This window comes from Pseudomonas syringae group sp. J248-6, assembly GCF_032586995.1.
GTDB lineage: Bacteria > Pseudomonadota > Gammaproteobacteria > Pseudomonadales > Pseudomonadaceae > Aquipseudomonas > Aquipseudomonas amygdali.
Map to the genome: position 1 here is coordinate 386,480 of NZ_JAWHOP010000003.1, position 57,180 is coordinate 443,659.

Here is a 57,180-nt window from a genome sequence, read left to right on the forward strand (position 1 = left end):
TCAAGCCATGCGAGACACTCACACAGGTCCGAAGTGTTTCAAGCCATGTGGATGCTCTGCGGCAGCGTTGATCTTGTGGGAGCGAGCTTGCTCGCGAAGGCGGATTACCTGATCAATGGAGTTTCAGCGGCTGCGCGGGCTTCTTCGCGAGCAAGCTCGCTCCCGCAGACCCGGAATGTTTTCGAGCCATTTGGATTACTCACATAGGTCGGCGGTGTTTCCAGGCCATGCGGATGCTCTGCGGCATCGATGATCCTGTGGCAGCGCAAGGTCAGCCCGTTTTCGGGCTGACCGGTCCGCGTCTCAGATGTCGCTCAACCCTTCCAGCAACGCCTGATGCTGCTCTGGCGTGCCGATGCTGATGCGCAGGAACTGGGCGATACGCTGCTGTTTGAAGTGACGGACGATGACGCCCTGCTCGCGCAGTTTCGCAGCCAGGGCTGCGGCATCGTGCTGCGGGTGGCGAGCGAAGATGAAGTTGGCTGCCGAGGGCAGCACTTCGAAGCCTTTGCCCTGCAACTGTTCGACCAGCGCCTCGCGGCTTTCGATGACCTTGTTGCGCGTCGACTCGAAGTGCTCGCGGTCCTCGAAAGCTGCCGCACCACCCACATTGGCCATACGGTCCAGCGGATAGGAGTTGAAGCTGTTCTTGACCCTCTCCAGCGCTTCGATCAGATCAGGATGCCCCACCGCCAGGCCGACACGCAGACCGGCCAGCGAGCGCGACTTTGACAAGGTTTGAGTGACCAGCAGGTTCGGGTAGCGATCAACCAGCGTGATCGCGGTCTCGCCACCGAAGTCGATGTACGCTTCGTCAACGACGACCACTGAATCCGGGCTGGCCTTGATAATCTGCTCGACCTTGTCCAGACCGAGCAGGCAACCGGTCGGCGCATTCGGGTTGGGGAAGATGATCCCGGCATTGGGTCTGGCGTAGTCTTCGGCACGAATCTGGAACTGATCGTCCAGCGCGATCATTTCGTAATCGATCCCGTACAGACCGCAGTAGACCGGATAGAAGCTGTAGCTGATGTCCGGAAACAACAGCGGCGCATCGTGCTGAAACAAGGCGTGAAAGATATGCGCCAGCACTTCGTCTGAACCGTTGCCCAGGAACACCTGATTGGGCTGCACCTTGTAGTAATCGGCGACAGCGTGCTTGAGCAGGTCGCTGTTGGGGTCCGGGTACAGACGCAAGTCGTCGGTCAGCGCGGCACGCATGGCCTCGACAGCCTTGGGCGACGGGCCATACGGGTTTTCATTGGTATTGAGTTTGACCAGCCTGGTCAGCTTCGGCTGCTCGCCCGGCACATAAGGCACCAGACCGCTGACGAAAGGGCTCCAGAATTTGCTCATTATTTGCCGTCCTCTGTATTGCCTGCTTTCCAGTCGGGATCAGTAATTCGATATTCAGCACTGCGGGCATGGCCGCTCAGGGATTCGCCACGAGCCAGCACCGACGCTGTCTTGCCCAGCTCGGACGCACCCTGCGGCGAGCAGTAGATGATAGACGAGCGCTTCTGAAAATCGTAAACGCCCAGCGGCGAGGAAAAACGCGCCGTGCCGGAGGTCGGCAGTACGTGGTTGGGACCTGCGCAATAGTCGCCCAGTGCTTCGGAGGTGTGGCGCCCCATGAAGATCGCACCCGCATGGCGGATCTGCGGCAGCCAGGCTTCCGGATCGGCGACCGACAATTCAAGGTGCTCGGGCGCGATGCGATTGGCAACTTCGATGGCTTGCGCCATGTCTGCCACTTTTATCAAAGCGCCGCGACCGTTGATCGACGTTTCGACGATGGCCGCGCGCTCCATGGTTGGCAGCAGACGGGTGATGCTGGCCGCGACCTTGTCGAGGAATTCGGCATCCGGACTGACCAGAATGGCTTGGGCATCTTCGTCGTGCTCGGCCTGGGAGAACAGGTCCATGGCAATCCAGTCGGGATCGGTCTGACCGTCACACACCACCAGAATCTCGGAAGGACCGGCGATCATGTCGATCCCGACCTGACCGAATACGTGGCGCTTGGCGGTGGCCACATAAATGTTTCCGGGGCCGACAACCTTATCGACCTTCGGCACGCTTTCCGTGCCATAGGCCAGTGCTGCCACAGCTTGCGCACCGCCGATGGTGAACACCCGGTCGACACCCGCAATACAGGCAGCGGCCAGCACCAGCTCGTTGATCTCACCACGCGGTGTCGGCACGACCATGACCACCTCGGTCACGCCCGCCACTTTGGCCGGAATGGCATTCATCAATACCGAAGACGGGTACGAGGCTTTGCCACCGGGCACATACAGGCCTGCACGGTCCAGCGGTGTGACCTTCTGGCCCAGCACCGTGCCATCGGCCTCGGTGTAGCTCCAGGAATCCTGTTTCTGCTTCTCGTGATAGCTGCGCACACGCTCGGCGGCTTTTTCCAGTGCCTCGCGTTGAACCGGCGTGATGCGGGTCAACGCCAGCTCCAGACGCTCGCGAGGCAGGATCAGGTCGGCCATCGACGCGACCTGCAGCCCGTCAAACTTCTGGGTGAACTCGACCAACGCCGCGTCGCCGCGCTCACGTACCGCCTTGATGATGTCGAGCACGCGCTGGTTGACCGAGTCGTCAGACACGCTTTCCCAGCTCAGCAGGTGATCCAGATGTCGTGCGAAATCCGGGTCAGCAGCGTCGAGTCGGCGAATTGCAGTGGGCGTGGTCATAGCGGGGGCCTCAATAATTGGCGGATGCTCAGGAGCCTAAAGCTACCAAGCTATCCGCGCAGGCACCTGAGAAATTTGGCTATGACACGGATAGCTGGACGCAACTCAACGTTGCGTGGATGAATCAGCTACGGTGTCGCGACTCCACTGCCTTGCGCAGGGTGTCGATGAGGGCCTGAATGCGTGCGTGCTGCATCTTCATGGAAGCCTTGTTGACGACCAGACGCGAGCTGATGGTAGCGATCAGTTCCTGAGGCTCAAGGCCATTGGCTCGCAAGGTGTTACCGGTGTCGACCACGTCGATGATCTTGTCTGCCAGACCAATCAGCGGTGCCAGCTCCATGGAGCCGTACAGCTTGATGATGTCGACCTGACGACCCTGCTCGGCGTAGTAACGCTTGGCAACGTTGACGAACTTGGTCGCCACACGCAGACGGCCCTTGGGCTCGACCGCACCGATGGCACCGGCAGTCATCAGCTTGCACTTGGCAATTTGCAGGTCCAGAGGCTCGTAAAGGCCCTGGCCGGTATATTCCATCAACACATCCTTGCCCGCGACGCCCAGATCGGCGGCACCATGCTCGACATAGGTCGGCACGTCGGTGGCACGCACGATCAGCAGGCGTACGTCGGCCTGGGTCGTGGGGATGATGAGCTTGCGGCTCTTGTCCGGATTCTCGGTCGGCACGATGCCCGCTTCAGCGAGAAGCGGCAGGGTGTCGTCAAGAATGCGGCCCTTGGACAGTGCGATGGTCAACATGGGAAACGTAAGTCCTTATCAGGAAACTTTTGTCACGACGCAAGCGGCGCGTGACAACCCCCAGGCCTGTTCGGCCTGAAGTGAAACGAATCAGAAATCACACCCGCGACAGAACAGGCGGCCCCGATGCCACTGGCATCAGGGCCGCGCGCTACTAGCCCGGAACGCGGCGGATCTTGGCGCCCAGCATTTGCAGCTTCTCTTCGATGCACTCGTAACCACGGTCGATGTGGTAGATGCGGTCGATCAGCGTGTCGCCCTGGGCAACCAGCGCCGAGATCACCAGACTGGCCGATGCCCGCAGGTCGGTCGCCATGACTGGCGCGCCCTTGAGCATTTCGGTGCCGGTGACAATGGCAGTGTTGCCTTCAACCTGGATCTGAGCGCCCATGCGGTGCATTTCATACACGTGCATGAAACGGTTTTCAAAGATGGTCTCGATGACCGCTCCCGTACCTTCGGCAATCGCATTGAGCGAGATGAACTGCGCCTGCATGTCGGTCGGGAACGCTGGATACGGCGCGGTACGCACGTTGACAGCCTTCGGACGCTTGCCGTGCATGTTCAGCTCGATCCAGTCTTCACCGGTCGTGACTTCGGCACCGGCTTCCTGAAGCTTAAGCAGCACCGCTTCAAGGATGGTCGGATCAGTGTCCTTGACCTTGACGCGACCACCGGTAACGGCAGCGGCTACCAGGTAGGTGCCGGTCTCGATACGGTCAGGCATGACCTTGTAGGTGGCCGGGCCCAGACGTTTGACGCCATCGATAGTGATGGTGTCGGTGCCTGCGCCGTGAATTTTTGCACCCATCGCGATCAGGAAGTTGGCCAGATCGACAACCTCGGGCTCGCGCGCAGCGTTCTGCAGAACGCTGCGGCCGTTGGCGAGGCTGGCGGCCATCATGATGTTTTCAGTACCGGTCACGCTCACGGTATCGAAGAAGAAGTGGGCACCACGCAAGCCACCCTCGGGTGCCTTGGCCTTGATGTAGCCACCCTCGACATCGATGATCGCGCCCATGGCCTCAAGACCACGGATATGCAGATCAACCGGACGCGAACCAATGGCACAGCCACCTGGCAGCGCCACTTCGGCCTCACCGAAGCGAGCGACCATCGGACCCAGTACCAGAATCGACGCACGCATGGTTTTCACCAGTTCGTACGGAGCGACCAGAGTCTTGATGGTGCGCGGGTCGATCTCGACGCTGAGCTTTTCATCGATCACAGGCTCAATGCCCATGCGACCGAACAGCTCGATCATGGTGGTGATGTCGTGCAGGTGCGGCAGGTTCTGAACAGTAACCGGCCCATCAGCCAGCAACGTGGCGGCAAGGATCGGCAAGGCAGAGTTCTTTGCCCCGGAAATGCGAATTTCGCCATCAAGACGAACGCCGCCGGTAATAATCAATTTATCCATTAGAGTCTCGACACCAATTTGGCTCAGGAACGCTCGGCCCATGCAGCGCGGCTGAAAAATTTCATGGTCACCGCGTGGATGCTGCCATCGGCAATCCAGGGGTTCAGATGGGTATAAATCTGTTGCTGACGCTTGACCGGACTCAGGCCGGCCAACTCGTCGCTGATGATATTCAGCTGGAAGTTGCAGCCTTCGCCTTCGACTTCCACCTTGATTTCCGGCAGCTTTCCTTCAAGGAAGCTTTTAACTTCTACGGCCTGCATGCTTAACCTCGATCGGCGCTGTACGCGCGCGGGTCGGCCATCATACAAAAAAGCCCATGTTATGCGAAGCCCGACAAGCAGGTCCCGGATAAAGGGCTTCTTCGATGACGCCTGTCAGTGGGTGTCCAGTAGCTCGGTCAGACCTGATACACGGGCTATCTGACGCATGTCTTCAGGCAGCGAGCGGACGGTGATCGACTTGCCTGCTTCCTGTGCATCACGCATGAAAGCCAGCAGCAGGGCAAGGCCCACACTGCTGGACTTCTCGACGCCCGAGCAATCGAGTGTCAGATCGGCCAGATCACCCGACTTGATCAGTGCCGCACCCTGCTTGCGCAACTGCGGCCCGGTGCGGTAATCCAGCACACCGATCAGCCTGAGCTCGCCAGGCCCGACGAGACGGACGGCGGACTCTGTCATTGTGCAGGCTTCTGTGCAGCGTCTACGGTGGATTTGGTCTTGGCAACTTCGCCAGCCCAGTTGTTGATGGTGGTGTCCAGGTCGTTGCCATTACGCTGCATGGCGTCGGCGAACTGATCACGGAACAGTTTGCCGATATTGATACCGTTGATGACAACGTTACGCACCTTCCACTCGCCGTTCAGCTTGACCAGCGTGTAGGAAACCGGATAAAGCGCGCCGTTGTTGCCTTTGACCTGCATATCCACGCTGGTACGGTCATCACCTTCGTCCTTGGCAGGAGCTACGGTGATGCCCTGGTTGTTGAACTCAAGCAGCGCGTTACCGTAGAACTGCATCAGGCTGCGCTTGAAGTTTTCTTCAAAGCGCTTCACCTGCTCAGGCGTCGCCTTGCGGGAGTACTTGACGGTCATGATGCTTTTGGAAATGCCATCGGCATCGACGACCGGACCGACAATACGGTTCAGCGCATCATAGAACGCACTCGGATTGGACTTGTACTGTTCACGGTTGGTAGCCAGATCGCTCAACAGTTCCTTGGTGGTACGTTCCACCAGATCGTGAGCTGAGGGCGTTGCCGCAGCGTTGGCCAGCATCGGCAAGGTGGCCAGCAATATCAACAGACCACGGCGCAGGATAGAGATCATTTAAAGCTCCTTACTTGGCTTACTTGGCGTCTTTGCTTACGGTATTGAGCAGGAATTTCCCGATCAGGTCTTCCAGCACAAGCGACGACTGCGTGTCATGAATGGTTGCACCGTCTTTGAGCAGCTTGTCATCGCCACCGACGCTGAGACCAATGTACTTCTCACCCAGCAGGCCAGCAGTCAGGATCGACGCCGTGGAGTCGGAAGGCAGGTTATCGACCTTCTTTTGAATCTCCAGCGTGACGCGACCGGTGAAGGTGTCGTGATCCAGATCGATCGCCGTCACCTTGCCGATTGTGACGCCAGCCATGCTTACCTTGGCTCTGACAGTCAAACCGGCAATATTGTCGAAGTAGGCATAAAGTTTATAGGTGTCGGTGCTCGCACTGGTGCTCAGACCACTGACTCGCAGGGCCAGCAGGAGCAGAGCCAGTATCCCGGCCAGCAGGAACAGACCGACTCCGGTTTCGATGGCGCGGTTTTGCATCAGAAATCTCCAAACATCAAGGCGGTCAAAATAAAGTCCAGTCCCAGCACGGCCAACGAGGCGTAAACGACGGTTCTGGTCGTCGCGCGGCTGATCCCCTCGGAAGTAGGATCGCAATCGTACCCCTGGAAAACGGCAATCCACGTCACTACGAAGGCAAATACGACGCTTTTGATCACCCCATTGAGCACATCGTTCGTGAAAGAAACGCTGTTCTGCATGTTCGACCAGAAAGAACCGTCATAGACGCCCAGCCAATCGATCGCTACCCAGGAAGCGCCCCAGATACCGACCACACTGAAAATCATCGCCAGAATCGGCATCGAGATGAAACCTGCCCACAGGCGTGGCGCAACGATGTACTTGAGTGGATCGACACCGATCATCTCAAGGCTCGACAGCTGCTCAGTGGATTTCATGTTGCCGATCTCGGCGGTCAGCGCAGAACCTGCACGCCCGGCGAACAGCAGGGCTGTAACCACAGGCCCCAGTTCACGCAGCAGGGTCAGTGCGACCATCTGACCGACCGCCTGCTCGGAGCCGTACTTGGTCAGAATGCTGAAGCCCTGCAGCGCCAGCACCATGCCGATGAACATGCCGGACACCACAATGATGACCAGCGACATGACACCCACCGAATACAGCTGCCTTACCAGCAGTTGAAAACTGCTGCCCGCACCGCCGCGGCCAAGCAGGGCATTTACCAGAAACAGACCGGAACGCCCCAGAACAGTAACAATATCAATGGCCGAACGCCCCAACAGGCGTACCCGGTCCATCAGTGACTTATTGCGCATCAGCGCTTCCCCAATAGATCTTCGCGAAAATCCGGCGCCGGATAGTGGAACGGTACAGGGCCATCAGGCTCGCCGGTCATGAATTGACGAATGCGTGGGTTGTCCGAGGACATCAGTTCCTCAGGCGTGCCCTGCCCCAGCACCTGCCCGTCACCCACTACATAGAGATAGTCGGCAATGCTCGCTGTCTCGCTGAGGTCATGGGACACCACGATACTGGTGATGCCCAATGCATCGTTGAGCAAGCGGATCAGGCGTACGAGCACGCCCATCGCAATCGGGTCCTGCCCGACAAAGGGCTCGTCATACATGAGAATCTGCGGATCGAGAGCGATGGCCCGGGCCAGCGCGACACGACGCTTCATACCACCCGAGAGTTCATCGGGCATCAGTTCGACCGCACCGCGCAGGCCCACAGCCTGAAGCTTGAGCAGCACGATGTCGCGGATCATTTCTTCCGGCAGTTCAGTGTGCACGCGCAAGGGAAAAGCGACGTTTTCGAAAACGTCCAGATCGGTAAACAGTGCTCCGCTCTGAAACAACACGCCCATCTGCTTGCGAGCATCGAACAGATCACTGCGCGACAGCTCAGGCAGGTTCTGACCATTGACCCACACCTGCCCTTCGCTTGGACGCAACTGAGCCCCCATCAAGCGCAGCAAGGTAGTCTTGCCACAACCGGACGGCCCCATGATCCCGGTGACCTTGCCACGTGGAATACGAATATCAACGTTATTGAAAATGCTGCGCGTACCGCGTTTGAAAGACACACCTTTCAACTCGACCGCATAGGCGTCATCAGGACTCATCTAAACTCCTTGCGATACAGCCTCCGCCCTCAGCCGTCGGTTCTTGGAGGCCGACCAGCTGTCCAGGCGCGCCGAACAGGCCGCGAACTATACCACCGCCGCCACCCGCCCCCAAGAAGAGAACCGAGCGGTTCAGGTAATCGTTGAATTATTCTGTACCACAATGTTATGGCATCAGGCGTGGATACAGACCCTCAAGCGCGTAGGAAATTCGTTTAAAAACAACACAACGACGATCAGACGTGAGGGAATCGTTCATTACCGCTATAATCGCCGCCTTTCAGCAGGCTGACCCTTTCCAGACATGAACCAATCCAGTGACCTGATCCAATCGGCGCAACGCACCATTCGCCTTGAGATAGAAGCCATACAAGGCTTGCTTGAACGTCTTGACGGCGATTTTGTGCGCGCGTGCGAAATGATCCTCGCCAGCAAGGGCCGAGTCGTTGTGGTCGGTATGGGCAAGTCCGGACACATCGGCAACAAGATCGCCGCCACGCTGGCAAGCACGGGCACTACCTCTTTTTTCGTGCACCCGGCTGAAGCCAGTCATGGCGACATGGGCATGATCACGCGCGATGACATCATTCTGGCCCTGTCGAACTCCGGCAGCACCAACGAGATCGTGACCCTGCTGCCGCTGATCAAGCGTCTGGGCATAAAGATGATCAGCCTGACCGGCGACCCCGAGTCCATTCTGGCCAAGGCTGCCGATATCAATCTCAACGCCCACGTCGTGCACGAGGCCTGCCCGCTCAATCTGGCACCGACCTCTTCGACCACCGCCGCACTGGTCATGGGCGATGCCCTGGCCGTGGCGCTGCTGGACGCACGGGGCTTCACCGCCGAAGACTTTGCATTCTCCCATCCAGGCGGCGCGCTGGGTCGTCGTCTGCTGCTCAAGGTCGAGAATGTCATGCACTCCGGCGACGCGCTGCCCAGCGTTCAACGCGGCACCCTGCTCAGGGATGCGCTGCTGGAAATGACCCGCAAGGGCCTGGGCATGACCGCAATTGTCGAAGCTGACGGCACACTGGCCGGCATCTTCACCGACGGCGATTTGCGCAGAACGCTGGACCGCCCTGTCGATATTCGCCAGACCATCATTGATGAAGTCATGACCCTTCACGGCAAGACGGCCCATGCAGAAATGCTGGCCGCCGAAGCGCTGAAAATCATGGAGGACAACAAAATCAGTGCGCTTGTTGTCGTAGACCAGTACGACCGGCCGGTTGGCGCTTTCAACTTGCAGGATCTTTTGCGCGCAGGCGTCATGTAATGGAAACCGAAATGATGACCCAGGACCTCATGCAGCGCGGCAAGGCTATCAAGCTGGCCGTTTTCGATGTCGATGGCGTACTGACCGACGGCCGCCTTTATTTCATGGAAGATGGCAGCGAGATCAAGACATTCAACACCCTCGACGGCCAAGGCATAAAAATGCTGATAGCCTCAGGCGTCACAACAGCCATTATCAGCGGCCGCAAGACTGCGATAGTCGAGCGCCGGGCAAAGAGCCTGGGCATTGAACACCTGTTTCAGGGACGTGAAGACAAGCTGGTGGTACTGGACAAACTGCTCGCAGAACTCCAGCTTGATTACGAACAAGTCGCCTATCTGGGTGATGATCTGCCAGACTTGCCAGTCATCAGGCGTGTCGGTCTGGGCATGGCGGTTGCCAATGCCGCAAGTTTTGTACGCGAGCATGCACACGGAATAACCAGGGCGCGAGGCGGCGAAGGTGCGGCACGCGAATTCTGCGAACTGATTCTGAGTGCGCAAGGCAACCTTGAAGCGGCTCACTCCGTCTATTTATAGAAGCCATTATGTTCACTAAAAAAATTCGCAAGTTCCTGCTGCTCGGGGTACTGGCGCTGCTGCTGGCAGCGGTCGGTTACTGGAATATCAGCCCGGAAAGCTTTATGGATCAGCCGGTATCGACCGTTGACGACACGGTCATCGACTACTATGCAATCAATGCGCACAGCGTGCAGTACCTGCCCGATGGCACGCTCCAGTACGACATGACCTCCGATAAGGTCGAGCACGTGAAAGCCACTGACGTGACCCTGTTGACCACGCCCGACCTGCATATGTACCGCGGCGGCGAGTTTCCATGGCACGTACAGAGCAAGAAAGGCGAAGTTTCGTCCGGCGGCGACCAGGTCGAGCTGATCGATTCCGTTCGTGTCGAGCGTACTGATGAAAAACAACGTACGACTATTATCACTACCAGTCGTATGACCGTATTCCCTCAGAAGCAATATGCGCAGACCGAGCAAGACGTTAGAATCGACGGCGCCGGCGGTGTGACTACGGCCAAGGGAATGAAAGCATATTTGAAAGACAGCAGGATGGACCTGCTGTCCAACGTAAGAGGACAGTATGAGGCTCGTTAAAACTCTTCCTTTATTGCTCGGCCTGGGCGCAGCACTGGGAAGCGCGAGCGCCTGGTCCCTGCCAACCGACCGCGATCAGCCGATCCACATCCAGTCTGACGATGCTCAGCTCGATGACAAGAAAGGCGTAGCAACCTACAAGGGCAACGTCATCATCACCCAGGGCTCGATGAAGATCACCGGTAACACTGTGACGATCACGCGTAATGCCCAGGGCGAAGTGGATGTGTTCACCTCTGTCGGCAATCTGGCTTATTACGAGCAGAAACCTGCCGTAGACAAACCGATTGTGCAGGCCTATGCCGTCACTATTCAGTACTACGCCGGGCAGGACCGTATCGTCCTCATTGACAAGGCCAAGGTCATCAATGATGGCAATACTTCCGAAGGCGAGAAAATCGTTTATGACACGGTCAGACAGGTCGTCAGCGCCGGTCGGGCCAATGGCGGTGCCAAGGTGACCACACCACGTCCGCGTATCGACATGGTCATCCAGCCGAAAAAGAAAACCGACCAACCTCAGAAGGCCCAGTAAATGGCGACGCTCAAAGCCCAGCATCTGGCTAAAAGCTACAAAAGCCGGCAGGTCGTGCGCGATGTGAGCATTTCCATCGACAGCGGCCAGATCGTCGGCCTGCTGGGCCCCAACGGTGCCGGCAAGACCACCTGCTTCTACATGATCGTAGGTCTGGTCCAGGCTGATCAGGGGCGCGTGCTGATTGACGATCTGGATGTCAGCCATCAGCCCATGCACGGTCGCGCCCGAGCCGGCATCGGCTACCTGCCGCAGGAAGCCTCGATTTTCCGCAAGCTGTCAGTGTCCGACAACATCATGGCGATTCTCGAGACCCGCAAGGAACTCGATGCCGGAGCACGCCGCAAGGAACTCGAAAGCCTCTTGCAGGAGTTTCACATCACCCACATTCGCGACAACCTGGGCATGAGCCTGTCGGGTGGCGAGCGCCGCCGTGTGGAAATTGCTCGCGCCCTGGCCACTGCGCCAAAATTCATCCTGCTGGATGAACCGTTCGCAGGCGTAGACCCTATTTCAGTGGGTGATATCAAGCAGATCATTCACCATCTCAAGGCCAAGGGTATCGGCGTACTGATCACCGACCACAACGTCCGTGAAACGCTGGACATCTGCGAAACTGCCTACATCGTCAACGATGGACAGCTGATCGCAGAAGGCGATTCCGAGACAATTCTGGCGAATCAACTGGTGAAAGAGGTCTACCTCGGTCACGAATTCCGCCTTTAATCGACTGCCCTTTGCGCTTAGCGGCCGATTGATGCCAGTGCAGTGTGTTGACAATATTTTATTTGTCATATCACTCTAGGCAAAGGCACAGGTTTCAGGCATATAATTTGCTTAAGTTGGCGCCCCGGCGCCTGTAGTAGATGGCGCATGCGCGCCGGCGAATAAGGTGTTTAGCCCCTGCCATGAAACCATCGCTAGTCTTGAGAATGGGCCAGCAGCTGACGATGACACCGCAGCTGCAACAGGCAATCCGCTTACTTCAGCTTTCCACACTGGACCTCCAGCAGGAGATCCAGGAGGCGCTGGAGTCAAACCCCATGCTGGAAAGGCAGGAAGAAGGCGACGACTTCGACAACTCCGACCCGCTTGCCGACAACATCGAACAAAAGCCCAATCCCGACGTTCAAGAGCCGACCTATCAGGAATCCGCACCCACTGTGGATAACCTTGAAGATGGCGAATGGAGCGAGCGCATTCCCAATGAGCTGCCTGTCGATACCGCCTGGGAAGACATTTACCAGACCAGCGCCAGCAGCCTGCCAAGTAACGATGATGACGAGTGGGACTTCACCACACGCACGTCTGCAGGCGAGAGCCTGCAAAGCCACCTGCTGTGGCAGTTGAACGTCGCTCCGATGTCCGACAAGGACCGCCTGGTGGCAGTCACGCTGATCGACTGCATCAATAACCAGGGCTATCTGGACGAAACCCTCGATGAAATTCTCGAGTCTTTCGATCCCGAGCTGGACATCGAGCTCGACGAAATCGAAGCCGTACTGCACCGCATCCAGCAGTTTGAACCGGCAGGCATCGGTGCCCGAAACCTGAGCGAATGCCTGCTCCTGCAACTGCGTCAGTTGCCAGCGAAAACACCCTGGCTGGCGGAAGCGCAACGACTGGTCACCGACTACATCGACCTGCTGGGAAGCCGCGACTACGGCCAGTTGATGCGGCGCATGAAGATCAAGGAAGACGAGCTGCGCCAGGTCATCGAGCTGGTCCAGAGCCTCAACCCGCGCCCTGGCTCACAAATCGAATCCACAGAAGCCGAGTACGTCATTCCCGATGTAATCGTGCGCAAGGACAATGAGCGCTGGCTGGTCGAGCTCAATCAGGAGTCCGTACCGCGCCTGCGCGTCAATCCGCAATACGCAGGTTTTGTGCGTCGGGCCGATACCAGCGCAGACAACACCTTCATGCGCAACCAGTTGCAAGAGGCGCGCTGGTTCATCAAGAGCCTGCAAAGCCGCAACGAGACACTGATGAAGGTCGCCACCCAGATCGTCGAGCATCAGCGCGGCTTTCTTGAGTACGGCGACGAGGCGATGAAGCCGCTTGTTCTGCACGACATTGCCGAGGCAGTGGGCATGCATGAGTCGACCATCTCGCGCGTGACCACCCAGAAGTTCATGCACACGCCACGCGGCATTTACGAGCTGAAATACTTCTTCTCGAGCCATGTAAGCACTTCCGAGGGTGGTGAATGCTCGTCCACGGCAATTCGCGCAATCATCAAAAAACTGGTTGCGGCGGAAAATCAGAAAAAGCCGTTGAGTGATAGCAAGATCGCTGGTTTACTGGAGGCACAAGGCATTCAAGTAGCCCGTCGCACAGTCGCCAAGTACCGCGAGTCACTCGGGATAGCGCCTTCCAGTGAGCGTAAGCGGCTGATGTGATGCAGGCCAAGCCACAGCGTCCCAGAGACAGGCGCCATGCCTGTCTCTTTATGCACTGGCAAAGGAGAAAGCTGTATGCAAGTCAACATCAGTGGACACCAACTGGAAGTGACCAAACCCCTTCGTGAATACGTTGAGCTCAAGCTCAAAAAGCTCGAGGGGCATTTTGACAAGATTACCAACGTGCAGGTCACGATGACGGTCGAAAAGCTCAAGCAGAAGATCGAAGCCACGTTGCACATCCATGGTGGAGAGGTCGTTGCCAATGCTGAACATGACGACATGTATGCTGCCATCGACCTGCTCACTGACAAGCTAGACCGACAATTGCTCAAGCATAAGGAAAAGCAGCAAAGCATCCTCAAAGGTGCGGCCGCTCGCTAACGCCCATTTAAATGATCCGAATCGAAAATATCCTGACCCCCGACCGCTCCCTTGTGAACGTGTCGGGTGGCAGTAAAAAGCGTGTACTCGAAGAAATTGCCAAACTGATCGGTCGTAAAGTACCGGGCATGGCTTCGGGCACAGTATTCGCAAGTCTTGTTGCCCGCGAAAAACTGGGTTCAACCGGTTTCGGCAACGGTATTGCCATCCCTCATTGCCGCCTTGCTGACTGCAGCGAGCCTGTCAGTGCAGTCATTCACCTCGCTACCCCCGTGGATTTCGACGCCATCGATGGCGCGCCGGTTGACCTGCTGTTTGTATTGCTGGTCCCGCAGGCTGCTACCGATGAGCACCTGGAGTTACTGCGCCAGATCGCCAGCATGCTTGATAACAAAAATGTGCGTAAGCGCCTGCGCAGTGCCAAAAGTGCTGAAGCGCTTTATCAAGTGGTGCTGGACGTGCAGAACGGAAACTGAACATGCGCATGATCATCGTCAGCGGCCGTTCCGGCTCGGGTAAAAGTACAGCCCTCGACGTGTTGGAAGACAACGGTTTTTACTGTGTCGACAACCTGCCGGCCGGATTGCTGCCGGAACTGGCCGAGCGAGCGCTGATCAATACTGAACTGGCCGAGCCCTTGCTGGCGGTGTCCATCGATGCGCGAAACCTGCCCAGTCACCTGACCCGCTTTCCGCAAATGCTGGATGAAGTCCGCTCACGCAACATCCAGTGCGACGTGCTTTACCTGGATGCGGATGAAGCAACCCTTCTCAAGCGCTTCTCGGAAACCAGGCGTCGTCATCCTTTGAGCACGGCAGATCGTTCGCTGGCCGAGGCGATACGCGACGAGACAACGCTGCTGGGCCCGATCATCGACTTGGCCGACCTGAAGATCAACACCACCCACCTGAACCTCTATCAGTTGCGCGACGCGCTCAAGCTTCGCCTGCTGAACAAACCCGAGCCAGGCACCGCGTTTCTGATCGAATCCTTTGGTTTCAAGCGTGGCATGCCCGTCGACGCAGATCTGGTGTTCGATGTGCGCTGCCTGCCCAACCCGTACTGGAAGCCTGAACTGCGCGACCATTCCGGGCTTGAACAACCGGTTATCGACTACCTGTCGGTGCAGCCCGATGTTGAAGAGATGTTTCAGGACATCTTCGCTTATCTGAACAAATGGTTGCCCCGGTTTGCAGCCAGCAACCGTTCTTACGTTACCATTGCCATCGGCTGCACCGGCGGACATCACCGCTCCGTCTACTTGACCGAACGGCTCGGCCAGGTCTTGCAACAATCACTCAAGAACGTTCAGGTTCGCCACCGCGACCTTAGCTGAAAGGATTTTCACTGCGATGCCCGCTCGTCAAATCACCATCATCAACAAATTGGGCCTGCATGCCCGCGCTGCCGCCAAATTCGTCGGCGTCGCAGGCAAGTTCCCTTGCACGATCAGGGTTGGCCGCTCTGAGCAGACCATGGTCGATGGTAAAAGCATCATGGCCGTGATGATGCTGGCGGCAGGCAAAGGTACCGAGATCCATCTGAAAACCGAAGGCGAATTCGAGCAGGAAGCGCTCGATGGCCTGGTTGAACTGATCAACAACAAGTTTGATGAGGGCGAGTAAGCCCTCAAACACGCCCCTTCCATGATCACCAGCAGTGCATCTGCAACCAGCTCAAACCGTGAGCAATCAGTAACGCCATACCGGCCAACAGCAGCCCGGTGCCTACAACGAGCCGCAACAACCGCACACCGCTGATAGCGAATATTCCTGAGCGCATAAGCTGCCTTGGGCCCGGTTACTGGAGTCAGACCAGCGCGGCCTGATAACGTCGAGACACTTCATCCCAATTGATCACGTTGTAGAACGCGTTGATGTATTCGGGGCGACGGTTCTGATAGCGCAGGTAGTAAGCGTGCTCCCATACGTCCAGACCCAGAATCGGCGTATTGCCATTCATCAACGGGCTGTCCTGATTACCGCTGCTTTCAACCACCAGCTTTTTGTCAGGGGTGACGCTCAGCCATGCCCAGCCGCTGCCGAAACGAGTCAATGCGGCTTTGGTAAACGCCTCTTTGAAGCTGTCGTAGCCGCCCAGCTGCTCGTCGATGGCCAAGGCGACAGGGCCTTTTGGCAAACCGCCCCCGCCTGGCACCATTACCTCCCAGAACAACGAATGATTCGCGTGACCGCCACCCTGGTTGATGACCGCCGGACGCAGGTTTTCAGGCAACTGCTTGATGCTGGCCACCAGTTTCTCGACGGACCAGTCAGCAAACTCCGTACCTTCGACCGCCGCATTAAGGTTGTTGATGTAGGTCTGGTGATGCTTGGTGTAATGGATCTCCATGGTTTGCGCATCGATGTGCGGCTCCAGGGCATCGTATGCGTAAGGCAATGCAGGCAAGGTATAAGGCATTTCAATGTGCTCCGTAGAAAAGTCCGGAAGTGGCTGCCGAGTGGCGCTGCAACGATGAGCGCGTGTGCTCGCTGCTGCTGTTCAGCAGCCGATGAGTGCGCGGGTATTCGCCGTGTTCACTGATAAAGCTCAGCAACTCGGCGTAGGTTTTGCTGCTGTGGCGCAAGGCTGCCTCACGGAGCGCCGGAGGAAGACGCTGATCCTGCATAGTCCGCAACAGATGTTGATGAATGGCACACAGGTATTCGGCGCTTTCCTCAGGCTGACCGAGGCTCAGGTGCAGGTCCGCCAGGTTGTGGTGAGAAATCACACAGGCTGCGACGGCTTCGTCGACATCCGCCCAACGCTCGAACAACACTTGCGCCAACGCCAGCGCCTGAAGGTACAGCTCGCGGGCTTCGACCCACTCGCCCAGATTGAAACAGCGATTGGCCTGCTCGATGGTGCGTTTCCAATGCTGCATGGTCATACCTCCAGGGGACGTTGGCTGGCTGGAATCAAATACCGCCAGCGGTGAGTTTTTCAGGGTTGAGCAACACTTCCAGTTCGCTACGTTGCAAATCGGTGTGCTCAAGGGCGACGTCAATGACCGGACGGCCCTGCTTGTAAGCGGTCTTGGCAATTTCGGCGGCTTTCTGATAGCCAATGATCGGGTTGAGGGCCGTCACCAGAATCGGATTACGCGACAACGCTTCCTTGAGCTTGGATTCATTGACCTTGAAGCTCGCAATCGCCTTGTCAGCCAGCAGCCGACTGGAGTTGGCCAGCAGCTCGATGCTGCTGAGCAGGTTCTGGGCGATGATCGGCAGCATCACGTTAAGTTCGAAGTTGCCAGACTGCCCCGCCACGGTAATCGTCGCGTCGTTGCCAATCACCTGCGCGGCAACCATGGCGGTGGCTTCCGGAATGACCGGGTTGACCTTGCCCGGCATGATCGATGAGCCCGGCTGCAAAGCCTCCAGCTCGATCTCACCCAGCCCTGCCAGTGGCCCCGAATTCATCCAGCGCAGGTCGTTGGCAATTTTCATCAGCGACACCGCCGTGGCTTTGAGCTGGCCGGACACCGCAACTGCGGTGTCCTGCGAACCGATCAACGCGAACAGGTTCTTGCCGGGCGCGAATTGCATACCGGTCAACGTGCTCAACTGACGACTGAAACGAGCCGCAAATTCGGGATGCGCGTTGATCCCGGTACCGACTGCGGTGCCGCCCTGCGCCAATGATTGCAGACTCGGCTGGAGACCTTGCAGATGCTCGACGTTGGCGCGAATCTGCTGTGACCAGCCGTTGAGCACCTGGCTCATGCGCACGGGCATGGCGTCCATCAGATGCGTACGGCCGGTCTTGACGAAGGCATGGACCTGCTCGGCTTTGTGTTCAGTCACTTGCACCAGATGGGCCAGCGCAGGCAGCAGTTGTTCGTGCAGGGCCAGTGCAGCGCTCACATGAATCGTGGTCGGGATGATGTCGTTGCTGCTCTGCCCGCAGTTGACGTGGTCATTGGGATTGACCTCTTGGCCCAGCACGCGCGTGGCCAGCGTGGCGATCACCTCGTTGGCGTTCATGTTGGTACTGGTGCCGGAACCGGTCTGAAAGATATCGACCGGAAAATGCATCATGTAGTCACTGGCCAGCAGGTCCTTCACGGCACTGACAATCGCCCTGCTCTGCCCCTCGCTGATCTGCTCCAGCTCCAGGTTCGCCTGCGCTGCGGCCGCCTTGGCCAGCAACAGGGCGCGAATGAATTGCCGGGGCATGCGTTGATGGCTGATCGGAAAGTTTTCCACCGCACGCTGAGTCTGCGCGCCGTAAAGGGCCTCGGCCGGGACCTGTAGCTGGCCCATGCTGTCGCGTTCGATACGGGTATTACTCATCGCAATGTCCTTGCACCAGTTCAGAGAGGGAAATAGAGGGCTGTAGCACGCAAGTCGCCAGTTGATGAACACAGGCTTGCCAGCGCTGACGCCGCGCAGGCGTGGAGGCGATTGCCTGTAAATCACGCAGCGGACGCCAGGCCTGATCCAGACACAGGCAGCGCCAGTGCCACGGCAATGCCGTATCGCGTGCGGTGTCTATCAAAAGACGGAAAGTGGTTTCGGCAATCATGGGCTGGGGCGTGGCGGTAAAACGCGCCAGATAGCGCCCTTCGGCGAGGTAATGCTCGATCAGCCGAGGCTCGTCGGGCTCAAGGGCGCAACGAATCCGCAGACTCAATCCACGCCAGTTTTCCAGATAAGACAGCTCGTGCAGAACAGACCCCATGACCGCAGCTCATTTTAGAAATGATATTCATTATTAAATGAGATATGAACTCAATACAAGAGCGCAGATTTTCGGGATCGGGCCTTAAAGTGATATGCATGCCCCGGAGGTGCCGGAAAACAGGCCTGGAGCTGTCCGAGATGAGGTGCGCGATGCGCGCGTGGATGTGTGACGCAGAGCGTCACGAAATGCATTCCTACGCTGGAGCGTGAGGAACGATATTTTCGCAACTATCGTGCCCATGCTCCGCGTGGGTATGCAGGTCTGGACGCTCTGCGTCCAGGGGCACGATAGTCAGGCGAAGGTAGCGGTCAGGTCAGCTACCCGCTACGGTCATACGCTCGATCAGCACCGAGCCGGTACGGATGTTGCTGCGCAGTTCAAGATCGCTGCCAACGGCGACGATCTGCTTGAACATGTCACGCATGTTGCCGGCAATGGTCACTTCCTGAACCGGGAATTGTATTTCACCGTTTTCGACCCAGAAACCTGCTGCGCCCCGCGAATAGTCGCCGGTAACCATATTCAGTCCGCTGCCCATCAATTCGGTCACCAGCAAGCCACGGCCCATACGTCGAATCAGCGCGGCCTGATCATCCGAACCATGGGTGACGAACAGGTTATGCACCCCGCCCGCATTGGCGGTGCTCGGCATGCCCAGCTTGCGGCCGGAATAAGTGCTCAGCACATAGGAAACCAGATCGCCGCCTTCGACGAACGGCTTGGCAAACGTCGCCAGGCCATCGCTGTCGAACGCCGAACTGCCCATTGCATGCTTCAGGTGCGGGCGCTCATCAATGGTCATCCACTCAGGGAACAGCCGCTGACCCAGGGCCCCCTCCAGAAATGACGATTTACGGTACAGGTTGCCACCGGAAATGGCACCGAGAAAGCTGCCGAACAGGCCACCTGCCAGTTCTGCGGCAAACAGCACCGGCACTTCACAGGTCGGCACAGGACGCGCGCCCAGGCGGCTCGCCGCACGCAACGCAGCCTTGCGACCAATGCTCTGGGCATCGGCCAGCAACTCACCCTGACGATTGACGTCGTACCAGTAATCACGCTGCATCTGGCCTTCGCCCTCGGCGATCATCACGCAACTGAGGCTGTGCCGCGTTGATGCATAACCGCCGATGAAGCCGTTGCTGTTGCCATACACACGGCAGCCCTGATGGGTATTGAGCGTGGTGCCATCGGCGTTCTTGATCCGGCTGTCGGCGTCGAAGGCCGCGGCTTCGCAGATCAGCGCTTTCTCGATGGCCTGCTCGGGCGTTATATCCCAGGTGTGATAAAGATCGAAATCCATGACCTCTTTGGCCATCAGCGCAGCATCAGCCAGCCCGGAGCTTTCGTCTTCGGAGGTGTGCTCGGCAATCGCCAGAGCGGCGGCGACGGTTTCACGAATGGCATCGGCACCCGTGGCCGAGGTGCTGGCAGAGCCTTTACGCTGCCCGACATACAGGGTGATACCGAAACCCTGATCGCGGTTGAACTCGACGGTTTCAACTTCACGCTGACGGACCGATGTCGACAGCCCCTGATCCACCGACACTGCGACTTCGCAGGCGCTGGCGCCCTGACGCCGGGCTTCGGCGATAATCTGCTCGACCTGTTCCTGCAGTTCGGGCAAGGCTTGCGGGCCGACGCTTTGGGTTGCACTCATGACTTTCTCCATCAAATTCTTCTTTCAGCACAGGCCGAATACCGACCGGGCCGGACAAGCGGCCCACGACTGGTTATCATGGCGGCGTTTCTTTGCGGACTGCCCCCATGGTTGATTCTTACGACGACTCCCTCGACGGGGAGAAAAGCAAAACCCAGGTCAAACGAGAGCTGCATGCTCTGGTCGACCTCGGCGAGCGACTGACAACACTCAAAGCCGATGTGCTGGCCAAGCTGCCGCTGACCGACGCTTTGCGCAAGGCCTTGGCCGAAGCGCCCAAGCACACGGCGAACATCGCGCGAAAGCGGCATATTCTGTTCATTGGCAAGCTGATGCGCGATCAGGACCAGGAAGCCATTCTGGTGTTGCTGGACCAACTCGATGCCTCCACTCGCCAATACAACGAACGTTTTCACAATCTGGAGCGCTGGCGTGATCGCCTGATCGCGGGTGATGACGCCGACCTCGAGAAATTCGTTGTTGAATACCCCGATGCCGACCGTCAGCAGCTGCGCTCGCTGATCCGTCAGGCGCAACACGAAGTTGCACGTAACAAACCGCCGGCCACCAGCCGCAAAATCTTCAAATACATCCGTGAGCTGGACGAACTTCAACGCGGTCTGCGTTGATTTCAACCGCGGGGCCGGCAGCAACAGGCAGCCGGCCCCGGCTCATATTCAGCTACCCGTACCACCCACCGTGATCGCGTCGATTTTCAGCGTAGGCTGACCCACACCGACCGGCAGCGACTGGCCGTCCTTCCCGCAGGTACCGACGCCGCTGTCCAGCGACAGATCGTTACCCACCATCGACACCCTGCTCATGGCTTCCGGCCCATTACCGATCAAGGTCGCTCCTTTGACCGGCGCGGTGATCTTGCCGTCTTCGATCAAATAAGCCTCGCTGGTCGAAAACACGAACTTGCCGCTGGTGATATCCACCTGACCGCCACCCAGATTGGCGCAGTAAATACCGCGCTTCACCGAGGCGATGATTTCCTGCGGGTCGCTCTGCCCGCCCAGCATGTAGGTATTGGTCATGCGTGGCATCGGCAGGTGAGCGTAGGACTCTCGACGACCGTTACCAGTGCGTGCGACACCCATCAAGCGGGCATTGAGTTTGTCCTGCATGTAGCCCTTGAGCACGCCATTCTCAATCAGTGTGGTGCACTCGGTTGGTGTGCCTTCGTCATCGACACTCAGCGAGCCGCGACGCCCTGCAAGGGTACCGTCGTCAACAATCGTGCAAAGTTTCGATGCAACCATCTCGCCCATGCGCCCGCTGTAGGCCGAGCTGCCCTTGCGGTTGAAGTCACCTTCAAGACCGTGGCCAACCGCCTCGTGCAGCAGCACGCCGGACCAGCCGGAACCCAGTACCACCGGCAATGTGCCTGCCGGAGCAGGAATAGCTTCCAGGTTGACCAGCGCCTGACGTAGCGCTTCACGCGCGTAGCCCATGGCACGATCATCGGTCAGGAAATAACGGTAGTCCGTACGCCCGCCACCGCCATGCCCGCCCCGCTCGCGGCGGCCGTTCTGCTCGACAATGACACTGACGTTGAAGCGCACCAGCGGACGCACATCGGCGGCCAGACTGCCATCGGCGGCGGCCACCAGAATGCGCTCCCAGACACCGGCCATGCTCACCGACACCTGCTGGATACGCGAGTCCAGCGCGCGCGTCGCGACGTCAATGCGTTTGAGCAGTTCGACCTTCTCGGCGCGGCTCAGCACTTCCAGAGGATTATCCGGGGCGTACAACTGGGCCACATCCTGCGAGGTAAAAGCCTGCACCCGGCCATTCTGCCCAGCGCGGGAGATGGAACGGGCAGCACGGGCAGCGGTGCGCAGTGCGTCCTCAGTGATAGCGTTGCTGTAAGCGAAACCAGTCTTTTCGCCCGATTGAGCGCGCACGCCCACGCCTTGATCGAGATTGAAACTGCCTTCCTTGACAATGCCGTCTTCGAGCGACCAGGACTCGGAGATCATGCCCTGAAAATACAGATCAGCCGCGTCGATACCCGGCCCGGCAAGCTCTCCGAGCACCGATTGCAGGCTGTCGAGGCTCAGGCCACCAGGGGCCAGAAGGTGTTCGCTGACTGAGGACAGATCACTCATATTCACTCCGAAGCAGGCCGCATGGCGTCCTGCGAAAAAAAGCGCCGGTGACTGGACACCGGCATCCGCGCCCGTATGGACGCCTGTTCTTCACTGTCGCGCTTGGCCAGCAGCACGGCTTCACCCTGTGCCTGCTCGGCCAGTACGCGGCCCCATGGATCAACGATGGCCGCGTGCCCGTAAGTCTCACGAGGCCCCGGATGGACCCCGCCCTGTGCCGCCGCCAGCACGTAACACTGGGTTTCGATGGCGCGCGCCCGGATCAGAATGTCCCAGTGCGCAGCGCCCGTTACCGCAGTAAAAGCTGACGGCGCGGTAATCAGTTCAGCACCGGCCTCCCGCAGCGCGGTGTACAGCTCGGGGAAGCGCAAGTCATAACAGACTGTCAGCCCCACGCGCCCTACAGGTGTATCGGCCACCACCACATTGTTTCCGTGAGCATAGTCATCGGATTCACGGTAGCGGCCCCGATTGTCAGCAACATCCACATCAAACAGATGCAGCTTGTCATACCGGGCCACCTGCTCACCGTGTTCATCGATCAGCAACGAACACGCCGTCACCTTGCCATCGGGTCGCTCATCCGGCGGCAGTGGCAAGGTTCCGGCAACAATCCATAACTTGAGGTCGCGAGCGGCCAGTTTCAACCATGGCAGGATCGGCCCATGCCCATGAGCTTCGGCACGACCGATGTCGGCCACGTCACGCCGCCCCATGGCAACAAAGTTTTCGGGCAGCACCGCGAGCCGCGCGCCACCTTCGGCTGCCTGCTCCAGCAAGCGGCGAGCGCTGACCAGATTAGCCTGGACATCGCTTTGACTGACCATCTGAATCACAGCAAAGGACATGGCGACCCGCTCCTTGATGACCTGGCCACCACTGTACTCCATGAGGCGCTACTGGGGCTTTTCAAATGGCTTGTCGAACGTGATCTTCGGCTCTTTCCAGGGCCCTTCGACCTTGTATTGCACGCTGGCGAAGCGGGCAACCCTGTCACCCAGCAGCTTGTCGACCAGGAACAGCGCGCCGCCAATGGCGGGCGCACCGACAATCAATGCCGCGATCGGCAGGTTGTTGGTCACCGGCAAGGTCACCAGCAGCTTCGCATCAACGCGGTCGCGGACCATGTCCAGCGTACCGTTGAGCTCAAGATTACTCGACGGCCCGGTCAGGGTAATCGGGTTGCGCGTCACATAAACACCGTCGCTGGCGACCAGCAGCCCTTTGACCCGGTCGTAACTGAGCCCTTTGCCCAGCAGGTCGGAGAAGTCCAGGCGCAAGCGACGGCCGATGGAGTTGAAATTCAACAATCCAAACACCCGCAGCGCCTGAGCACCGCCTTCTACCTCGACAAACTGGCCTCTGTTCAACGTCGCATCCAGGCTGCCGGAATAGCGCTTGAGGCCCACCCAGGCAGGCGAACCCGGCCAGCGTCCGTCGACATTCATTTCGAAACTTTCACTGGTGACCGTCGGCGCGAAGTTCCAGGCCTTGAGCACGTCGGCCAGATTCTTGCCTGCCACACGCCCCTTGAACGAGCTGCTGCTGGAGCCCGGAGTGCCCTCCCAGGCACCATCGCCCTCGAGCAAAATACCTTTGAGCCCCAGACTCAGGTCGGACATGCGCATACCGGTCGCCGTCGGGCGGGTTTTCAGCGACCAGGCACCCAGTAACTGGTCGCCCTGAAACAGCTGGGCAATCTTCACGTCCAGCGCCGGAATATTGTGCGGGTCGATATCCGCCAGAGGGTCAGGCGCGTTCTCGACCACCGCTGCATTCGGATCAGAGGCAGGCAGTCGCACGTAGAGCATGTTGATACCGATCGGCGCGGACTTCGCGTCGGGTAGCAAAGCAGTGCCCTTGGCCAGCGCGCTGTCCAGCGACAAGGCCCAGGCCGCAGCATTGCGCTGCAATTGAACACGTACGTTATCCAGCGTGGTGCCCATCGCCGTCAGCTTGCCGATCTGCAGGTCGACGCTGTTGAGCAGTTGTTTTGCGCTGCCGCCAGGATCATTGCCGGTATATCGTCCAGCCAGCTCCTGCCAGGGCGCTACGTCCAGTTCAGACAATTCGCCACGAATCCGCAGCCCTTTGGCGTCCGGCACTATCGCCCCGCCGCGCCCGAGATAAAGCTCGCCGCGACCGTCGGCGAACTTGCCATTCGGTGCGGCAAAAGCAAAGTTGGCCTGATCGTTATACGCCGCGCCAAGCCTGCGCTCCGCGCCTTGCAGGGTCATGCGGAACTCGCTGGGACGCTCCTCCTCGGCAGTCTTGCCAAACGGTGCAGGCAGATCGATTGCCACGCCCTTGAGCGTGGAGTTGATCACCAGCGGGCTGTCCTTGCTGTCCAGAGTCAATTGCAGCTGATACGGCAAGTCACCCGACACCGGCAGCGGTTGGGTAACGCTCAGCCAGTCGGTCAGCCGCTTCACGGTAATCTGCCCGCTTGCCACAATGCGTGTCACGTTGTCGCCTGGCTTGCCTTCGGCGGAGATTTCTGCGGTCACGGGACGATCAAATGCTTGCGCCTTGATGCCCTTGCCGCTCAGCCCTTTGGCGCTGTCAAAGCGGAAATCGCCCTTGAGGCGAGTCAATTCCAGCACCGGGTCGACCAGCTTCAGACGCGCATTGTCGGTACTGAAATCCACCACAACCTTTGGCTCGACGCCCTTGGCCAGCGGAATATCCAGCTTCAGCTTGCCATCCAGCGGACCTTCCCCGGTCCAGCCGGCAAACGTGCTGGCCGTGCCGATGGGCGCTTGCTGGAGAATCTTCAGGCCATCGATCAGATTGCCGGAGAAACTGCCATCGACCAGCAGGTGGCTGTCCTGACCTGCCGGGACGTGGGGAATATTGACCAGCACGTTGCTTACTTTGGTATCAAGCAACTGCCCTTTGCTTGCCTTGACTCGCACGCCGCTGTTTTCGACGTAGACCTTGCCGTCGACCCCGGTCAACGAAGGCCAGCCCGGCTGGAAAGCCAGCGTTGCGTTGCTGACATCGAAAAACAGGCTGATGACGCGCGCGGTGTCGGGCGAACTCTTGTTCAGCGACCCTTGATACTGAAAGAAACCCTGCTTGACCGCACCACTCACCACGGCGGTGCGCAGCCAGTGATCAAGCTCAGGACTGAGGGCTGTAGGCAGGTACTTGCTGGTGTAACGGCCATCGCCGTCGACCATGCCGACCCGCAGGTCCATGTAGTCTTCCTGCTCATGGCTGAGATGAATCCTGATCAGAAAGTCTGCCGCGATCTTGCCTTCGTCGCCGAGCACCTTGATATACGGCGCGATCAGGGTGAATGCCTGATCATCGAGCTTCCAGGTCAGACGGGCATTGGCCTTCTGGTAGCGCCAGGGCTTGGCGAAGATAGGGTCCAGATGAAGCATAAAGTCATGGGTGTCGAGCCGCAGTTCGCCCTGGCCCAGATCGCCGCTGATGGCACCGGTGACATTTCCGGCCGCCGGGGCCCCGCGATAGGCGTTGAACCCCACCTTGTCCAGATTGGCGGCAAAGCTCAGGCGCTTGTCGCCGGTTGCCTGTGGCCGGTAATCCAGCAATACGTTACGCAGCCCGCCCGTCACCTTGAGACCGTCGACCACTGCCATGGCTTTCTCCGGCAACGGCGCGAGGGAGTCGATCAGCGGCGTGAGCGGCGTCAGGTCCAGGCGATCGGCCTGCACATGCCAGAGTTCTTCGCTGTCGGGCGTCGCAGCGGTTTGCGTGAGTTGCAGGCGGCTTTCCCAGCGCTTGTCGCCCAGGCTCATCGCCAGTGAATCGAGGTTCAGGTCGAAACCTGTGTCGGTGCGCGCAAACCAGGCGTTGAGCGCGAGGTTGTCGACCGTCGAGGGTTTGCGACCGGCATAAACGCCTTTGACATGCGGCGCATTAAGCCGCGCAGTCGCGCTTTGCACAGTGCCCTTGCCCCAACTCATCCACAGCTCGCCACCGGCCTGCAGCTTCGACAGTGTCCATTCCCGCGTGAGGCTTTTTGGCAGCCACTTGGCCCAGTCGCTTTGCGGCAGGCTGGCGTAGACATCTGCCTCGCCGTCCTTCCACTGACTGGCCTGGATACGCGAACGCACATTCAGCGAAAACGGCTGGCCATCCGGCAGCGTCAGGCGCGCATCAAGGCGCTGGTGATAACTGCCAGTGGCCAGACTGAGGTTCACATAGGTCAGGGTCAGCGGCGCGGCGTCAAACGGTTGCACAGTGACCTGGCTGTCGAGCAGCGACAAGTGCGAGACCATCTGCATCTGCTCAAGCACTTGCCCGGGGTCGAACGGGCTGTCGTTGCGCACTGGCAAGCCCTGTACCGACCAGTTGCCCTCCTTGTCCTGCCTGAGCATGAACTGCAGGCCGTCCACCTCGAGATGAGCAATACGCACTTGACGCGCCAGCAGGCTTTCCCAGAGGTCGGGAACAACCCTCACACGATCAAGACGCACAGCACTGGAACCTTCCCCGACCATGACGTCGTGAGCCAGAAATACCGGGGCAAACCGGCTCCAGCTGCCTTCCAGGCTACCAATACTCAACGGCATGCCCAGCGCGCTGCTGGCCCTGGTTTCCACATCGACACGGTATTCGGCAACCAGCGGCGCAAGCTGACGCCCGAGGCTTACGTACAACGCCGCGAGCACCAAAATCAGTGCGCACAGGCTCAGGCCCCAACGGGTCAGGGTTGCAACAAGACGAGGAAGACGTCCCATCTCAGGATGCCCTCCGCTGCGGGATGCAAGCAGCGGAATCAGCGAATCGATTCCGGCTCAGGTGTGCAGGTGCGTTCAGGTACAGGTTTTGCTCGTTTCCCACGCATCATTCTCGATCAAACGGCATACCTGCCAGAAACCCGAAGGGCACTTGTCATCATATTTCAAACGATCAGCACCCTCAGAGCAGCACCACGTCGTATTGTTCCTGCGAGTACATGGTTTCTACCTGAAAACGGATGGTCCGACCAATGAAGCTCTCCAGTTCAGCCACATTGCCCGACTCCTCGTCGAGCAAGCGGTCAACCACACGCTGGTTGGCCAGAACCCGATAACCCACCGCCTGGTAGGCTCTGGCTTCTCGCAGGATCTCGCGAAAGATTTCATAGCAAATGGTCTCGGGGGTTTTCAGCTTGCCCCGGCCCGCACAGCAATGGCACGGCTCGCAGAGCACTTGCTCAAGACTTTCACGGGTGCGCTTGCGGGTCATCTGCACCAGGCCAAGCTCGGTGATACCGATGATATTGGTCTTGGCGTGATCGCGCTCCAGCTGTTTCTCCAGCGTGCGTAACACCTGACGCTGATGCTCACCGTCTTCCATGTCGATGAAATCGATAATGATGATGCCGCCCAGATTGCGCAGGCGCAGCTGCCGGGCAATGGCTGTCGCGGCTTCCAGGTTGGTCTTGAAGATGGTTTCTTCAAGGTTGCGATGCCCCACAAACGCGCCGGTATTGACGTCGATGGTGCTCATCGCCTCGGCCGGATCGACCACCAGATAACCACCGGACTTGAGCGGCACCTTGCGTTCGAGAGCTTTCTGGATTTCATCCTCGACCCCATAGAGGTCGAAGATCGGCCGTTCGCCCGGATAATGCTCCAGCCTGTCGGCAATCTCCGGCATCAATTCGGCCACGAACTGGGTGGTCTTCTGAAAGGTTTCCCGCGAGTCGATGCGGATTTTTTCGATACGCGGGCTCACCAGGTCACGCAAGGTACGCAGGGCCAGGCCCAGGTCCTCATAAATCACTGTCGGCGGGCTGACGGTCTTGATCTGCTCACCGATCTGATCCCAGAGCCTGCGCAGATAGCGGATATCCATGAGGATTTCATCAGCACCGGCACCTTCGGCCGCGGTACGCAGAATAAAGCCTCCGGCCTCTTTGATACCTTCCAGGGCGACACAATCGCTGACAACTTTTTTCAGTCGTTCACGCTCTGCCTCGTCCTCGATTTTCAGGGAAATGCCTACATGCGCAGTGCGCGGCATGTACACCAGATACCGTGACGGAATGGAGAGCTGGGTAGTCAGCCGCGCGCCTTTGCTGCCGATGGGGTCCTTGGTGACTTGCACCACAAGGCTCTGGCCGTCATGCACCAGCGACGCAATGCTCTCGACGGCAGGCCCTTCACGCATGGATATTTCCGAGGCATGAATGAATGCAGCGCGGTCCAGACCGATATCGATGAACGCCGCCTGCATGCCGGGAAGCACCCGCACTACCTTGCCTTTGTAGATATTGCCGACGATGCCGCGGCGCTGGGTACGCTCGACGTGCACCTCTTGCAGAACACCGTTTTCTACCACTGCCACCCGTGATTCCATCGGGGTGATGTTGATCAGGATCTCTTCACTCATGACTCGTCACCTTCCAGGCATTGCCAGCAGGGTATGCCGAAATGGCCAAGCAGTTCTGCGGTTTCACACAGAGGCAGACCAACCACCCCAGAATAGCTGCCTTGCAGGCCCTCGACGAAAATCGCCGCCAGCCCTTGAATGGCATAGCCTCCGGCCTTGTCGGCAGGCTCGCCACTGGCCCAGTAGGCTTGGGCCTCGTGGGGTTGAATCGGGCGAAAGCGCACGCGACTGGTCACAATACGGGTTTCACTGCGATGCCGATCACTCAGCGCAACGGCAGTCATCACTTCGTGCTCGCGCCCGGACAGGGCCGTCAGCATGGCCAGAGCATCCGCCTCATCGACCGGCTTGCCGAGAATGCGCCCATCAAGCACCACCGCCGTGTCGGCGCCCATGACGCAGGCCTGTTGTTCGGCCGCCAGCACAGACAGCCCGGCCTGGGCCTTGCCGAGCGCAAGACGCTCGACGTAGGCAGCCGGGGTTTCGTGGTCGAAGGGAGTTTCGTCAATCTGAGCGTTCAGTACGGTAAAGGGCACACCGATCTGAGTCAGAAGTTCGCGGCGGCGCGGCGAGCCAGAAGCCAGATAAAGCGAGGGCATAAGGACATCTCCGTGTCTGTTCGGGTGAACGCCAGGGACGCAGCAGGGCGTCGCGCTCACCTTGCGCTTAATTGATTTTCAAACGTTTGCGCAATCCACGCAGGCCATAGCTGATCCAGGGCCACAACAGGGCACTGACCAGCGCGGGTAGAACCAGCGCCAGCGTAGGCTGACGGTTGCCGGTCAATGCACTCAGCCAGAGCTGCGCAAGCTGCGCCAGACCGAATACGACCAACAGCACCAGACATTGCTGCCACATGGGGAACATACGCAGACGCTGCTGCAGGGACATCACCAGAAACGTGATCAGGCTGAGGATCAGCGCATTCTGGCCAAGCAATGTGCCATACAGCACATCTTCCATCAGCCCCAGTATCCACGCAGTGGTCATACCGTATTTGTGCGGCAGCGCCAGAACCCAGAAGGTCAGCAACAGGGCCAGCCACAAGGGCCGGAAAATTTCCATGAATTGCGGCAGCGGCGAAACGCTCAGCAACAGACCGATCGCAAACGTCAGCCAGACCACCCAGCCATTGCGCCCGGAAACATGACTAACCATCGATAGGCTCCCGAGCAGTGGAAGGTCTTGAAGCAGGCGGCTGGGAAGCAGCAGGCCGGGCGGCAGGCCTTGACGGTGTCACAGGCGCTGCAGCCGGAGCAGGCGTTGTCGATTGCGCAGCAGGCTTGTGCGTTGCATTGCTGCCCGGGAATACCGGAACAGTTGCTTGCGGCCACATCGGGAAAGCAGGTGTCGGCGGCGGCAGGGTCGCCATCACTGAAGGCTCGATACCCTTGTCGATGGATTCCTGCGCTTGCGCCGCGTCGGCAGCGCGCTCTTCCGGCGAACGACCGTCCGAGAACACCAGCAGCAGATAACGGCTGCGATTCAATGCGGCGGTTGGCACGGCACGCACGATTGCGAACGGCTGGCCGGAGTCGTGAATCACTTCCTTGACCGTAGCCACCGGGTAGCCAGCCGGGAAGCGCTGCCCCAGGCCGGAACTGACCAGCAGATCGCCCTCTTTGATGTCGGCAGTATCTGCCACATGCCGAAGCTCAAGCCGTTCAGGGTTGCCGGTGCCGCTGGCGATAGCACGCAGGCCGTTGCGATTCACCTGCACCGGAATGCTGTGGGTCGTATCAGTCAGCAGCAGGACCCGCGAGGTGTACGGCATCAACTCGACCACCTGGCCCATCAGGCCGCGCGCATCGAGCACCGGCTGGCCCAGCACAACGCCGTCGCGCTCGCCCTTGTTGATGATGATGCGATGGGTAAAGGGGTTCGGGTCCATGCCAATCAACTCGGCGACCTCGACCTTTTCGTTGACCAGCGCAGAAGAATTCAGCAACTCACGCAGACGAACGTTCTGCTCGGTCAGTGCCGCCAGCTTTTGCAGGCGACCTTGCAGGAGCAACGCTTCGGTCTTGAGTTTTTCGTTTTCGGCGATCAGCTCTGTACGGCTGCCGAACTGACTGGCAACGCCTTGATACAAACGTTGTGGCAGATCAACGATCCAGTAGGACTGCATGAGCACCATCGACATCTGGCTGCGCACGGGCTTGAGGATCGTAAAGCGGGCGTCGACAACCATCAACGCAACCGACAGAACGGCCAGCACCAGCAGACGTACGCCCAGCGACGGGCCTTTTGCGAAAAGCGGTTTAATAGGCCGCTCCTCCGGGGCATGCGATCGTTGGATCGAACTTCGATTGGCAATTATTCATGCGGTATGTAACCGGCCTGGACAAATGAAAGAGACAGGCACCCTGTTTCGGTGTCAGCACGATGCATACAGGTAGCACATACGCCACCTGCATACAAAAGACTCCGTGAAAGGCACCCCGGCGAATTACTCGCTGGAGAGCAGATCCATGGTGTGCTTATCCATCATTTCCAGCGCACGGCCACCGCCGCGCGCAACGCAGGTCAGCGGGTCTTCGGCAACGATCACCGGCAGACCTGTTTCCTGAGCCAGCAATTTGTCCAGATCACGCAGCAATGCACCGCCACCGGTCAGGACCAGACCACGCTCGGCGATGTCCGAAGCCAGCTCCGGAGGCGACTGCTCCAGAGCGCTCTTGACCGCCTGAACGATGGTCGCCAGTGACTCCTGAAGCGCTTCGAGCACTTCGTTGGAGTTCAGGGTGAACGCACGTGGCACGCCTTCAGCCAGGTTGCGGCCGCGGACGTCGACTTCACGCACTTCGCCGCCCGGGTAGGCCGTACCGATTTCCTGCTTGATGCGCTCGGCGGTGGATTCGCCGATCAGGCTGCCGTAGTTACGACGCACATAGGTGATGATCGCTTCATCGAAACGGTCACCGCCGACACGTACGGATTCGGCATACACCACACCGTTCAGGGAAATCAGCGCGATCTCGGTGGTGCCGCCACCGATGTCGACAACCATCGAACCGCGAGCTTCTTCCACCGGCAGACCGGCGCCGATTGCAGCAGCCATCGGCTCTTCGATCAGGAATACTTCGCGCGCACCTGCACCCAGGGCAGATTCGCGAATGGCACGACGCTCAACCTGGGTGGATTTGCACGGAACGCAGATCAGCACACGAGGGCTGGGCTGCAGAAAGCTGTTTTCGTGGACCTTGTTGATGAAGTACTGCAACATTTTTTCGCAGACGCTGAAGTCGGCGATAACGCCGTCTTTCATGGGACGAATGGCTGCAATGTTGCCTGGAGTACGGCCCAGCATGCGCTTGGCTTCGGTACCGACGGCTACGACACTCTTCTGGTTGCCGTGAGTACGAATGGCAACGACAGAGGGTTCATTCAGAACGATACCGCGCTCACGCACGTAGATAAGGGTGTTGGCAGTGCCCAGGTCGATGGATAGATCACTGGAAAACATGCCACGCAGTTTCTTGAACATGGGAAAGGGACCCTAGGGAACGCGTGGTAAAAAAAGTGCGGCAAACTCTAACAACGACAGGGATTTTGGGCAAGGAGCCAATATGCTAAATTGGCGGTTTTCCGAACACGACCCTCGACGTTAGCGGCTTGAGACAGTAATAACGCGATAGTGTTCCGCAATTGGCAACAAAGCAAATCCATAAGCATTCCACTGGAGATACCCCATGGCGCTTGAACGCTCCGACGTGGAAAAGATCGCTCATCTGGCCCGACTGGGTCTCAATGACGCCGATATCCCGCGTACCACCGAAGCACTTAACAGCATTCTCGGGCTGGTCGATCAGATGCAAGCGGTCGACACCACTGGCATCGAACCTCTGGCTCACCCGCTGGAAGCCACCCAGCGCCTGCGCGAAGACGCCGTCACCGAGCGAAATCGTCGTGACACTTACCAAGCCATCGCACCAGCGGTCCAAGACGGCCTCTATCTGGTTCCGAAAGTCATCGAGTAAGGGAAAGCGCCTGCATGCATCAAATGACTCTGGCCGAGATCGCTCGCGGACTCGCCGAAAAAAAGTTTTCTTCTGAAGAGCTGACCCGCGTTCTGCTGTCGCGTATCGCGACGCTTGACCCGCAGCTCAACAGCTTCATCAGCCTCACCGAAGACCTGGCCATCACTCAGGCCCAGGCGGCAGACGCTCGGCGCGCCGCCGGTGAGAACGGCCCGCTGCTCGGCGCCCCGCTGGCGCACAAGGACCTGTTCTGCACTCAGGGCATCCGTACCAGCTGCGGCTCGCTGATGCTCGACAATTTCAAGGCCCCGTATGACGCCACTGTGGTTTCGCGTCTGGCCTCTGCCGGTACGGTGACGCTGGGCAAGACCAACATGGACGAATTCGCCATGGGTTCGGCCAACGAATCCAGCCATTACGGCGCGGTGAAAAACCCGTGGAATCTGGAATGCGTGCCCGGTGGCTCTTCCGGTGGTTCGGCTGCGGCGGTTGCTGCACGCCTGCTGCCTGCGGCAACCGGCACCGACACCGGCGGCTCGATTCGCCAGCCAGCGGCACTGACCAACCTCACGGGCCTCAAGCCGACCTACGGCCGCGTATCGCGCTGGGGCATGATTGCCTACGCCTCCAGCCTCGATCAGGCCGGCCCGATGGCACGCACGGCCGAAGACTGCGCACTGCTGCTGCAAGGCATGGCCGGTTTCGATCCGCAGGACTCGACCAGTATCGACGAGCCGGTTCCGGACTACTCCGCCAGCCTCAATACCTCGCTCAAGGGCCTGCGTATCGGTGTGCCGAAAGAGTATTTCAGCGCAGGTCTGGACCCGCGCATCGCGCAGCTGGTGCATGAAAGCGTCAAGGAGCTGGAAAAGCTCGGCGCGATCGTTAAGGAAATCAGCCTGCCGAACCTGCAGCACGCGATCCCGGCCTACTACGTCATCGCTCCTGCTGAAGCCTCGTCCAACCTGTCGCGCTTTGACGGTGTGCGTTTCGGCTACCGCTGCGAAGACCCGAAAGACCTGACCGACCTGTACAAGCGCTCGCGCGCCGAAGGCTTCGGCCCGGAAGTCCAGCGACGCATCATGGTCGGCGCCTACGCGCTGTCTGCGGGTTACTACGACGCCTATTACCTGCAGGCGCAGAAAATCCGTCGCCTGATCAAGAACGACTTCATGAGCGCGTTCGCCGATGTCGACGTGATTCTCGGCCCGACCACGCCCAACCCGGCCTGGAAGATCGGCGCCAAGACCAACGATCCGATTGCCGAATACCTGGAAGACTTCTACACCATCACCGCCAACCTGGCGGGCCTGCCCGGCTTGTCCATGCCTGCTGGCTTCGTCGACGGTCTGCCGGTCGGCGTGCAACTGCTCGCTCCGTATTTCCAGGAAGGCCGTCTCTTGAATGTGGCGCATCAGTATCAGCAAGTCACCGACTGGCACACTCGCGCACCTGAAGGCTTCTGAGGAGAAACACATGCAATGGGAAGTCGTCATCGGGCTGGAGATTCATACCCAGCTTTCGACCCAATCAAAGATTTTTTCCGGTAGCGCCACCACGTTCGGCTCCGAGCCCAACACCCAGGCCAGCCTCGTTGATCTGGGCATGCCTGGCGTATTGCCGGTGCTGAACAAAGAAGCCGTGCGCATGGCCGTCAAGTTCGGCCTGGCGGTGGATGCCGAAATCGGCCAGCACAACGTGTTTGCCCGCAAGAACTACTTCTACCCCGACCTGCCCAAGGGCTATCAGATCAGCCAGATGGAGCTGCCGATTGTCGGCAAGGGCCACCTGGACATCACGCTGGAAGACGGCACGGTCAAGCGCATCGGCATCACCCGCGCGCACCTTGAGGAAGACGCAGGCAAAAGCCTGCACGAAGACTTCCAGGGCATGACCGGTATCGACCTGAACCGTGCCGGCACGCCGCTGCTGGAAATCGTTTCCGAGCCGGACATGCGCAGCGCCAAGGAAGCCGTGGCTTACGTCAAGGCCATCCATGCGATTGTCCGCTACCTGGGCATCTGTGACGGCAACATGGCCGAAGGCTCGCTGCGTTGCGACTGCAACGTGTCGATTCGCCCGAAGGGCCAGGTCGAATTCGGCACACGTTGCGAGATCAAGAACGTCAACTCGTTCCGCTTCATCGAGAAGGCGATCAACAGCGAGATCCAGCGCCAGATTGATCTGATCGAAGACGGTGGCAAGGTTATCCAGCAGACCCGCCTGTACGACCCGAACACCAACGAAACCCGCGCCATGCGCAGCAAGGAGGAAGCCAACGACTACCGTTACTTCCCCGACCCGGACCTGTTGCCGGTGATCATCGAGGATTCGTTCCTCGAGGAAACCCGCGCCACATTGCCGGAACTGCCGCCGCAAAAGCGTGAACGTTTCCAGAGTCAGTTCGGCCTGTCGACCTACGATGCCAGTGTGCTGGCCTCCAGCCGCGAACAGGCCGACTATTTCGAGCAGGTGGTCAGTATCAGCGGTGACGCCAAGCTGGCCGCCAACTGGGTCATGGTCGAGCTGGGCAGCCTGCTGAACAAACAGGGCCTGGAAATCGAACAGTCGCCGGTCAGTGCCGAGCAACTGGGCGGCATGCTCAAGCGCATCACCGACAACACCATTTCCGGCAAGATCGCGAAAATGGTGTTCGAGGCGATGGCCAATGGCGAAGGCAGTGCCGATGAAGTCATCGACAAGCGCGGCCTGAAGCAGGTAACCGACAGCGGTGCCATCGAGTCGATGCTCGACGAGATGCTGGCTGCCAACGCGGAGCAGGTCGAACAATATCGCGCCGCTGATGAAGCCAAGCGCGGCAAGATGTTCGGTTTCTTCGTCGGTCAGGCAATGAAAGCCTCCAAAGGCAAGGCCAACCCGCAGCAGGTCAACGAGCTGCTGAAGGCCAAGCTGGAGGGCTGATCCCGAGCACGCGGTGCAACACCAAGTTGTGACGCGGAGCGTCACGAAATGCATGCCAACGCGGAGCATTGGCACGATAGGTGTCCTCGCGCGCACCTATCGTTCCTCACGCTCCGCGTGGGAATGCAGTTCTGGACGCTCTGCGTCCGCTGTTGCGTGCGCGCTGCGACACCGAGTTGTGACGCGGAGCGTCACGAAATGCATGCCAGCATGGAGGATTGGCATGAGAGTCAACCACACCTACTCCGGCACTCAGGAACCCAACCCATGCGCCGCCTTATTTTTGCCTGCAGCCTGCTGACGTTACTGGCAGGCTGCGCCAATCACATCATCGACCCTCACGGTTATGACGAGACCGGCACAGCCGCTTATTACGGTGCCCGCCATCATGGCAATCGCACAGCCAGTGGCGAACCCTTCAATCAGAACGCCCTGACTGCCGCCCACAGGCAGTTGCCATTCGGCACGCGCGTCAAGGTCACTAACCTGGACAACGACAGGTCAGTGGTCGTACGCATCAATGATCGCGGCCCTCACACGCGTGGTCGATTGATCGATGTCTCTCGCGAAGCAGCCGAACAACTGGGTATGCTGCGTAGCGGCACCGCGCCAGTGCGTGTTCAGGCCCTCGATTAGCCTTAACCCCCATCAACACCAACAAGGACACTCGTATTCTCCAGCTATCGGCCCTGCCCGCCCCCGCGCTCATTCAAATGCTCAGCGGCCTGCTATTGCTGCTGATCGGGGCAGAACTTTCAGTGCGTGCGGCAGTGCATCTGGCGGCGATTTTCAAGGTCAGGCCATTGCTCATTGGCCTGACCGTTGTGGCGATGGGCACCAGCGCGCCGCAAATGGCGGTAAGCCTGCAAGCTGCGTTTGCCGATAACACCGACATCGCCGTAGGCAGCGTCATCGGTGGCAACATCTTCAATGTCCTGGTGATCCTTGGCCTGTGCGCGCTGATCATCCCCTTACGCGTTGCCCGCCAGGTGCTGCACATCGATATTCCGCTGATGATCGGTGCCTGCCTGCTGGCCATCGGCCTGTCATGGAACGGCGAATTCAGCAAGTTTGACGGCGCACTGCTGCTTGCCGGGTTGCTGGCCTGCCTGATTGTCATCATTCGCCAGGGCGGTCACACGCCGCGCCACGGCCATGCCGAAACGACGGAGAAACCACGCACCTTCACCCGCATCCTCATGCTTGCCGCGGGCTTGCTGCTGCTGACCGCTGGCGGGCACCTGCTGGTTGACGCTTCGGTCGTGATCGCCATCCATCTGGGGCTTTCCGAGCGCATTGTCGGCCTGACCATCATCGCCATCGGCACCTCACTGCCTGCCCTGATGACCTCGATGATCGCGGCGTTTCGTGGCGAACGCGATATTGCGGTGGGGAACGTGATCGGCAGTAACCTGTTCAACCTGCTGGGGGTATTGGGAGTGACCGCACTGTTCGCCCCCGTGCCGCTGACGATCTCGCCGAATGCAATGGTGTTCGACCTGCCGATCATGCTCGGTGTTTCGCTGCTTTGTGTGCCGCTGTTCTATTCCGGCTACCGGATAGACCGCATGGAAGGTCTGTTTCTGCTGTCGTTGTACCTGACTTACGGGCTGCATATTCTAGCGATCAGCACCGGAATGGCACTGGCCGAAAGGCTCGAAACGAAAATGCTTACCCTGGTTCTGCCTGTGCTCGGCGTTATTGTTGCCTGGGGCACGATCCGCGCCTGGCGACGCCAGCACTGACCTCAACCCGCATCGATACAAGGGGAATGCCATGACAGAAAAGACAATCAGCGAAGGCGAGCAGATCCGTCGTCAGGTAATGGGCGATGTCTACGTCGACCGGGCGCTGGGTAACGCGACCGAGTTCAGCCAGCCGCTGCAGGACTTCGTCAACGAACACGCCTGGGGCAGCGTCTGGAGCCGTGAGGGTTTGCCGCTGAAAACCCGCAGCCTGATCACCCTGGCCACCCTCACCGCCCTGAAATGCCCGCAGGAGCTAAAGGGCCATGTTCGTGGAGCACTGAACAACGGTTGCACGGTGGAGGAAATTCGCGAGGCGCTGCTGCACTGCGCGGTCTATGCCGGCGTGCCAGCAGCCATCGACGCGTTCCGTGCAGCACAGGAAGTCATCGACAGCTACGTAAAGCCGGACTAGATCCAGCCGCCCCATTGCAGAATGAAAATTCCCACGTTGGTGGTGACCGCTGCGGCCAGTGTGGTGATGACGATGATCGCGGCGGCCAGTTCGTAGTTGCCGTTGGCGGTGCGCGCCATGATGTAGCTGGCAGCGGCCGTCGGGCTCGCGAAGTACAGGAACAGAATGCCCAGTTCCGCGCGGCGAAAACCGACCAGCCAGGCGGCCAGCGTGCAGAGCAGCGGCAGCGTGATCATTTTCATGACGCTGGCACTGATCGCCAGACTGCCACTTTTACGCAGCGAGGCCAGCGACAGCGTGCCGCCGATGCAGATCAGTGCCAGCGGCAGGGTCATTTGCGCCAGATAACTGCCGGACGTCTCCAGCCACCTGGGCAGGCCTATGCTGAAGTAAGCGAAAGGCGATGCGATGATGACGCTGATGATCAGCGGGTTGGCCAGCACACTTTTGAACACGCTCCAGGGGTCGGACTTGATCACCGGGCTGTAAACCGCCAGCACAATTGTCGACAACGTGTTGTAAAAGACGATGACCAGCGCAGCCAGAATCGCCCCCAGCGAAATGCCATAAGGGCCGTACATGCTCGCCGCCAGGGCCAGGCCGATTACCCCGTTGTTGCCACGAAACGCGCCCTGAACGTAAACGCCACGCTCTTCTTGCGGGCAGCGCCAGATCGCCCAGCCCCAGGCGAATGCGAAGCTCAGCAGCGTCGCTACACTGAAAAAGATCAGCAGCCTGGGTTGCAGAGCCGCGCGCAAATCAGCGTGAATGATGCCCAGAAACAGCAGCGCAGGCATCGTGACGTTGAACACCAGCCCGGAAGCCGCGACGATAAACCCGTCATTGATAGCACCGATGCGTTTGAGCAATACGCCCAGAAACAGCATGGCAAACACCGGGGCGGTGATGTTCAGGGTTTGGAGAAAAATAGCCAGCATGCAACATACCCGGTCCCGTCGTTAGGTAGCTCATGATAGGCCACACGCGACAAGCATGTTGCAAGGATTTTCCGAAAGCCTTACCTGCACCACCCCGATTTTCTGTCAGACGATGCGGCTGATCTCCACGGTCGGCTGCAATTTGCGCTCAAACACTGAAACGCCATCAAGATCGCGCAGGGCAACAGACATCTCGCCGGTCTGCCCGTCGATGTTCACTTCGCCAAAGAACTGATAACCCGCGAAAGGCGAGGTGTTCTGTGCAGGGGGCGCTTTCTGGAACACCAGCTCCGGACCGAACGTCTTGTCCAGTACATTGGGACCGAAGCTGCCCGCATTCAGTGGCCCGGCGACGAACTCCCAGAACGGGTCGAAGTCCTGAAACACGGCACGATCCGGCTGGTAATGATGCGCGGCGCAGTAATGGACATCGGCCGTCAGCCAGACACAATCGCGAATCTTCTGCGCGCGCAGGTACGCCAGCAATTCGGCAACTTCCAGCTCGCGGCCAAGCGCCGGGCCGTCATTGCCGTTGGCGATGGCTTCCCAGCGCGCCACGCCCGGGCTCACCTCGCCATCCGGCACGCCAAGGCCTATGGGCATGTCAGCAGCAATGACCTTCCATTGCGCGCGTGACGCACTGAGTTCGCGCTTGAGCCAGTCAAGTTGCTCACGGCCAAGAAATGCAGTGGTAGGGCCCGGTTTTTCGGCCAGATTGGCATCATTGCCGTCGCGGTAGCTGCGCATATCGAGGACAAACACGTCGAGCATCGGACCGTAAGGAATCTTGCGATAAATGCGCCCGCCATTGTCGGCTTGCTGCAAGCGCAGCGGCGCGTACTCCAGATAAGCCTGGCGGGCACGCGAGGACAGCAACTGGATGTCCTTGACCTTATAACGCTCATCAAGCTGCTTGCTAGGCGACCAGTTGTTGGTGACTTCGTGGTCATCCCATTGCCAGATCTGCGGCACTTCTGCATTGAAGCGGCGCAGATTTTCATCCATCAGGTTATAGCGGTAATTGCCTCGGTACTCGTCGAGGGTCTCCGCCACCTTGCTTTTCGCTTCGGTGGTCAGGTTGCGCCAGATCCGCCCGCCTTCTGTGGTGATCTGCTCAGGCACTGGCCCGTCGGCGTAAATGGTGTCACCACTGTGGATAAAAAAGTCCGGCAAACGCAAGCGCATCGCCTCATAGATACGCATGCCACCAATGTCAGGGTTGATGCCGAAGCCCTGCCCTACCGTGTCGCCACTCCAGACGAAGCGGATGTCACGACGCTGTTGTGGCGTGCTGCGCAGATGGCCGAACCAGGGTTCGCTGGCGACACCGCTCTGGGCATCCTCGAACGAGACGCGGTAGAAAATCGCCTGATCGACCGGCAGCCCGCTCAATTCGACCCGCGCGGTGAAGTCGGTACGCTGATCGGCGAGCGCCGACACCACGCGCCGTGGCTGGGTGAACATACTGCGTGTGTCCCATTCGACCACCATCCGCGAAGGCCGGTCGCTGCGGCTCCAGACCATGGCCTTGTCGCCGAGTACATCTCCGGACTGCACACCATCGACCATTTTCGGGCGATCCTGCACCGAAGCGATCACCGCAGGCGCAAGCCCCGGCAACAGCAAACCGGCCCCCACGGCCTGGATGACACGGCGACGCTTGAGATCGAACTGGCTCACGGTTATCCCCTCGCTGACAGGCAAAAAAGTACCGTAACAGGGGAATGTTGGCGCTGTATGACAGCACAGGACCTGAACAACGCGGCTGACGCTAAAAACCGTCAGCGCCCGCTAGCTGTTAAACTCCCGCGCCTTATTCCAGCCCGAGGCGCTTAGCATGTCTTCCTTGAATCAGGCGCTCAGCGTCGCCCTCGATAATCGTCAATCGTTGCTGGGCGAACTGCATCAGCAGGGCACAGACTGCTATCGGCTGTTTCACGGCAGCCAGGAAGGCGCCAGCGGGCTGACCATCGACCGCTACGGCCCGCAATTGCTGGTACAAAGCTTTCACACCCGCCTGGATCGCGATGCATTGCTTGCGCTGCACGAGCAGGTCAACGCGCGACTGGGCCTGGAAACGCTGCTGGTCTATAACGATCGCTCGCAAGGCAACTCACGCGTGGATCGCCAGGATACGGTCTACAAGGCTGACGAAGCGGCGCTGGCCGACCACATCGGGCATGAGTGGGGGCTCAATTATCGAGTCCGCGGCCGGCATGCAGGCCAGGACCCGCTGTTGTTTCTGGACCTGCGCAACACGCGTGGCTGGGTCAAACAGCACAGCGCCGGCAAAAGCGTGCTGAACCTGTTCGCCTATACCTGCGGCGTCGGTCTCAGCGCTGCGGCCGGTGGCGCGAGCGAGGTGTGCAATCTGGACTTCGCCGAAGGCAACCTGGCCGTGGGTCGAGAGAATGGTGCACTTAACCCGCAACTACCACCCATGCAGTTCATCCAGTCGGATTATTTTCCGGCGATCCGCCAACTGGCAGGGCTGCCGATTGCAGCGCGGCGCAGCCAACAATTGCCCAGCTACATGAAGCTGCAACAGCGCCAGTATGATCTGGTCCTGCTTGACCCACCTGCCTGGGCCAAAAGTGCGTTCGGCACCGTTGACCTGCTGCGCGACTATCAAAGCCTGCTCAAGCCGGCTCTGCTGACGACGGCAGACGGCGGCGTACTGATCTGCTGCAACAACCTTGCGAAGGTCAGCATGCAGGACTGGCGTGAGCAGGTATTACGCTGTGCCACCAAGGCTGGACGCCCGGTACGCGACTGCCAGGAGATGCTTCCTGCCAAGGACTTCCCGTCTCTGGATAATCAGCCACCCCTGAAAACGCTGATCCTGCAACTCTAATCCGGCGGCTGGTATCGCAAAGCACTATCGGAAAGTTCCTACGAGCGGCGACGGCAGTGCCTTGGGAACCGAACAGGCATGCCATACTCCAAGGGCTTCCAAAAGAGAGAGACGCCGCTGCCCATGTCCAGAGGATTGAAACGCACACTTGGCTCCTTGCTGACTGTGATCGTGCTCTACAGCTTGCTGGGGTTCTTCATTCTTCCCGGTGTCGCTCTGCGGATCGCCAATCAGCAATTGGCCAATTACGCCACCGTGCCGGCGAAGCTTGAACGCCTGGAATTCAATCCTTACACGCTGGAGCTGACGCTCTGGGGCCTGAACATCGGCACGCCGGGCAAGGAACAGGTCGCGTTTGAAAAGCTTTATGCCAACCTGCAAATCAACAGCCTGTGGACTCGGGCCCTGCACCTGCAACGCATCGAGCTGATCAAACCCAAGACCGAGCTGTTGTTCGACAAGCAAGGCAAACTCAATCTGGCGCAACTGTTCAAGCTGCCAGCCAGCGAACCTGGCAAGGACGAACCCCCCGGCAAGCCGTTCCCGCTGCGTATCGACGAAATCAAACTGGCCGATGGCTACGTTCACTTTCGGGATATGCGCCCCAGCCAGCCCATCGAATTTCTCTACGACACACTCAATTTCGAACTAAAGAACCTCAGCACATTACCAGAAGACAATGCCGACATGACGCTGGTCGCGGCAGGTCCGGATGGCGGGCAGATCGACTGGGTCGGGCGTATCAGCCTGATACCGATCACCTCGGAAGGGACGCTGAAAGTCACCGACAGCAAGATGAAGCTGTGGTGGCCTTACGTGCGTGATGCGTTGCCGCTGGCGCTTGAGGACGGCGTGCTGAATTTCAGCACGGCCTACACACTCAATCTGGCCAAGGAAACCGAGCTGAAGTTGACCAATGTGTCGGCCAGTGTCGCGCCCTTCGCGTTGAACACGCCAGACGGTCGCCCTCTGGTACGCCTGCAACGCCTGGACGTGAGCGAAACATCAGTCGATCTGGCAAAGCAGCTGGTGACCGTAGGCAAGATCCTCAGCCAGAAACTGGAAACCTGGGCAGCGCGCGAAGCCGACGGGCAACTGGACTGGCAAAAGCTGTTCGCCAGCCAGCCGGGCAAGCCAGTGGCACCGCAAACACCGGCCGTGGACGACAAGGCGGCTGAACCGGCCCCAGCCACAGAGGCCTCTGCCAAAGCCAAGCCCGCCACGCAAAGCACGCCATGGCAGGTGCTGCTGCGAGATGTGCAGTTGCGCAATTACATGGTCCATCTGGCAGATCGCGTACCTCAAGAGCCCGTTGCTCTGGATGTTGGCCCGCTGAATCTGGACATCCAGAATTTCGACAGCCTGAACAAATCCCCCTTCACGCTCAAGCTTGATACCGGGCTGGGCAAACAAGGCAACCTCACTGCAGCCGGCGATGTGAACCTCAACCCGGTCAGTGCACAACTTAACGTAACTACCCGCGACATCGACCTGCGCCTCGCCCAGGCCTACATCAGCCCATTCATTCGTCTGGAAATGCGCAGCGGCATGCTGGGCAGCGATCTGGCGGTCAACCTGAAAAGCACCGAACCGCTGGCGTTCAGCGTCACCGGCAAAGCGCAGGTCAATCAGCTTCACACACTGGACACGCTCAAACAGCGCGACTTCCTGAAGTGGCAACAACTGCAACTCGAAGGGCTGGACTACCAGCACGGCACGGGCCTTTCGATTGCCAAAGTCAACATGGATCAGCCTTACGCGCGTTTCATGATCAATGAAGACCGGACCACCAATATCGATGACCTGCTGATTCCGCAGCCTGATGACAAGACCGCATCGCAGCCAAAACCAGCCAGAACACAACCCAAGGCCAAGGCAGAGAACCCTCTGGCGATCTACGTCGGCGAAGTGAATATCAAGGATGGCTCGGCAAACTTTGCCGACATGACCCTGACCCCGAACTTTGCCACCGCCGTGCAGCAGCTCAATGGTCGCATCGGCACCATCGACAACCGCAAGGCGACACCGGCACCCGTGGACATCCAGGGCAAGGTCGATCGATACGCGCCTGTGACCATCAAAGGCAGCCTCAACCCGTTCGACCCGATGGCCAGTCTGGATATCACCACCAGCTTCAAGCGCGTCGAGCTGACCAACCTCACTCCCTACTCCGGCAAGTTCGCCGGTTTCAGGATCCGCAAGGGCAGGCTCAATCTCGACCTGCACTACCTGATCACCAAAGGTCAGCTCAAGGCGCAGAACAAGGTGCTGGTTGAACAGTTGCAACTGGGTGAACGGGTCGACAGCCCGGATGCGCTGGACCTGCCTATCCGTCTGGCGGTCGCGCTGCTCAAGGATACGCAGGGACGAATTTCTCTGGAGCTGCCGATCGAGGGCGATCTGAACAACCCGCAGTTCAGCGTCATGCCAATTATCTGGCAAACCCTGCGCAATCTTGTGCTGCGTGCTGCGCAGGCTCCGTTCAAGATGCTCGGCGGTCTGGTCGCCGGTGGAAGCTCCGAGGACCTCGGCAGCGTGAGTTTCGCGCCGGGCTCCAGTGATTTGTCGGCAGAGGCGCAAAGTGCCCTGGACAAGCTCTCGGTGGCGCTCAAGGAGCGTCCGGACCTGAAGCTGGAGATCGAAGGCACTAGCGCTGCCAGCAGTGACGGTCCTCTGATCGCCCAACAGCGGCTGGAGCGGGAATACCAGTACACTTATTACAAGATCCTCCAGCGACGCGGCGACAAGGTTCCGGCCAGGGCCGGGTTGATACAGGTCCCGGAAGATGAAAAAGCTCCTATGCTTGAAGGTATCTACCGCACACGCCTGAAACAGCAACCGCCTGCCGAATGGGCAAACCTGGGCAAGGAACAACGTGCAAACCAGATGCGTGCCGCCGTGCTCAAGTTCTGGAGCAGCAATGAGGTATTGCTGCGTGAACTGGGCCAGGGCAGAGCCAGCAGCATCAAGGACTACCTGGTAGACAAGGGCAAACTGGAAGACGCCCGTGTGTACTTCGTCGACGCCCACCTGGGTCAGGCCCAGCCAGATGGTAAAGTCATCAGCCCCCTCCACCTCGACAGTGAATGAAGCCTTGGCACGTACCCGAATCAAACTGCTGATCAACCTGACCCTCGCCACCCTGGCCGGGTCAGTTGCCACCTCGTCATATGCCACGTCAACCCTGCGCTGTGGTAACCAGCTGGTCAGCACGGGGGACCGGGCATTCGAAGTGCAGCAGAAATGCGGAGAGCCCGTAAGCCAGGAAGTGCTGGGCACTCAGGAGACCTTCAATAGCAACTACCGAAGGTCCGAAGCCGTGAGAATCGAGGAATGGATCTACGGACCTGATAACGGCATGTATCAGTACCTGCGCTTCGAAGGTGGTCGCTTGGTCGGGATTGAAAGCAAGCGTCGTAACTGATCCTCCCCCCTACCCCCTGCACCCATTCTTCACCGCCATAGAAAAGGCCCCGACTCTTCAGTCGGGGCCTTTAATGGCTACATCCTTGTAGCCTCGCATGAACTTTCCATCAATCAATGACTGCGGCTGTTCATGGGCAGTATTCGATTACTCGGCTTTCAGGCCAGCAGCCGATACGTCTTTAACACCTTTGATTTTCTTGGTGATAGCGACGGCGGTGTTTTTCTGAGCTTCGGTAACTTTTACCATGGAGGACAGGGAAACCACACCTTTGTTGGTCTCAACCTTGATGTCCGAACCTGGGATGCCTTTCTCGGTCAGCAGGTCAGCTTTGACTTTGGTGGTGATCCAGGTATCAGAAGTATCTTCTTTGACTTCTTGAGTAGTGGTGTTAGCTGCCAGAACCATTGGCGCTTGAGCCGAGGTCTGTGCGAAAGCAGCGTTGGCCATGGTCAGAGTCAGGGCAGTAGCGGTAGCAGCGGCAATAGCGAACTTCTTCATACGATAACTCCTGTTTTTCTCAAAATCTGCACCAGCGTGTGGTGGCAGGGTTAACAGGTATATCGCAAGCGGTGTGCCAAAAACCAAATATACTAAAAACCCTTTAAAATCATATAGTTGAGTTTTTTCATTTTTAACCGGGTCGTGCAGTTTGCCCGTTCCTCACTTATTGTGCTTGCAAGATGCATGTTTATACCGAGCAGTTTGCATGCCCCGTTTGTAACCCTCTAATTGCGCTCATAAAAAAAGGACTCCGAAGAGTCCTTTTTCACATGCCGCTCAGATCAATCAGACGCCCGACGCTTTCGCTGCGGCTACGTCCTTGATCGACAGCTTGATACGGCCGCGGTTGTCCACGTCCAGTACCAGTACTTCGACTTCCTGACCTTCCTTGAGGATATCGGTCACTTTCTCTACGCGAGCATCGCTCAGCATCGAGATGTGCACCAGACCATCCTTGCCCGGCAGGATGTTGACGAACGCGCCGAAATCGACGATGCGCTCAACCTTACCGACGTAGATCTTGCCGATCTCGGCTTCTGCGGTAATGCCCAGAACGCGCTGACGTGCTGCCTCAGCCGCTTCCTTGGACTCGCCGAAGATCTTGATCGAGCCGTCGTCTTCGATGTCGATCGAAGCCTTGGTCTCTTCGCAGATGGCACGGATGGTTGCGCCACCCTTGCCGATCACGTCACGGATCTTGTCGGTGTCGATCTTCATCGCGATCATGGTCGGAGCGTTGGCCGACAGTTCGTTACGCGACTGACCGATGATCTGGTTCATCTGACCGAGGATGTTCAGGCGAGCTTCCAGGGCCTGACCCAGGGCGATCTCCATGATTTCTTCGGTGATGCCTTTGATCTTGATGTCCATCTGCAGCGCGGTAACACCTTTAGAGGTACCGGCTACCTTGAAGTCCATGTCGCCCAAGTGGTCTTCGTCACCAAGGATGTCGGTCAGAATGGCGAATTTCTCGCCTTCCTTGACCAGACCCATGGCGATACCGGCAACCGGTGCCTTCATTGGAACACCAGCGTCCATCAGTGCCAGAGAAGCGCCGCAGACCGAAGCCATGGAGCTGGAACCGTTGGACTCGGTGATTTCCGACACAACACGGATGGTGTACGGAAATACGTCAGCGCCCGGCAGCATGGCCTGTACGCTGCGGCGTGCCAGACGACCGTGACCGATTTCACGACGACCCGCGCCGCCCATACGACCACACTCGCCCACCGAGAACGGAGGGAAGTTGTAGTGCAGCATGAAGGGGTCTTTTTTCTCGCCTTCAAGGGTGTCGAGCAGCTGTGCGTCACGCGCGGTACCCAGCGTCGCAACAACCAGCGCCTGAGTTTCGCCACGGGTGAACAGTGCCGAACCGTGAGTCTTCGGCAGAACGCCGACTTCGATGTTCAGCGGGCGAACGGTGCGAGTGTCGCGACCATCGATACGCGGCTTGCCGTTGACGATGTTTTCGCGAACGGTGCGGTATTCGATTTCACCGAAAGCAGCTTTGACTTCGCTGGCAGACGGGCTGCCTTCTTCGACAGCCAGCTTGGCAACGACCTGATCTTTCAGCTCGCCCAGACGCGCATAGCGGTCGGCTTTGACAGTGATGGTGTAAGCCTGGGAGATCGCGTCGCCGAACTCGGCACGGATAGCGCCCAGCAGTGCGGTTGCCTCAGGCTTCGGCTGCCAGGCCCAGACAGGCTTGGCGGCTTCTGCAGCGAGTTCCTTGATGGCGTTGATCACCACCTGGAATTCGTCATGGGCGAAAAGCACAGCGCCCAGCATCTGGTCTTCGGTCAGCTCTTTGGCTTCGGATTCAACCATCAGAACGGCTTCGGAAGTACCGGCTACGACCATGTCCAGGCTCGAAGCCTGCAGTTGCTCGTAAGTCGGGTTCAGCAGGTAGCCGGTGCTTTCGTGGAAAGCAACGCGCGCAGCACCGACCGGACCGTCAAACGGAATACCGGAGATGGCCAGTGCAGCCGAAGTACCGATCATCGCAGCGATGTCCGGATCAATTTTCTTGCTGGTGGAGACGACGGTGCAGACAACCTGCACTTCGTTCATGAAGCCTTCTGGAAACAACGGGCGGATCGGACGGTCGATCAGGCGCGAGGTCAGGGTTTCTTTCTCGGAAGGACGGCCTTCACGCTTGAAGAAACCACCAGGAATCTTGCCGGCAGCGTAGGTTTTTTCCTGATAGTGCACGGACAGAGGGAAGAAGCCTTTGCCAGCGTCAGCCTGTTTGGCGCCGACCACAGTCACGAGTACGCTGACGTCGTCGTCAACGGTGACCAATACTGCGCCAGAGGCTTGACGGGCGATACGGCCTGTCTCGAGGGTTACGGTCGATTGACCGAACTGAAACTTTTTGATTACCGGGTTCACGGTTTCCTACCTTTCTTTGTGGCTCTTGGGGAACTGGTTTCTTGCGAATTCTTGGGCAGCGTGGGGAATCGGCCCCATCCACAGTCCAGATAAAACTTGAGGCTGGGAGCCTGCCAGAACCACCGGGAAAACCCGACGGATCGTGACAGACAACCAACCTCTAGCAACGTCGTTATTAGCGACGCAGACCCAGACGACCGATCAGGGCGCTGTAACGGCTAACGTCCTTACCTTTCAGGTAATCCAGCAGCTTGCGACGCTGGTTTACCATACGGATCAGACCACGACGCGAGTGGTGGTCCTTACCGTTGGCCTTGAAGTGGCCTTGCAGTTTGTTGATGTTGGCGGTCAGCAGTGCAACTTGCACTTCTGGCGAACCAGTATCACCAACAGCTTGCTGGTAGTCGGTTACGATCTGAGCTTTTTCTTCAACGCTGAGTGCCATGTGGGCAATCCTTTTGTTCAAGGAAGCGCTTCCGGAGAAACGTTTCCAACAGGCCGAGGACAGATCCTCGTATTAAAAAAGGAGGTATGACCGTGCCTGTTGACAGCCATCCTCATTCCACCCCGCTCGCAGGCTAGCCTGCGGACGGACTGGTTCCGGTCACTCTGACCGAATCAATCGACGCGGCGCAATACGCCCGTCTTCGGCGACTTCACCGATACCGATGAAGCGACCTTCGTGATCCTGCACACGAACCATACCGAATTTCGGTGCGTCCGGCGCGCGCACTGGCTGCCCGTGCAACCAGTAAAACGAACTGTGCTCCGAAAACTTCAGCAGCGGCCAGTCCAGCAGACCGCTGTCCGATGGCATCAGGAAGCGGTCAACCGCCTCATTGCCGCCGTCGGCATGCACTTGCTCCAGTTCTTCCAGCGTAACCGTCTGAGCCAGCGTGAAAGGCCCCGCCTGGGTACGGCGCAGCTCTGCGACGTAAGCACCACAACCGAGCTTTTCACCAATATCCTCGACCAGCGTACGGATATAGGTACCTTTGCTGCAATCGACCGACAGACGTGCTGTGTCGCCTTCGCAAGCAAGTAATTCCAGGCGCGCAATAGTAACAGAACGGGGCTCGCGCTCCACTACTTCCCCTGCACGTGCCAGCTTGTAAAGTGGCTGGCCATCACGCTTGAGGGCCGAGTACATGGGAGGTATCTGGCTGATTTGCCCACGAAAATGCGGCAACACCGCTTCGATATCGTCGCGACCAACGGTCACCGGACGCGTGAGCAAAACCTCACCTTCGGAGTCGGCAGTCGTGGTGGTTTTGCCCAACTGCGCCAGAGTCTCGTAGGACTTGTCCGAATCGAGCAGGTACTGGGAAAACTTGGTCGCTTCGCCAAAGCACAACGGCAAAACACCCGTTGCCAGCGGATCAAGGCTGCCCGTATGCCCGGCTTTCTCGGCATTGAGCAGCCAGCGAACCTTTTGCAAAGCGGCGTTGGAAGTGAAACCCAGTGGCTTGTCGAGCAGGATGATCCCGCTGACGTTGCGGCGTATACGCTTGACCTGAGCCACTCTTTATTCCTCGGTACTTTCAGGCTTTGCATCTGGCGATGCCGAGCCTTCCTGATGCTGACCGTCCTGTGCCACTGCACGCTCGATCAGTGCCGAGAGATGCGCACCACGCACGACGCTTTCGTCGTAATGGAAATGCAGTTGAGGCACGCTGCGCAGCTTCATTTCGCGTGCCAGCTGCATGCGCAGGAAGCCTGCGGCAGAGTTGAGCACCTTGATGGTCTGTGCGATCTCTTCCGCGCTGTCCTGGCCCATGACGGTCATGAAAATCTTGGCATGACCCACGTCACGGCTGACGTCTACGGCGGTGATAGTGACCAGACCCACACGTGGGTCCTTGATTTCGCGACGGATCAGTTGCGCCAGCTCGCGCTGCATCTGATCGCCAATACGTTGGGTACGGCTGTATTCTTTTGCCATGCTTGTTACCTGTTACTGATCCGGGACCAAACCCTGACAGTCTGAAAGCGGCAAACGCCCGGCCTGACAATTGCCAGACCGGGCGTTGCGTTTAGAGCCCATGGGGGAAGCAGGGCATTTGCATGCGAAGCTCCCACCATGACTCCTGAAGCTCGCGATTTAGAGGCTGCGAGCCACTTGGACCTTCTCGAAGACTTCGATCTTGTCACCGACCTTGACGTCGTTGTAGCTCTTGACGCCGATACCGCATTCCATGCCTGCACGTACTTCGGCAGCGTCGTCCTTGAAGCGGCGCAGGGATTCCAGCTCGCCTTCAAAGATAACGATGTCTTCGCGCAGAACACGAATCGGACGGTTACGGTAGACAGTGCCTTCCAGAACCATACAGCCTGCGATCGCGCCGAATTTCGGCGAACGGAACACATCGCGGACTTCGGCAATACCCAGGATATTCTCCCGGACGTCGCTGCCAAGCATACCGGTAAGGGCTTTCTTGACGTCTTCGATGATGTCGTAGATCACGTTGTAGTAACGCATATCCAGACCTTCCTGCTCGACAATCTTGCGCGCGCCAGCATCGGCACGCACGTTGAAGCCAAACAGTACAGCGTTGGAGGCCAGTGCCAGGTTGGCGTCGCTCTCGGTGATACCACCGACACCGCCACCGACTACGCGCACTTGCACTTCGTCGTTACCCAGGCCGCCGAGGGCGCCCTGCAATGCTTCCAGAGAACCGCGGACGTCGGATTTGAGGACGATGTTAAGCGTCTTCTTCTCTTCCTGACCCATGTTCTCGAAGATGTTCTCCAGCTTGCCGGCATGAGCGCGAGCCAGTTTGACCTCGCGGAACTTGCCCTGGCGGAACAGCGCGACTTCGCGGGCTTTCTTCTCGTCAGCCAGCACCGACATCTCGTCGCCAGCATCCGGAGTACCGTCAAGACCCAGGATTTCGACCGGAATCGAAGGACCTGCTTCTTTGACCGGCTTGCCGTTCTCGTCAAGCATGGCGCGGATGCGGCCGAAGTTCGAACCGACCAGAACCATGTCGCCCTGACGCAGCGTACCGTCCTGAACCAGAACAGTAGCGACCGGACCACGGCCCTTGTCCAGACGGGACTCGACAACAACACCACGACCCGGGGCCGAAGGAGTTGCCTTGAGTTCCAGAACTTCAGCTTGCAGCAGAACAGCTTCCAGCAGCTCGTCGACGCCAGTACCCATTTTCGCGGATACCGAAACGAAAGGCGTATCACCGCCCCACTCTTCGGACGTCACGCCATGCACCGACAGCTCGCTGCGGATACGATCGAGGTCAGCACCAGGCTTGTCGATCTTGTTCACCGCTACAACCAGCGGAACGCCAGCCGCAACAGCGTGCTGAACAGCTTCGATGGTCTGCGGCATCACGCCGTCGTCAGCTGCAACCACCAGAATCACGATGTCCGTTGCCTTGGCACCACGGGCACGCATCGCGGTAAACGCAGCGTGACCAGGGGTGTCGAGGAACGTGACCATGCCGCGTTCGGTTTCAACGTGGTAGGCACCGATGTGCTGGGTGATGCCGCCGGCTTCGCCAGCTGCAACCTTGGCACGACGAATGTAGTCGAGCAGCGAGGTCTTACCGTGGTCGACGTGGCCCATTACGGTCACAACCGGTGCACGGGAGAACGACTCACCTTCGAACTTCAGCGATTCGGCCAGGGAATCTTCCAGGGCGTTGTCGCTGACCAGCGTGACCTTGTGGCCCAGCTCTTCGGCGATCAACTGGGCAGTTTCCTGATCCAGTACCTGGTTGATGGTCACCGGAGTGCCCATCTTGAACATGAACTTGATGACTTCAGCAGCCTTGACCGACATCTGTGCCGACAATTCGCCGACGGTGATGGTCTCGCCGATGGCAACGTCACGGATCACAGGGCCGGTAGGGCTCTGGAAACCATGTGCATTGCGCTTCTTCAGCTTGGACTTGCCGCGACCACCACGACGGAAGCTGTCGCTTTCTTCGTCGGTAGTACGAGGAGCAACGCGAGGGGCCGGAGCCTTCTCCTTGACCGAAGCGCGATGCGGAGCGTTTTTACGCTCCCCGTCGCCGCCGCGGGCATTGCGGTCGTCAGCACGAGGCTTGTCAGGGCGACGCTGTTCGTCACGCTTGCGAGCGTCAGCAGACGGCGCTGCGCTGGCAGGTGCCGGAGCAGCCGCTGCTGGTGCTGGCGCTTCACGCACAGGCTCGGCTGCAGCAACAGGTTGCTCAGGTGCCGCAGCAGGCTGGCCGGCGGCAGGCTGATTGCGCGCATCTTCTTCAGCGCGACGCTTGGCTTCTTCTTCAGCCTTTTGACGAGCGGCATTTTCTACCGCACGGCGTTCGTCCATCTCGCGCTTGCGCTCGGCTTCGATCTCTTCCGGGCTACGCTGCACAAAGACTTTCTTCTTGCGCACTTCAACGCTGATGCTCTTGCTGCCAGCAACGCGCAGGGTGCTGGTGGTCTTGCGCTGCAAGGTAATCTTGCGAGGCTCTTCCACCTTGGCCTTGTGACCGCTTTTCAGGTGCGTCAACAAGGCTTGTTTTTCGTTATCGGTCACAACTTGCTCGGCGGCGGTGTGCGGCAGACCTGCCTCACGCATCTGCTGTAACAGGCGCTCTACCGGTGTGTCGACCACTTTGGCCAGTTCTTTCACCGTGACTTGCGTCATGCACTTCTCTCCTCAGGCCGCGCCCAATTACTCGAACCAGTGGGCTCGGGCGGCCATGATCAACTTGCCGGCACGATCATCGTCAATGCCGTCGATGTCGAGCAGGTCATCTATAGACTGCTCGGCCAGGTCTTCGCGGGTAATTACGCCGCGCACCGCCAGTTCCATCGCCAAATCCTTGTCCATACCCTCAAGCGAGAGCAGGTCTTCGGCCGGATGGGCGTCTGCCAGCTTTTCCTCTGTAGCGATGGCTTTAGTCAACAAACGATCCTTGGCACGAGCGCGAAGCTCGTTGACGATGTCTTCGTCAAAGCCGTCGATGTTGAGCATTTCTTCCAACGGTACGTAGGCAATCTCTTCCAGGCTGGTGAAGCCTTCATCAACCAGCACCTGTGCCAATTCTTCATCGACTTCGAGTTCTTCGATGAAATTGCGCAGGATGTCACCGGTTTCAGCTTGCTGCTTGGCCTGGATGTCCGATTCGGTCATTACGTTCAGGGTCCAGCCAGTCAACTGGCTCGCCAGACGCACGTTCTGACCGCCACGACCAATAGCCTGGGCCAGGTTGTCCGCTCCCACTGCGATGTCCATTGCATGCGCGTCTTCATCTACGATGATTGCCGCTACTTCTGCAGGAGACATTGCATTGATCACGAACTGCGCCGGGTTATCGTCCCAAAGAACGATATCCACACGCTCGCCACCCAGCTCGCCGGAAACAGCCTGAACTCGCGAACCGCGCATGCCGATACAGGCACCTTGCGGATCGATTCGTTTATCCTTGGAGCGAACAGCGATTTTCGCACGAGAACCCGGGTCACGGGAGGCAGCCATCACCTCGATGAGACCTTCGGCAATTTCCGGCACTTCAATGCGGAAAAGCTCGATCAGCATTTCTGGCGCAGTACGCGACAGAATCAGCTGAGGACCACGGTTTTCAGTACGAATTTCCTTCAGCAAAGCACGGACGCGAACACCGACCCGGAAAGTTTCCCGGGAAATGATGTCTTCACGAGCCAGCAAGGCTTCGGCATTGTTACCCAGGTCAACGATGACATTGTCACGCGTAACCTTTTTAACAGTACCAGAAATGATTTCACCCAGACGCTCACGGTAGGCGTCGACTACCTGAGCACGCTCGGCTTCACGAACTTTCTGCACAATGACTTGCTTGGCGGTCTGTGCGGCGATACGACCGAATTCGATGGAATCGATTTTTTCTTCGATCAGGTCGCCCGCAACGGCACCTGGCTTCTTGACTTGAGCCTGGTCTACGGCCAATTCGTACGCAGGATCGTCCAGATCTTCGTCTTCGACAACTGTCCAGCGACGGAAAGTCTCGTAGTTGCCTGTCTGGCGATTGATCTCTACACGCAGTTCTACTTCATCTTCAAAACGTTTCTTGGTAGCGGTGGCAAGAGCCAGCTCCAGCGCTTCAAAAATTACACTTGCCGGAACGCCCTTTTCATTGGACACCGACTCAACAACCAGCAGTACTTCTTTGCTCATCGTACGCCTCGCCTTTCGCAAGCCATTGGATCCGCGGGATCCGCAGTAACCGGCACGTCTCAGTCAAACGTGGGAATAATGTTGGCCTTGTCGATCATGTCGATCGGCAACAGGAACTCATGGTCTTCAACCTGCACCACGACATCCTGCTCCTCCACCCCGCGGAGAAGGCCTTGAAAGTTGCGTCGCCCTTCGAAAGGTGAACGCAGCTTTATTTTCACTTGTTCCCCGGCGTACGAAGCAAACTGCTCAATAGTGAACAGCGGGCGCTCCATGCCAGGAGACGATACTTCAAGGGTGTATTCAGTGCTGATCGGATCTTCTACGTCCAATACACCGCTGATCTGGCGACTTACGATTGCGCAGTCGTCGACCAGAACACCACCTTCCTTATCAATATAAATGCGCAGCACCGAATGCTTGCCCTGGGAACTGAAATCGATCCCCCAGCATTGATAGCCAAGGGCTACGACCACCGGGGCCAACAAGTCCTGCAACTGTTCTAGCTTGCTCGACACCTGAACCCCCTCGTGCATGCTTTAGAAATAAAAAAATGGGCAAAAGCCCATCCCTGAAAACGCCGCTGAACATCGACGTCATGTACTGTCCAGCTAACAAAAAGCCCCTTAAAAGGGGCTCCGCTAAAACTGGTTGCGGGGGCTGGATTTGAACCAACGACCTTCGGGTTATGAGCCCGACGAGCTACCAAACTGCTCCACCCCGCGACAAAGCTGGGGCGGAAGTATACGACCGATCCATTGCTGGGTCAATCCAACATCCACCTACAAGAAAGCCCGCTAATGCGGGCTCCCTTGTTAATTGGTACCGAGAAGGGGACTCGAACCCCTACACCCATTGGGCACAACCACCTCAAGGTTGCGTGTCTACCAATTCCACCACCTCGGCATTACAACTCTTTGGCGACCTCACGAAACATCGCCGAATTCTTTTTTACTTCTTCTCTGGGGCTTGAGGTACGTCAGCTGGAACAACAGCTGGCTTTTGCCCTTCGAGAACCGGTACATCATCTGCTGCCGGCTTTTGCTTCACTTCCAGTACTGCGGGATCTGGCAAACCTACTTGAGTCAGCTGTTGAGCTTTCTCTTTAGCAAAGTAACCTAACCCCAAGCTGGTTATGAAAAAACATGCTGCAAGTATAGCAGTAAACTTACTGAGAAAGGTAGAGGTTCCTTGACCTCCGAAGACAGTATTTGATGCACCTGCTCCGAACGACGCACCGGCGTCAGCACCTTTACCCTGCTGCAGCAATACCAGAGCGACAACGCCCAGAGCGCCCAACAGGTGAAAAACGATTACGACTGTTTCCAGCATTTTTTCAGTTTCCCGCGGCGCGACAGATCGCACCGAACTCATCTGCATTCAGGGAAGCTCCACCAATGAGCCCCCCATCGATATCCGGCATGCTGAAGAGCTCGACCGCATTGGCCGCCTTCACGCTGCCGCCATAGAGAAGTCGCACGCCTTGTGCGACTTCGGCATTCTCTTTTGCCAGTTGCGCACGGATTGCTGCGTGCACTTCCTGCGCCTCTTGAGGCGAAGCAGTCAATCCGGTGCCAATGGCCCAGACCGGCTCGTAGGCAATTACGGCATTGATCAGTGCGCTGACGCCAAACTCGGCGATAACACTGTCCAGCTGACGCCCGACAACTTCAAGCGTCTGCCCTGCCTTGCGCTCTTCAAGCGTTTCGCCTATGCAGAGCACAGGTGTCAGACCGCTTGCCTGGATCGCCGCAAACTTCTTGTTGAGGACATGATCCTGCTCGCCGATCAACTGACGACGCTCGGAATGCCCGACAAGTACCAGCTTGCAACCTGCATCAGCCAGCTGACTCGACGCTACCTCACCGGTCAGCGCGCCCTGCTCAGCCTGAATGGCTGCATCCTGCGCACCGACGATGATCGACGTTGCCTTAAGCCCTTCGATCACCTGATTGGTAAACAGACTTGCAGGCATTACGGCGATATCGACGCTGCCAGGCAACACCTGCTTGCCCAAACCCTCGATCAGCTCAGCGACGCTGGCGCGGGTACCGTGCATTTTCCAGTTACCAGCTACCATTGGGCGACGCATGCTACACCTCGTGGGTCAAAGTGGGCGCAGATGTTACCCAACACTTCCGACACTGGCAAGCCGAAATCAGGCGCAAACTTCAGCAACCAGTTTTGCGAGCTCTTCGGCATACGATCTGACCTGGGGTTCATCCTCACCTTCGACCATCACGCGCACCAAAGGCTCTGTGCCCGACTTGCGCAGCAGCACCCTGCCCCGTCCGGCCATCTGCTCGGTAACACGTGCACAGGCTTGCTGGACCGAAGGGTGCGAAACCGGGTCTACACCTGAACCTGCAAAACGCACATTGATCAGGATCTGCGGGCATTTGCGCAGTTTCAGACGCGCTTCGGCGAGGCTGATGCCGCTGCGACGCAGAGCCAGTATCACCTGCAACGATGCAATGATCGCATCACCGGTGGTGGCGTGCTGGAAGCACACGATATGGCCGGAGTTTTCACCGCCAATCTGCCAGTTACGCTCAAGCAGCTCGGCGATCACATAACGGTCACCGACATTGGCACGAACAAACGGGATGTTCTGCTCGGCCAAGGCCAGTTCAAGCCCGAGATTACTCATCAACGTGCCGACGACGCCACCCTGCAAGCGCCCACGCTCATGCAGATCACGGGCAATGATGTAAAGCAGCTCGTCGCCATCGACGATGGTCCCGGTATGGTCAACCATCAACACGCGATCGCCGTCACCGTCGAAGCCAATGCCCATGTCGGCATGCTCTGCGACCACTGCCGCCTGCAAGGCCTCCATGTGAGTGGAACCGCAATTCTTGTTGATATTGAGCCCGTCAGGCTGCGCAGAAAGCACCACAACCTGCGCGCCAAGCTCACGAAAGACGTTGGGCGCAACCTTGTAGGTCGCACCGTGCGCGCAGTCGATGACCACCTTCAGGCCGGCAAAGTCGGTGCTGGTCGGCACGCTGCTTTTGCAGAATTCG

At 58.6% G+C, this 57,180-nt stretch carries 56 protein-coding genes and 2 tRNA genes (1 of these 58 running past the window's edge); 20 read left to right on the forward strand and 38 right to left on the reverse strand.

The annotated features are described in order from the left end of the window. Nucleotides 1-303: 303 nt before the first annotated feature. The 10 genes from hisC to RYC17_RS06075 form a co-directional block, all read right to left on the reverse strand. Nucleotides 304-1,356, reverse strand: a complete 1,053-nt coding sequence (gene hisC / locus RYC17_RS06030; RefSeq protein WP_058407954.1) for a histidinol-phosphate transaminase — start codon at nt 1,354-1,356, stop codon at nt 304-306. Then, nucleotides 1,356-2,702, reverse strand: coding sequence for a histidinol dehydrogenase (gene hisD, locus RYC17_RS06035; RefSeq protein WP_003400252.1), 1,347 nt, complete (start codon nt 2,700-2,702; stop codon nt 1,356-1,358). The genes hisC and hisD overlap by 1 nt, the downstream gene beginning before the upstream one ends. 124 nt (nt 2,703-2,826) lie before the next feature. Beyond that, nucleotides 2,827-3,462: an ATP phosphoribosyltransferase gene (gene hisG, locus RYC17_RS06040; RefSeq protein WP_002555077.1), complete on the reverse strand. Its 636-nt coding sequence runs from the start codon at nt 3,460-3,462 to the stop codon at nt 2,827-2,829. A 154-nt stretch (nt 3,463-3,616) separates the two neighbouring features. Then, nucleotides 3,617-4,882, reverse strand: coding sequence for a UDP-N-acetylglucosamine 1-carboxyvinyltransferase (gene murA, locus RYC17_RS06045; RefSeq protein WP_058400834.1), 1,266 nt, complete (start codon nt 4,880-4,882; stop codon nt 3,617-3,619). A 23-nt stretch (nt 4,883-4,905) separates the two neighbouring features. Continuing rightward, on the reverse strand, nt 4,906-5,145 hold the full coding sequence (locus tag RYC17_RS06050; RefSeq protein WP_002555079.1) for a BolA family protein: 240 nt from the start codon (nt 5,143-5,145) through the stop codon (nt 4,906-4,908). A gap of 114 nt (nt 5,146-5,259) precedes the next feature. After that, nucleotides 5,260-5,565, reverse strand: coding sequence for a lipid asymmetry maintenance protein MlaB (locus tag RYC17_RS06055; RefSeq protein WP_005744995.1), 306 nt, complete (start codon nt 5,563-5,565; stop codon nt 5,260-5,262). Further along, entirely contained in the window at nt 5,562-6,212 is a 651-nt protein-coding gene (locus tag RYC17_RS06060) for a phospholipid-binding protein MlaC (protein ID WP_058400705.1), read from the reverse strand. Before RYC17_RS06060 ends, RYC17_RS06055 begins: the two co-directional genes overlap by 4 nt. Nucleotides 6,213-6,231: 19 nt before the next feature. Continuing rightward, entirely contained in the window at nt 6,232-6,699 is a 468-nt protein-coding gene (mlaD, locus tag RYC17_RS06065) for an outer membrane lipid asymmetry maintenance protein MlaD (protein ID WP_002555082.1), read from the reverse strand. Beyond that, on the reverse strand, nt 6,699-7,496 hold the full coding sequence (mlaE, locus tag RYC17_RS06070; RefSeq protein WP_002555083.1) for a lipid asymmetry maintenance ABC transporter permease subunit MlaE: 798 nt from the start codon (nt 7,494-7,496) through the stop codon (nt 6,699-6,701). The genes mlaD and mlaE overlap by 1 nt, the downstream gene beginning before the upstream one ends. Further along, entirely contained in the window at nt 7,496-8,305 is an 810-nt protein-coding gene (locus RYC17_RS06075) for an ATP-binding cassette domain-containing protein (RefSeq protein WP_004656592.1), read from the reverse strand. Before RYC17_RS06075 ends, mlaE begins: the two co-directional genes overlap by 1 nt. Nucleotides 8,306-8,609: 304 nt before the next feature. Between RYC17_RS06075 and RYC17_RS06080 the strand changes: the two genes are divergently transcribed. From RYC17_RS06080 to RYC17_RS06125, 10 genes are all read left to right on the forward strand, one after another. Beyond that, complete coding sequence (locus RYC17_RS06080; protein WP_122259132.1) at nt 8,610-9,584, forward strand: KpsF/GutQ family sugar-phosphate isomerase; 975 nt, start codon at nt 8,610-8,612, stop codon at nt 9,582-9,584. Next, complete coding sequence (locus RYC17_RS06085; RefSeq protein ID WP_219170181.1) at nt 9,584-10,123, forward strand: KdsC family phosphatase; 540 nt, start codon at nt 9,584-9,586, stop codon at nt 10,121-10,123. The genes RYC17_RS06080 and RYC17_RS06085 overlap by 1 nt, the downstream gene beginning before the upstream one ends. Before the next feature lie 8 nt (nt 10,124-10,131). Beyond that, nucleotides 10,132-10,704 (forward strand): LPS export ABC transporter periplasmic protein LptC, encoded by a 573-nt coding sequence (gene lptC / locus RYC17_RS06090; RefSeq protein ID WP_002555087.1) that lies wholly within the window; start codon nt 10,132-10,134, stop codon nt 10,702-10,704. Further along, the gene (lptA, locus tag RYC17_RS06095) at nt 10,691-11,239 is read left to right on the forward strand and encodes a lipopolysaccharide transport periplasmic protein LptA (protein ID WP_002555088.1); all 549 of its coding nucleotides are present in this window, start codon (nt 10,691-10,693) and stop codon (nt 11,237-11,239) included. The genes lptC and lptA overlap by 14 nt, the downstream gene beginning before the upstream one ends. Beyond that, nucleotides 11,240-11,965 carry an LPS export ABC transporter ATP-binding protein gene (gene lptB, locus RYC17_RS06100; protein ID WP_002555089.1) on the forward strand — a complete coding sequence of 242 codons (726 nt, stop codon included), beginning with the start codon at nt 11,240-11,242 and terminating at the stop codon, nt 11,963-11,965. It abuts the gene before it with no gap. Nucleotides 11,966-12,147: 182 nt separating this feature from the next. Beyond that, complete coding sequence (locus tag RYC17_RS06105; protein ID WP_058400703.1) at nt 12,148-13,641, forward strand: RNA polymerase factor sigma-54; 1,494 nt, start codon at nt 12,148-12,150, stop codon at nt 13,639-13,641. Between the two features lie 75 nt (nt 13,642-13,716). Further along, a complete protein-coding gene (hpf, locus tag RYC17_RS06110; RefSeq protein ID WP_002555091.1) occupies nt 13,717-14,025 on the forward strand; it encodes a ribosome hibernation-promoting factor, HPF/YfiA family in 309 nt (102 codons plus the stop codon). A gap of 11 nt (nt 14,026-14,036) precedes the next feature. After that, complete coding sequence (gene ptsN, locus RYC17_RS06115) at nt 14,037-14,501, forward strand: PTS IIA-like nitrogen regulatory protein PtsN (protein WP_316902640.1); 465 nt, start codon at nt 14,037-14,039, stop codon at nt 14,499-14,501. 2 nt (nt 14,502-14,503) lie between these two features. After that, nucleotides 14,504-15,361 carry an RNase adapter RapZ gene (gene rapZ / locus RYC17_RS06120; RefSeq protein WP_002555093.1) on the forward strand — a complete coding sequence of 286 codons (858 nt, stop codon included), beginning with the start codon at nt 14,504-14,506 and terminating at the stop codon, nt 15,359-15,361. 16 nt (nt 15,362-15,377) lie between these two features. Continuing rightward, nucleotides 15,378-15,650 carry an HPr family phosphocarrier protein gene (locus tag RYC17_RS06125; RefSeq protein ID WP_002555094.1) on the forward strand — a complete coding sequence of 91 codons (273 nt, stop codon included), beginning with the start codon at nt 15,378-15,380 and terminating at the stop codon, nt 15,648-15,650. A gap of 184 nt (nt 15,651-15,834) precedes the next feature. Here the strand turns inward: RYC17_RS06125 and RYC17_RS06130 are convergent, their stop codons facing one another. The 5 genes from RYC17_RS06130 to pmbA all read right to left on the reverse strand — a co-directional run bounded on the left by RYC17_RS06130 (nt 15,835) and on the right by pmbA (nt 20,371). Beyond that, a complete protein-coding gene (locus RYC17_RS06130; RefSeq protein WP_058400702.1) occupies nt 15,835-16,446 on the reverse strand; it encodes a superoxide dismutase in 612 nt (203 codons plus the stop codon). A 1-nt stretch (nt 16,447) separates the two neighbouring features. Further along, a complete protein-coding gene (locus RYC17_RS06135; RefSeq protein ID WP_005744988.1) occupies nt 16,448-16,909 on the reverse strand; it encodes a tetratricopeptide repeat protein in 462 nt (153 codons plus the stop codon). A gap of 34 nt (nt 16,910-16,943) precedes the next feature. Further along, nucleotides 16,944-18,320: a class II fumarate hydratase gene (locus tag RYC17_RS06140; RefSeq protein ID WP_316902641.1), complete on the reverse strand. Its 1,377-nt coding sequence runs from the start codon at nt 18,318-18,320 to the stop codon at nt 16,944-16,946. Further along, nucleotides 18,313-18,708, reverse strand: coding sequence for a hypothetical protein (locus RYC17_RS06145; RefSeq protein WP_005744985.1), 396 nt, complete (start codon nt 18,706-18,708; stop codon nt 18,313-18,315). Before RYC17_RS06145 ends, RYC17_RS06140 begins: the two co-directional genes overlap by 8 nt. Nucleotides 18,709-19,024: 316 nt before the next feature. Beyond that, entirely contained in the window at nt 19,025-20,371 is a 1,347-nt protein-coding gene (gene pmbA / locus RYC17_RS06150; RefSeq protein ID WP_058400699.1) for a metalloprotease PmbA, read from the reverse strand. Between the two features lie 107 nt (nt 20,372-20,478). Here pmbA and yjgA point away from each other — a divergent pair, with 107 nt between their 5' ends. After that, nucleotides 20,479-21,000 carry a ribosome biogenesis factor YjgA gene (yjgA, locus tag RYC17_RS06155; RefSeq protein ID WP_003364101.1) on the forward strand — a complete coding sequence of 174 codons (522 nt, stop codon included), beginning with the start codon at nt 20,479-20,481 and terminating at the stop codon, nt 20,998-21,000. A gap of 48 nt (nt 21,001-21,048) precedes the next feature. Here the strand turns inward: yjgA and tldD are convergent, their stop codons facing one another. From tldD to mreB, 8 genes are all read right to left on the reverse strand, one after another. After that, nucleotides 21,049-22,488, reverse strand: a complete 1,440-nt coding sequence (gene tldD / locus RYC17_RS06160; protein WP_002555101.1) for a metalloprotease TldD — start codon at nt 22,486-22,488, stop codon at nt 21,049-21,051. A gap of 2 nt (nt 22,489-22,490) precedes the next feature. Further along, a complete protein-coding gene (locus RYC17_RS06165) occupies nt 22,491-23,336 on the reverse strand; it encodes a carbon-nitrogen hydrolase family protein (protein WP_011169439.1) in 846 nt (281 codons plus the stop codon). Between the two features lie 48 nt (nt 23,337-23,384). Beyond that, the gene (locus RYC17_RS06170) at nt 23,385-27,200 is read right to left on the reverse strand and encodes a YhdP family protein (protein WP_316887701.1); all 3,816 of its coding nucleotides are present in this window, start codon (nt 27,198-27,200) and stop codon (nt 23,385-23,387) included. 181 nt (nt 27,201-27,381) lie between these two features. Then, on the reverse strand, nt 27,382-28,839 hold the full coding sequence (gene rng, locus RYC17_RS06175) for a ribonuclease G (protein WP_004666200.1): 1,458 nt from the start codon (nt 28,837-28,839) through the stop codon (nt 27,382-27,384). Continuing rightward, the gene (locus RYC17_RS06180) at nt 28,836-29,438 is read right to left on the reverse strand and encodes a Maf family protein (RefSeq protein WP_058400695.1); all 603 of its coding nucleotides are present in this window, start codon (nt 29,436-29,438) and stop codon (nt 28,836-28,838) included. Before RYC17_RS06180 ends, rng begins: the two co-directional genes overlap by 4 nt. 67 nt (nt 29,439-29,505) lie before the next feature. Continuing rightward, nucleotides 29,506-29,997 (reverse strand): rod shape-determining protein MreD, encoded by a 492-nt coding sequence (gene mreD / locus RYC17_RS06185; protein ID WP_003364106.1) that lies wholly within the window; start codon nt 29,995-29,997, stop codon nt 29,506-29,508. After that, complete coding sequence (mreC, locus tag RYC17_RS06190) at nt 29,990-31,057, reverse strand: rod shape-determining protein MreC (RefSeq protein WP_410478297.1); 1,068 nt, start codon at nt 31,055-31,057, stop codon at nt 29,990-29,992. Before mreC ends, mreD begins: the two co-directional genes overlap by 8 nt. A gap of 231 nt (nt 31,058-31,288) precedes the next feature. Then, nucleotides 31,289-32,326, reverse strand: a complete 1,038-nt coding sequence (gene mreB, locus RYC17_RS06195) for a rod shape-determining protein MreB (RefSeq protein ID WP_002555108.1) — start codon at nt 32,324-32,326, stop codon at nt 31,289-31,291. A 205-nt stretch (nt 32,327-32,531) separates the two neighbouring features. On the opposite strand from mreB, the gene gatC reads away from it, so the two are divergent. The 6 genes from gatC (at nt 32,532) to RYC17_RS06225 (ending at nt 37,901) form a co-directional block, all read left to right on the forward strand. Beyond that, nucleotides 32,532-32,819, forward strand: a complete 288-nt coding sequence (gene gatC / locus RYC17_RS06200) for an Asp-tRNA(Asn)/Glu-tRNA(Gln) amidotransferase subunit GatC (protein WP_002555109.1) — start codon at nt 32,532-32,534, stop codon at nt 32,817-32,819. A gap of 14 nt (nt 32,820-32,833) precedes the next feature. Continuing rightward, a complete protein-coding gene (gatA, locus tag RYC17_RS06205; RefSeq protein WP_316887700.1) occupies nt 32,834-34,285 on the forward strand; it encodes an Asp-tRNA(Asn)/Glu-tRNA(Gln) amidotransferase subunit GatA in 1,452 nt (483 codons plus the stop codon). 10 nt (nt 34,286-34,295) lie between these two features. Then, nucleotides 34,296-35,741 carry an Asp-tRNA(Asn)/Glu-tRNA(Gln) amidotransferase subunit GatB gene (gene gatB / locus RYC17_RS06210; protein ID WP_002555110.1) on the forward strand — a complete coding sequence of 482 codons (1,446 nt, stop codon included), beginning with the start codon at nt 34,296-34,298 and terminating at the stop codon, nt 35,739-35,741. Between the two features lie 267 nt (nt 35,742-36,008). Continuing rightward, nucleotides 36,009-36,377: a septal ring lytic transglycosylase RlpA family protein gene (locus RYC17_RS06215; RefSeq protein ID WP_002555111.1), complete on the forward strand. Its 369-nt coding sequence runs from the start codon at nt 36,009-36,011 to the stop codon at nt 36,375-36,377. Between the two features lie 77 nt (nt 36,378-36,454). Continuing rightward, complete coding sequence (locus RYC17_RS06220; RefSeq protein ID WP_316887698.1) at nt 36,455-37,486, forward strand: calcium/sodium antiporter; 1,032 nt, start codon at nt 36,455-36,457, stop codon at nt 37,484-37,486. A 31-nt stretch (nt 37,487-37,517) separates the two neighbouring features. After that, on the forward strand, nt 37,518-37,901 hold the full coding sequence (locus RYC17_RS06225; protein ID WP_219170191.1) for a carboxymuconolactone decarboxylase family protein: 384 nt from the start codon (nt 37,518-37,520) through the stop codon (nt 37,899-37,901). Here the strand turns inward: RYC17_RS06225 and RYC17_RS06230 are convergent. Both RYC17_RS06230 and RYC17_RS06235 read right to left on the reverse strand, forming a co-directional pair. Next, on the reverse strand, nt 37,898-38,839 hold the full coding sequence (locus RYC17_RS06230) for an AEC family transporter (RefSeq protein WP_058400690.1): 942 nt from the start codon (nt 38,837-38,839) through the stop codon (nt 37,898-37,900). The two genes, RYC17_RS06225 and RYC17_RS06230, sit on opposite strands and share 4 nt — an antisense overlap. Before the next feature lie 105 nt (nt 38,840-38,944). Next, nucleotides 38,945-40,519 carry an alkaline phosphatase D family protein gene (locus tag RYC17_RS06235; protein ID WP_058407961.1) on the reverse strand — a complete coding sequence of 525 codons (1,575 nt, stop codon included), beginning with the start codon at nt 40,517-40,519 and terminating at the stop codon, nt 38,945-38,947. Between the two features lie 157 nt (nt 40,520-40,676). Here RYC17_RS06235 and RYC17_RS06240 point away from each other — a divergent pair, with 157 nt between their 5' ends. From RYC17_RS06240 to RYC17_RS06250, 3 genes are all read left to right on the forward strand, one after another. Beyond that, entirely contained in the window at nt 40,677-41,693 is a 1,017-nt protein-coding gene (locus RYC17_RS06240; RefSeq protein ID WP_057456139.1) for a class I SAM-dependent rRNA methyltransferase, read from the forward strand. Nucleotides 41,694-41,816: 123 nt separating this feature from the next. Further along, on the forward strand, nt 41,817-44,783 hold the full coding sequence (locus RYC17_RS06245; protein WP_316902642.1) for a DUF748 domain-containing protein: 2,967 nt from the start codon (nt 41,817-41,819) through the stop codon (nt 44,781-44,783). Continuing rightward, a complete protein-coding gene (locus tag RYC17_RS06250; protein WP_177342354.1) occupies nt 44,743-45,117 on the forward strand; it encodes a DUF2845 domain-containing protein in 375 nt (124 codons plus the stop codon). The genes RYC17_RS06245 and RYC17_RS06250 overlap by 41 nt, the downstream gene beginning before the upstream one ends. 147 nt (nt 45,118-45,264) lie before the next feature. Here RYC17_RS06250 and RYC17_RS06255 read toward each other — a convergent pair whose 3' ends face one another. From RYC17_RS06255 to glmM, 13 genes are all read right to left on the reverse strand, one after another. Then, entirely contained in the window at nt 45,265-45,618 is a 354-nt protein-coding gene (locus tag RYC17_RS06255; protein WP_002555119.1) for a BON domain-containing protein, read from the reverse strand. Between the two features lie 288 nt (nt 45,619-45,906). After that, a complete protein-coding gene (gene pnp / locus RYC17_RS06260) occupies nt 45,907-48,012 on the reverse strand; it encodes a polyribonucleotide nucleotidyltransferase (RefSeq protein WP_057402164.1) in 2,106 nt (701 codons plus the stop codon). Nucleotides 48,013-48,187: 175 nt separating this feature from the next. Next, nucleotides 48,188-48,457 (reverse strand): 30S ribosomal protein S15, encoded by a 270-nt coding sequence (gene rpsO, locus RYC17_RS06265; protein WP_002555121.1) that lies wholly within the window; start codon nt 48,455-48,457, stop codon nt 48,188-48,190. A 159-nt stretch (nt 48,458-48,616) separates the two neighbouring features. Further along, nucleotides 48,617-49,534 carry a tRNA pseudouridine(55) synthase TruB gene (gene truB / locus RYC17_RS06270; protein WP_004416157.1) on the reverse strand — a complete coding sequence of 306 codons (918 nt, stop codon included), beginning with the start codon at nt 49,532-49,534 and terminating at the stop codon, nt 48,617-48,619. Nucleotides 49,535-49,537: 3 nt separating this feature from the next. After that, nucleotides 49,538-49,954, reverse strand: coding sequence for a 30S ribosome-binding factor RbfA (gene rbfA / locus RYC17_RS06275; protein WP_002555123.1), 417 nt, complete (start codon nt 49,952-49,954; stop codon nt 49,538-49,540). A gap of 159 nt (nt 49,955-50,113) precedes the next feature. Next, complete coding sequence (gene infB, locus RYC17_RS06280; RefSeq protein ID WP_057403432.1) at nt 50,114-52,645, reverse strand: translation initiation factor IF-2; 2,532 nt, start codon at nt 52,643-52,645, stop codon at nt 50,114-50,116. Nucleotides 52,646-52,672: 27 nt separating this feature from the next. After that, a complete protein-coding gene (nusA, locus tag RYC17_RS06285; protein WP_003418834.1) occupies nt 52,673-54,154 on the reverse strand; it encodes a transcription termination factor NusA in 1,482 nt (493 codons plus the stop codon). Between the two features lie 59 nt (nt 54,155-54,213). Beyond that, nucleotides 54,214-54,672, reverse strand: a complete 459-nt coding sequence (gene rimP, locus RYC17_RS06290) for a ribosome maturation factor RimP (protein WP_002555126.1) — start codon at nt 54,670-54,672, stop codon at nt 54,214-54,216. A gap of 130 nt (nt 54,673-54,802) precedes the next feature. After that, nucleotides 54,803-54,879, reverse strand: a tRNA-Met gene (locus RYC17_RS06295). A 95-nt stretch (nt 54,880-54,974) separates the two neighbouring features. Beyond that, a tRNA-Leu gene (locus tag RYC17_RS06300) sits at nt 54,975-55,060 on the reverse strand. Between the two features lie 45 nt (nt 55,061-55,105). Next, nucleotides 55,106-55,486, reverse strand: a complete 381-nt coding sequence (gene secG, locus RYC17_RS06305) for a preprotein translocase subunit SecG (RefSeq protein WP_004656657.1) — start codon at nt 55,484-55,486, stop codon at nt 55,106-55,108. A gap of 4 nt (nt 55,487-55,490) precedes the next feature. Next, on the reverse strand, nt 55,491-56,246 hold the full coding sequence (gene tpiA / locus RYC17_RS06310) for a triose-phosphate isomerase (protein WP_122280602.1): 756 nt from the start codon (nt 56,244-56,246) through the stop codon (nt 55,491-55,493). Between the two features lie 66 nt (nt 56,247-56,312). Next, nucleotides 56,313-57,180: the 3' portion of a phosphoglucosamine mutase gene (gene glmM, locus RYC17_RS06315; protein ID WP_058407966.1), read on the reverse strand. Its footprint extends 476 nt past the window's final position; only the last 868 of its 1,344 coding nucleotides appear in the window; the start codon falls outside the window, past its right edge; the stop codon is at nt 56,313-56,315.

Excerpts from the sequence above, each read along its gene's own strand:
- RYC17_RS06240 (WP_057456139.1), top strand. The coding sequence starts at position 40,677 with ATGTCTTCCTTGAATCAGGCGCTCAGCGTCGCCCTCGATAATCGTCAA.
- RYC17_RS06230 (WP_058400690.1), bottom strand. The coding sequence starts at position 38,839 with ATGCTGGCTATTTTTCTCCAAACCCTGAACATCACCGCCCCGGTGTTT.
- pmbA (WP_058400699.1), bottom strand. The coding sequence starts at position 20,371 with ATGAGTGCAACCCAAAGCGTCGGCCCGCAAGCCTTGCCCGAACTGCAG.
- RYC17_RS06220 (WP_316887698.1), top strand. The coding sequence starts at position 36,455 with ATGCTCAGCGGCCTGCTATTGCTGCTGATCGGGGCAGAACTTTCAGTG.
- mlaD (WP_002555082.1), bottom strand. The coding sequence starts at position 6,699 with ATGCAAAACCGCGCCATCGAAACCGGAGTCGGTCTGTTCCTGCTGGCC.
- hisG (WP_002555077.1), bottom strand. The coding sequence starts at position 3,462 with ATGTTGACCATCGCACTGTCCAAGGGCCGCATTCTTGACGACACCCTG.
- mreB (WP_002555108.1), bottom strand. The coding sequence starts at position 32,326 with ATGTTCAAGAAACTGCGTGGCATGTTTTCCAGTGATCTATCCATCGAC.
- mreD (WP_003364106.1), bottom strand. The coding sequence starts at position 29,997 with ATGGTTAGTCATGTTTCCGGGCGCAATGGCTGGGTGGTCTGGCTGACG.
- RYC17_RS06055 (WP_005744995.1), bottom strand. The coding sequence starts at position 5,565 with ATGACAGAGTCCGCCGTCCGTCTCGTCGGGCCTGGCGAGCTCAGGCTG.
- RYC17_RS06225 (WP_219170191.1), top strand. The coding sequence starts at position 37,518 with ATGACAGAAAAGACAATCAGCGAAGGCGAGCAGATCCGTCGTCAGGTA.
- RYC17_RS06250 (WP_177342354.1), top strand. The coding sequence starts at position 44,743 with ATGGTAAAGTCATCAGCCCCCTCCACCTCGACAGTGAATGAAGCCTTG.
- rapZ (WP_002555093.1), top strand. The coding sequence starts at position 14,504 with ATGCGCATGATCATCGTCAGCGGCCGTTCCGGCTCGGGTAAAAGTACA.
- RYC17_RS06050 (WP_002555079.1), bottom strand. The coding sequence starts at position 5,145 with ATGCAGGCCGTAGAAGTTAAAAGCTTCCTTGAAGGAAAGCTGCCGGAA.
- lptA (WP_002555088.1), top strand. The coding sequence starts at position 10,691 with ATGAGGCTCGTTAAAACTCTTCCTTTATTGCTCGGCCTGGGCGCAGCA.
- hisC (WP_058407954.1), bottom strand. The coding sequence starts at position 1,356 with ATGAGCAAATTCTGGAGCCCTTTCGTCAGCGGTCTGGTGCCTTATGTG.
- lptB (WP_002555089.1), top strand. The coding sequence starts at position 11,240 with ATGGCGACGCTCAAAGCCCAGCATCTGGCTAAAAGCTACAAAAGCCGG.
- tldD (WP_002555101.1), bottom strand. The coding sequence starts at position 22,488 with ATGAGTGATCTGTCCTCAGTCAGCGAACACCTTCTGGCCCCTGGTGGC.
- hisD (WP_003400252.1), bottom strand. The coding sequence starts at position 2,702 with ATGACCACGCCCACTGCAATTCGCCGACTCGACGCTGCTGACCCGGAT.
- RYC17_RS06105 (WP_058400703.1), top strand. The coding sequence starts at position 12,148 with ATGAAACCATCGCTAGTCTTGAGAATGGGCCAGCAGCTGACGATGACA.
- RYC17_RS06180 (WP_058400695.1), bottom strand. The coding sequence starts at position 29,438 with ATGCCCTCGCTTTATCTGGCTTCTGGCTCGCCGCGCCGCCGCGAACTT.
- gatB (WP_002555110.1), top strand. The coding sequence starts at position 34,296 with ATGCAATGGGAAGTCGTCATCGGGCTGGAGATTCATACCCAGCTTTCG.
- lptC (WP_002555087.1), top strand. The coding sequence starts at position 10,132 with ATGTTCACTAAAAAAATTCGCAAGTTCCTGCTGCTCGGGGTACTGGCG.
- RYC17_RS06075 (WP_004656592.1), bottom strand. The coding sequence starts at position 8,305 with ATGAGTCCTGATGACGCCTATGCGGTCGAGTTGAAAGGTGTGTCTTTC.
- RYC17_RS06170 (WP_316887701.1), bottom strand. The coding sequence starts at position 27,200 with ATGGGACGTCTTCCTCGTCTTGTTGCAACCCTGACCCGTTGGGGCCTG.
- RYC17_RS06060 (WP_058400705.1), bottom strand. The coding sequence starts at position 6,212 with ATGATCTCTATCCTGCGCCGTGGTCTGTTGATATTGCTGGCCACCTTG.
- rng (WP_004666200.1), bottom strand. The coding sequence starts at position 28,839 with ATGAGTGAAGAGATCCTGATCAACATCACCCCGATGGAATCACGGGTG.
- RYC17_RS06135 (WP_005744988.1), bottom strand. The coding sequence starts at position 16,909 with ATGCAGCATTGGAAACGCACCATCGAGCAGGCCAATCGCTGTTTCAAT.
- yjgA (WP_003364101.1), top strand. The coding sequence starts at position 20,479 with ATGGTTGATTCTTACGACGACTCCCTCGACGGGGAGAAAAGCAAAACC.
- RYC17_RS06165 (WP_011169439.1), bottom strand. The coding sequence starts at position 23,336 with ATGTCCTTTGCTGTGATTCAGATGGTCAGTCAAAGCGATGTCCAGGCT.
- infB (WP_057403432.1), bottom strand. The coding sequence starts at position 52,645 with ATGACGCAAGTCACGGTGAAAGAACTGGCCAAAGTGGTCGACACACCG.
- murA (WP_058400834.1), bottom strand. The coding sequence starts at position 4,882 with ATGGATAAATTGATTATTACCGGCGGCGTTCGTCTTGATGGCGAAATT.
- rpsO (WP_002555121.1), bottom strand. The coding sequence starts at position 48,457 with ATGGCACTCAGCGTTGAAGAAAAAGCTCAGATCGTAACCGACTACCAG.
- RYC17_RS06140 (WP_316902641.1), bottom strand. The coding sequence starts at position 18,320 with ATGAGTAATACCCGTATCGAACGCGACAGCATGGGCCAGCTACAGGTC.
- RYC17_RS06215 (WP_002555111.1), top strand. The coding sequence starts at position 36,009 with ATGCGCCGCCTTATTTTTGCCTGCAGCCTGCTGACGTTACTGGCAGGC.
- secG (WP_004656657.1), bottom strand. The coding sequence starts at position 55,486 with ATGCTGGAAACAGTCGTAATCGTTTTTCACCTGTTGGGCGCTCTGGGC.
- RYC17_RS06085 (WP_219170181.1), top strand. The coding sequence starts at position 9,584 with ATGGAAACCGAAATGATGACCCAGGACCTCATGCAGCGCGGCAAGGCT.
- RYC17_RS06255 (WP_002555119.1), bottom strand. The coding sequence starts at position 45,618 with ATGAAGAAGTTCGCTATTGCCGCTGCTACCGCTACTGCCCTGACTCTG.
- RYC17_RS06130 (WP_058400702.1), bottom strand. The coding sequence starts at position 16,446 with ATGCCTTATACCTTGCCTGCATTGCCTTACGCATACGATGCCCTGGAG.
- hpf (WP_002555091.1), top strand. The coding sequence starts at position 13,717 with ATGCAAGTCAACATCAGTGGACACCAACTGGAAGTGACCAAACCCCTT.
- gatC (WP_002555109.1), top strand. The coding sequence starts at position 32,532 with ATGGCGCTTGAACGCTCCGACGTGGAAAAGATCGCTCATCTGGCCCGA.
- RYC17_RS06080 (WP_122259132.1), top strand. The coding sequence starts at position 8,610 with ATGAACCAATCCAGTGACCTGATCCAATCGGCGCAACGCACCATTCGC.
- RYC17_RS06125 (WP_002555094.1), top strand. The coding sequence starts at position 15,378 with ATGCCCGCTCGTCAAATCACCATCATCAACAAATTGGGCCTGCATGCC.
- RYC17_RS06145 (WP_005744985.1), bottom strand. The coding sequence starts at position 18,708 with ATGGGGTCTGTTCTGCACGAGCTGTCTTATCTGGAAAACTGGCGTGGA.
- mlaE (WP_002555083.1), bottom strand. The coding sequence starts at position 7,496 with ATGCGCAATAAGTCACTGATGGACCGGGTACGCCTGTTGGGGCGTTCG.
- ptsN (WP_316902640.1), top strand. The coding sequence starts at position 14,037 with ATGATCCGAATCGAAAATATCCTGACCCCCGACCGCTCCCTTGTGAAC.
- gatA (WP_316887700.1), top strand. The coding sequence starts at position 32,834 with ATGCATCAAATGACTCTGGCCGAGATCGCTCGCGGACTCGCCGAAAAA.
- rbfA (WP_002555123.1), bottom strand. The coding sequence starts at position 49,954 with ATGGCAAAAGAATACAGCCGTACCCAACGTATTGGCGATCAGATGCAG.
- nusA (WP_003418834.1), bottom strand. The coding sequence starts at position 54,154 with ATGAGCAAAGAAGTACTGCTGGTTGTTGAGTCGGTGTCCAATGAAAAG.
- tpiA (WP_122280602.1), bottom strand. The coding sequence starts at position 56,246 with ATGCGTCGCCCAATGGTAGCTGGTAACTGGAAAATGCACGGTACCCGC.
- RYC17_RS06245 (WP_316902642.1), top strand. The coding sequence starts at position 41,817 with ATGTCCAGAGGATTGAAACGCACACTTGGCTCCTTGCTGACTGTGATC.